The organism is Mesorhizobium sp. SARCC-RB16n (assembly GCF_008520305.1).
Classification (GTDB): domain Bacteria; phylum Pseudomonadota; class Alphaproteobacteria; order Rhizobiales; family Rhizobiaceae; genus Mesorhizobium.
This window is the reverse complement of sequence record NZ_ML703256.1, coordinates 229,768-285,230: the sequence shown is the minus strand read 5'-3', so window position 1 is coordinate 285,230 and position 55,463 is coordinate 229,768. Positions and strand designations below refer to the sequence as shown.

The window sequence follows — 55,463 nt, the reverse complement described above, 5'->3', positions numbered from 1 at the left end:
CAACGCAGATCAGCGTCACGCCGGCGAGCACGATCAAAAGCCAGGCCTGAACCGGCGTGATGTAATCCCAGTTGCTGGAAATCACCGGCGCGAACAGCGAGGGCTCGGTGCGCCCGCTTGCGGGGTCCGGCACGGGGCTGGCGGTGAGCAGAATCAGCACCCTGGCGACGCCGGTGGCAACCAGGCCGCCGATCACCATGGAGCGAAAAATGGACGAAAGCCGCTTCTTCATGCGGATTGTCCTACAGGGCCGGCATTGCAAACGGGTTAAGCACGATCGAGATGAGTGGCTGAAAAGCCGCCGGTGTTCAGCTCATCGATCATGCAGTTGGCAGAAGGCCGCCCCAGCCGGTTTGCGGCTGGAGCGGCCTTCTGGAACTTACCTCGAAGCTGATCAGGGCTTCTTCGGAGCGGCCTTCGCGGGGGCCATTTTCGCGGGAGCCATCTTCGCGGGGGCCTTCTTGACCGGGCACTTGTGCTTCTTGGTCACCTTGCAGACGGTCTTCTTGGCGACCTTCTTCGGAGCAGCCTTGGCCGGAGCGGTGGTCGTCGCGGCAGCAGCCGGAGCGGTGGTCGTGGTGGCAGCAGCCGGGGCAGCGGTCGTGGTGGTGGCTGCGTTGCCGAGAACCGGCATCGAGAAGGCGAGAGCGACGGCGAGACCAAGGGCGGACAGGATGGACTTGTTCATGGCTTCATTTCCTTTTTATGCGGGTCGTTTTGAGTGTCACTGAACCGGGTCGTTCGGTGTCACTCCAAGCAGCTTCAAAGCGTTGGCGAGCATCCGGATGCCCTGCGCCTGTTTCTTAGCGGCGCAGTACCGGTTGCCCTTTCTCTGAAGTGCCTTTGCCGCGGTGACCTGCGTTGCCGTGGCATGGGTTTCGAGGGCTTCATCAAATTGGTGGCTAAGATTGGCGCACCGTTCGCTCCGGGTGAGCGGCGCCTTTGCATCCGATTGGTCGACAGCGGCAGTGAGCAGGCCAAGGCCCAGCAAAACTCCCAACAAGCTGATCGACAATCTTGGCATTGGTTTATCCGTGAACCCGGAGACTAGCGTCGCAGCCGATAACCTGACCGCCACGGCACCGTTATGACGGCCTACCTTTTCAGGAGTTTTTCCCGATTGTAGAATTTTGTTTCTGGATTGTGTCTGGCCATGCCGAGGCCAGGCTGGCCGTGGCTTTCCATGTGGAGAAAGCCGAATTCATTCTCCCTTGAAAAGCAAGGCACTGGCCAACATATGGCCCGAATTCTATCGTGTGGCTCACCAGCCAAGAATGGCTTGGCCGGCAAACAGACAGGGCAGCTGTGAAATCCGATGCGCATATACTGATCGTCGACGACGACAAGGGCATCCGCGACCTGCTTCAGGAGTTCTTCCAGAAGCGGGGCCTGCACACCTCGGTTGCCGCCGATGGCACCGAGATGGAAGCCATCCTGCGCCGTTCGCAGGTGGACCTCATCGTCCTCGACGTGATGCTACCCGGCAGGAGCGGACTGGAACTGTGCCGCGATCTGCGCGCCCAGTATACGACGCCTATCATCATGCTGACCGCCGTCACCGAGACGACGGATCGTGTCGTCGGCCTCGAGATGGGCGCCGACGATTATGTGCCCAAACCCTTCGACCCGCGCGAATTGCTGGCCCGCATCCGCGCCGTGCTGCGGCGCAATGGTGCCGCCGAGCCGAAGCGGGCCACCACCAAGCAGATTTACCACTTCGCCGGCTGGACGATGGACTGCTCGCGGCGCCGGCTGACCGCGCCCGACGACGTCCGGGTCGAGCTGACCATGGCCGAGTTCAACCTCCTGCAGACCTTCGTCAAGAGCGCCCAGCGCGTGCTGACCCGTGACCAGCTCATCGAACTGTCCGGCGGCGACAGCGACTATTCCTTCGACCGCAGCATCGACATCCTGGTCAGCCGGCTGCGGCGCAAGATGGAAGACGATCCCAAGACACCCAAACTGATCCTCACCGTGCGCAGCGGCGGCTACCAGTTCCTGCCAGAGACGACCTCCGAATGAGACGTTTCCTGCCGCAGACCTTGCCTGTCTGGGTGCTGCTGATCGTCATTGCCGGCCTGCTGATCAGCCAGGTCGCGACGCTTTACATCGTGTCGCGCGACCGAGCCGCCGCCAATGACGTGGTCGACCTCTACCGCCTCAACGACCGCGCCTTCGCGCTGGTGCAGTTGATGAGTGGCGCCACGCCGGAAGAGCGCAAGGCGACCGCGGCGGGCCTGTTCAACTCGACATACGCGCTCACGGTCTCGGACACGCCCGCCGTCACCTCCTCGATAGCCGGCGACGACGAACTGGCCGAGCTCGAGGACATCCTTGTCGGCCGGCTGTCCAAATTCGGCATCACCGACGCGCGCGTGCGGCGCGATCCGGCGACGCGCGAGGCCGACGACGCCAGCGGTACCGTGTCCGGTCCCGATATCGGCCAGGTCGAGCGCGACCTTCTGGTGCTCGCCGCCGACTTCGCCCAGAGCGACAAGCTGACGGCCTCGCTGCGCTTCGCCGACGGCCAATGGCTGAACTTCACCGAGCCGATCACCCCCGTCGGCCCGATCCTGAGCGTCGACAGCCTGCCGCTCTATTCGCTGATCGCCGGGCTGGTGGTCATCATGTCGATCTGGTCGCTGCGCCGGCTGACCGCGCCCTACCGGATGATGGAAACCGCCGTCAACCGGATCGGCAATGACCTCAAGAGCCCGCCCATCGCCGAGAGCGGTAGCCGGGAGGTGCGCGCCGCCGCCAAGGCGATCAACGCCATGCAGGCGAGGCTGCGCGAATATGTCGAGGATCGCGAGCACCTGGCGGCAGCCCTGGCGCACGACCTGCGCACGCCGATGACCAGGATGCGCCTGCGCCTGGAGCTGTTGCGCAGATCGCCGGCGCGCCAGGCGCTCGCCCACGATCTCGCCGACATCGAAAGCATCGCGAGCTCCGTGATAGACTTCGCCAAATTCGAGGTCACGGAAGAGAAGGCCGAGCGGATCGATTTCTGGTCCCTCGTGGAATCGGTCGCCGACAGCTACGAGACCGTCTCCTTCGACAATGACGACATCCGCCCGCGCGGCCTGATCTGCATGGCGCGTCCGGTAGCGCTCAAGCGCTGCGTCACCAATCTGGTGCAGAACGCCGTCACCTACGGCAAGAAGGCGCATCTCAGCCTCAGCCGCTCGGACGACACGATCACGCTCGCCATCCGCGACGAGGGGCCGGGCATACCCCAGGCCCAGATCGACGCCGTGTTCGGCTCCTTCGTGCGCCTCGAACACTCCCGCAACCGCCAGACCGGTGGGCTCGGGCTTGGGCTGACCATCGCCCGCAACATCGCGCGTGCGGCGGGCGGCGAAGTCCGCCTATCCAATCATTCGGACGGCGGCCTGCTGACGGAATTGCGCCTGCCGCTGGCAGCTTGAGGCTGATCAGGCGGTCCCGCACGTCAGCCAATTGCAATGATTTTCCAGGCCAGCAGAGCGATGATGACTGCCGCCGTGAGCAGCGTGGCCCAGCGGTGCCGCCCGAATACATGCAGGACGAGAACGGCCAGTGCCGCGATCGATGCGGCGAGAGCCCCTTCGACATAGAAGAGCTGTCCGTCGCCGACCGGTCCGCCGCTTGCGCCCCCGACACGGAAGAACTCCGCGATCGACCGGATCGCGATCACGATCAGCAACCCGAGCGCCACTTGCGCGGCGCGCGCTGTCGACAGCCGGTTCAAGATCCTTTTCAAAGCGCCTCCCGATGCGACCCGAAAGCCCTCGGTTGACGTTGCCTGCCTACCGCCGCAGCACCGCCGACAGCACATCCCTGATGCCGATCGCGCCGACGAAGCGCGACTGGTCGTCGAACAGCGCCACGGGTGCGGTCTGCGACCGGTGCATGGCCAGCATCACCGTCTTGAGCGACGTGCCGGGATTGGCCCAGAACACCTGCGCCAATTCCTCCGGCTGACCCTCGACATCGGCGCAGGACACCCACACGGCCGGCTTGCCGTCGCGCTCGGCCGCCGCCACCAGCCCGTGCTCGTCGATCTTGAAGCGCGTCGTCTTGCGCCGGTCGAGCCACACCCAGCCGTCCTTGCCTTGTTCGAGATCGCGGCGGTCGCGCATCACGTTCCACGCGGTCAGCACCGACAGCGGATTCACATTGGCGATGAAGTCGCGGACATAGTCGTTGGCGGGCCGCAGCACGATGTCTTCCGGGGCGCCGGTCTGGACGATGCGGCCGCCCTCCATGATGGTGATATGGCTGCCGATCTTCAGTGCTTCCTCGAGGTCGTGGCTGACGAAGATGATGGTCTTCTTCAGCTCCGCCTGCAGCTGCAGAAGCTCGTCCTGCAGCTTGGTGCGGATCAGCGGGTCGAGGGCCGAGAACGGCTCGTCCATCAACAGGATGGGCGCCTCGGTGGCGAAGGCACGCGCCAGGCCGACGCGCTGCTGCATCCCGCCCGAGAGCTCATGCGCGTATTTGTTCGACCATTGGTCGAGATTGACCAGCTTGAGCTGCCTATGCACCCGTTCCTTGCGCTCGGCATCCGGCACGCCGGCGAGTTCGAGGCCGAGGCCGACATTCTCCTCCACCGTGCGCCACGGCAGCAGGCCGAACTGCTGGAACACCATCGCCACCTGCTTCTGGCGCAGACGCCGCAGGGTCGGCTCATCGCAAGTGACGACATCGACCGTGCGGTCGCCGTCCTTGACCAGCACCTGGCCGCGCGACACGACGTTGAGCCGGTTGACCGCCCGAAGCAGAGTCGACTTGCCGGACCCCGACAGGCCCATCAGCACCGAGATTTCGCCTTCATTAACGGTGAGGCTGGCGCCGGCGCAGCCTAGAACATTGCCGGTCTTCTCGAGGATTTCGGCCCGGGTAGCGCCCTTGTCGATCATCGCCAGCGAGCCGGCCTGGTCGGCGCCGAAGACGATATCGACATTCCTGAAATCGACGGCGACGGTCATTTCTTGCCTCCAACGCCAATGCGGGTCATCCGGTCGAGCACGATGGCGAGCACGACGATGGCGAGACCGGCCTCAAGTCCAAGGTCGATGCGGCGCGAGCCCAGCGCCCGGTTGATTTCCGTGCCGAGCCCGCCGGCGCCGATCAGGGCAGCGAACACCACCATCGACAGCGACAGCATGATCGACTGCGTCAGGCCCGCCATGATGGTGGGCAGCGCCGAGGGCAGCTCGACCTTCCACAACAGCTGGCTCTTGGTGGCGCCGAAGGCCTCGCCGGCCTCGATGATCGACTTCGGCACCGAGACGACGCCGAGATGGGTGAGCCTGACCGCGGTCGGGATGACGAAGATGATGGTGACGATCAGGCCGGGCGCGTTGCCGAGGCCGAACAGCGTCAGCACCGGGATCAGGTAGACGAAGGTCGGCAGCGTCTGCATCAGGTCGAGCACCGGCAGCATGATGCGGTAGACCTTCGGCTTGTGCGCCGCCCAGATGCCGAGCGGCACGCCGATGGCCATCGCCATGGCGGCGGCCGCGACGACCAGCACCAGCGTCTGCACCGTCTGTTTCCACAGGTTCTGGTTGATGATGAAGATCAGGCCGAGGAAGACGCCGATGGCGAGCGGTCGCGAGCGCTGCAGCAGCCAGGCGATGACCGCTATGACCAGGGCGAGCAGCACCGGCGGCACCACAAGCAGGATGTTGACCAGCCCGTCGAGCAGGAAATTGAGGCCGTTGGAAAAAGCCCTGAAGATGGTGTCGAAATTGTCGGTGAGGAAGCCGAAGAACGCCTTTCCCCAGGCGCCGATCGGGATTTTGTGATCGACCATGAATTTGGAAATCGGATCCATCTCACCCCTCGTTTGCAGAGCTCTGCCTTCGGCCCCGTATTGTCGCAACGTCATCTTGTCACAGGATACGAAAAAGGGCAGCCTTTTCCACAATGGCTGCCCCTCTTTCGGTCATGCCGAAATCAAAGCCGGCTTAGCCTCCGAGCGCGGTCTTGACCGCCGCCGCCGCGTCGCCGCCGTCGAAGGTGGTCACGCCGGCGATCCAGGGCTTGACCGCGTCCGGGTTTTTCTTCAGCCAGTCGGTCGCCACCTTATTGGCATCGCTGCCCTTCAGGATGGCGTCCATCATCTGGCCTTCCATGTCCAGATTGAACTTCAGGTTGGCGATGAACTTGCCGACATTCGGGCACTCGGTCATGTAGCCCTTGCGCACATTGGTCGAGACGGTGGCCGCGCCGAAACCGCTGTCGCCCATGCCGTCGAGATAGGTGATCTTCATGGCGCCCATCACCGGATGCGGCGTCCAGCCGAGGAAGGCGATCCACTCATTGCTCTTCATCGACTGCTCGGCCTGCGTCAGCATGCCGGCCTCCGAGGATTCGACCAGCTCGAACCCGTCGAGATTGTCCTTCGGGTTCTTGATCATGTCGAGGATGATGCGATTGCCGTCATTGCCGGCCTCGATGCCGTAGATCTTGCCGTTGAACTTGTCCTTGAACTTGCCGAGGTCGGTCAGCGACTTGACGCCGGCATCCGCGACATAGGTCGGCACGACGATGCCGTAACCGGCGCCGGTCAGGTTCTGGCTGACGGTCTCGACCGAACCGTCGGCCGTGTAATCCTTGATGTCGTTGGTCATCGACGGCATCCAGTTGCCGAGGAAGACGTCTAGGTCCTTGTTCTTCAGCGACGCATAGGTCACCGGGACCGAGAGCTGGATCACCTGCGGCTCGTAGCCGAGGGCGGTGAGCAGCACCGAGGCCAGCCCGGTGGTGGCCTGGATGTCGGTCCAGCCGACATCGGAGAGGCGTACCGCCTTGCAGCTTGCCGGATCGCCGGCGAAGGCGACACTCGTAGACAGGAAAGCCGCCAAGCCTAGGCCGGCGACGAAGGAATTCATACGCGACATCTGTATTCTCCCATTTCGATTCTTTGGCGGAGCGAAGTTACGGTTTTTGTGCCCGCCTTGTTTCGTCAGCCAAACACCATTCTGGAGTGGTTTCAAGCGCTAAGGCAATCACGATCAACGGCGCTGGGTGGCCAATCAGCGACACCGCCGGCGCTTTCCGTGCCGCGCCTGAGCGCAATCTGCCTCGGCAATGGCGGCTTTTTCAGGGGAATGCGGCGGCGCCCCCTCCCCGCGCGGCGGCAAGTCGGCTTAAAAGGGCGGCATGGCCAAGCTTTACTTCCACTATGCGACGATGAACGCCGGCAAGACGACCATGCTGTTGCAGGCGTCCTACAATTACCGGGAGCGCGGCATGGAGACGATGCTGTTCGTCGCCGGCCACTATCGCAAGGGCGACAGCGGTTTGATCTCGTCGCGCATCGGGCTCGAAGCCGAGGCCGAGATGTTCCGCGACGGCGACGACCTGTTCGCCCGCGTTGCCGAGCATCACCAGCATACGGCGGTACATTGCATCTTCGTCGACGAGGCGCAGTTCCTGGAAGAGGAACAGGTCTGGCAGCTTGCCCGTATCGCCGACCGGCTCAACATCCCGGTGATGTGCTACGGGCTGCGCACCGATTTCCAGGGCAAGCTGTTTCCCGGCTCACAGGCCCTGCTGGCGATCGCCGACGATTTGCGCGAGGTGCGCACCATCTGTCGCTGCGGCCGCAAGGCAACCATGGTCGTGCGTCTCGGTCCCGACGGCAAGGTGGCCCGGCAGGGCGAACAGGTGGCGATCGGCAAGGACGTCTATGTCTCGCTCTGCCGCCGTCATTGGGAAGAGGAAATGGGGCGCGCGGCACCCGACGACTTCATCGGCTTTGTCAGCGGTTGAAACGAAGGCCGCTGAACGTCGGCATCGGGGAGCCGCTGCCACCTCTTGCCGTCACGCCATTCCAAGTTGCCTTTGTCAAGGTCAGCGCCCTATTTTCCGCCCTCAGCCAGTGCTTTTCCGGAGTCAGCCATGCTTCGAGCCGTCTTGTCCGCCAGCCTTCTTTTGCTTGCCACTTCCGTTGCCACCCAAGCCGGGGGCGATCCTGTGCTAGGCAAACATGTTTTCAACCGTTGCACGGCCTGCCATGAGGCGGCGACCGACCGCGACAAGGTCGGCCCGCATCTGATGGGCGTCGTCGGCCGCACGGCGGGGACGGCCGAGAGCTTCCTCGGCTATTATTCGGACGCCATGAAGAGCGCGGGGGCTGCCGGTCTCGTCTGGGACGAGGCAAATCTTGCCGAATACCTCAGATCGCCCAAGCTGAAGGTGCCCGGCAACAGGATGGCCTTTGGCGGCCTTGGCAATGACGACGACATCGCCAATGTCATCGCCTATCTCAAGGCCGATCCCAAGCCTTGAGCAGACGCCGTTCGTCGAAAGACAGCCAGTTTGCGCACCCTGTCGGGGCTGCAAATGGTCAGTTGTTGTCGGCTTTCAGAGCCATCCGCTTCGGCGTGGACTGATTGCTTTGCCGGCATGAAAGTTCAAAATCAGCTGAACCAGGCTTGGCCGGCCAATTGATCACGCCATGACCACGGCTGCATTGCCTTTCAAGGGTTTCGGCCGGATATTTGTTTTCGCGCTGTCCTTGTCTTCACGTCTTTCAATCCCCTGATACCCCACATATATTCGCCGCTGTTCGCGATCAGCGACCTGATGTCGAAGCGGGAGGCCCTTATGGCGACATTGCAGAATTTCGATGCCGAAATTGCCAAGACCAAGCAGGTCGTGCAGGACATGCGCACCAGGATCGAGCAATCCGGCACGGTGCTCGACACACTCGCCACCGCCGACAAGAAGATCGGCGACGCCAATTTCGACATCGAGAACGCCCGCATCGAGGATGTGCTGAAGCAGCAGAAGGTGATGGAAGGCAACATCGCCGACCTGATCATCGGCCTCGAGGACGCCACCAATGTCTTCGGCGCCGAGTTCGAGAGCATGAAAAACTACACAGGCTGGGAAAACTTCGTCGGCGTTTTTTCGGCGCAGCGCAAGCAGCGCATGCGCACCGACCGCGTGCGCAACATGTCGCTCGCCGGCAATTTGCAGGAACTGCTGGCCAAGTCCGACACCATCGTCGGCATATTGAAGGCGCAGAAGGAAGTTCTCGACCAGCGCTACAAGACCTCCGAGGCCAGCCTGTCGCAGGTTATCGAACGCCGCAAGACCACCATGACCAACCTCGAAACCGTGCAGAAGCGCATCGAGGAGCTCAATCCGATGCTGCTCGACATCGAGAACAAGATCGCCGCCTCGACCAGCCAGAAGGACCGCACGCAGCTCGAAGGCGAGCGCTCCAAGCTCGCCACGGAATACAATGAAAAGCAGGCCAAGGAACAGGAATTGCTGGCCGAGAGCCAGACGCTGGAACGCTACACCTCGATGTTCCAGACCTTCGTCGATTCACTCAACAACCAGATCGCCGCCCAGTCGACGCTGATCAACAAGCTGACCATCGATACCGAACAGCGCATCGTGCTCTACAAGGCTTTGGAAGATTCCTTGAAGACCGCCGCGCAGCAGGACGTCGCCCACAAGATCAACACGCTGGGCAGCCAAGTCGACAACACGGCCGAGGAAACCATGGCCGGCATCGGCGCCGCCTCGCAGAAGCACATCGGCGACCTCTTGGAGATGCACGAGAAGAACATGGTGGCCAGCGCCGACATCCAGCGCCGCAAGAAGCTGGCCGACGACGCCTTCGCCCGCCGTTTCGACGAGGTGCTGAAGAAGCACAATTCAGCCAACTACGTGCAGTCATAATTGGGCCGCACGGACCGGTGCGGCAATCCCAGGGCTGACAGCATGACCCCCGAAAACGACGCGGCGGCGCGGTATTTCTCGGCAATCACGGCCGCGCTCAGCGGCCTCGAAGTGTTCATGCGCGACGACCGCTCGCCGCTTTACCGGCACGGCATCGTCGCCAAGATCGTTGCCGAATACATCGCCCGGCTCGACAAGTCCTTTTCCTGCTGGCGCAACCGGCTGGGCTTCATGGACACGTTCCGCATTTCGCGCGCCGAAAGCGGCTACCCGGTGTTCCAGAACCTGCTCGAACTGGAAAACGACCGCCGCCAGGCCGACAGCCGGCTCGCCAACATTCCCCAGGCCGGCGAACTGCGCGAGGAGATGGCCGACTTCATCCTGCGCCACAAGGAGTTTCCCGAGGCGCTGCAGAAATCGATGGCCGAGCGGCTCTATCTCGAGGACGTCAAGAGCGAGCAGACCTTCGGTCCGTTCACACTGGCGCAGACCGCCAAGGTGTCGGTCAATCCGAACACGGCGCGGCCCTACTACCTCGTTCACTGGGCAACCTTCGACGGCAGCGCCAACCTGCCCCTGGTCTACATGGTGACGGTGGAGGATTCCTCGGAAAGCATGATCCGGCAGCTTGTCGACAATGGCAGACTGAACGACAAGGTCGACATTCCCCTGCCCGTCAACGGCCTGCTCAATCCCGAGCTCGCCCACCGTTTCGACGATTTCACCGAGAAGAACTCGGCCTACACGCTCTCGCCGGCGACGATCGCCGTCAACGTCGACAAGGATTTCCCCGACCTTCACCCCAAGCAGCTGCGCCGCGTGGTGCTCGGTCCCTTCTATTCGGCAGGCATCACAGAAAACAATTCCGTTGTCGCCGAGGTGCTGGCCAAGGTGCGCAAGCCCGAAAACGCCTGGCTTTTGACCTGGACCATCCAGGAGGTCTATTCGAAGGGCGAAAAACCCGGTCGCAAGGGCCTGTGGTCGAGCGAACCGTCGTCGGAGGAATTCTTCATCAATACCGACGACCTGGAAGCCGCGCGACAGGGCGTGTCGAGCTACGAGAATCACGCGCTCATTCCGCACGAAGCCTACCAGGCCCTCTACGCCGCCGGCGAGGCGCAAAAGATATTCGCCGGCTACAAGGTTCACGTCCTGTCCAACGGACAGGTCATCTCGGACGTCTGACCGTCACACCACGGAGCATCCTTCATGGACACCGGCCTGACCACCATCCCGGAAGCGGCGATCGAGAAGCACCGCGCCACCGCGCAGAGTTTTATCACCCGCATCGTCGTGCTGGAGGATCCGTCGCGGGAATCCGGCACGACCTTGGCCGGCACCAACCGCCGCTTCGTCTCCACCGTCTCGGTCGGCTCAGTGCGCCGCACCCGCGAGGTCGAGTTGACGAAGACCGTCGGCGCCGTCCATCCCGACGACCAGTTGCTCACCATCCCGCAGCACATGCTTCTGTTCCGCGCCCGGCGCGGCACGGCGATTGCGCTGGCCGTATCGGATGTCTTTGCCGAAGGCTCCGACCTCGAAAGCCTGCAGGCGCGCAACGCCCGCGCCCCGCTCGAAGGCGACGATGCCGCCACCTTCAAGAAGCTTCTGTCAGCCTCCGCTTACATTTCCGCCTTCAGCCTGTCGTCCTATCTCTTCCAGCTGATCGACAGCGATGGCGAGGCGCCCAACGATACACCCGAGCCCGATTTCCTGTTCGACACGCCGCAGGACGCGGTGAAGTCGATCCTTGCCGGCCTGGACAAGGCAATTGCCGGTGCTTCGGATGACGCCGACCTAATGACCCGCGCCCGCGCCTTTGCCCGCGTCGCCATCGACGGCCTGCTCGCGCGCAAGGATCGCTTCGACGGCATCGGCCCGTTCGAGAACGCCCATATCCGCATCGATGCCGACGACTTCACCCTCGACGGCTTCGATGTCGCGCCGGGCAAGCGCTCGAAGCCGCTGGTGATGACCTTCAAGACGCCGGAAGAGGTCGTTGGCAACCACATCGCCAAATACCAGTCGGTCAAGCTCGCCAAGATGCTGATGGCCTACGACTTCGAGCGCGAGCTGAACCCGTTCGTCGAACTTGGCGGCTTCCTGTTCACCTTCATCGGCGACGGTGCGCCCGGTACCGGCAAGACGACGCTGATCCAGATGATCGCCGGCCTCGTCAACGGCTATTGCCAGGTCGCCGGCTATCCCTTCGCCTATGAGAATTTCGGCGTCGACCAGATTTCTTCCTACCAGGGCAAGTCGGGCCAGAACTGCCGCCAGTTCATCAACAATGTCTTGAATCCGCGCGTCATCGGCTTCGGCACCATCGACGACATCGACCAGGTGGCGGCGCGGCGCTCCGACGACCGCGCCTCGGCCGGCCAGCAGGAGATCACCGGCGTCCTGATGGATGCCTTTGCCGGTGCCGCCACCGTGGTGCGCGGCAATTGCTCGTTCGGCATGTTTTCCAACTATCCCGAGAATGTCGACGACGCGCTGCGCCAGCGCGCCGGCGCCCGCTGGCTGGTCGACGGGCCGCAGACGCGAGACGACTATATCGACATTTTCGTGCTGCTTGCCGGCAAGAACCACGAGATCCCTCTGGGCAAGCACGAACTCTACGCCGCGCAGGAAATCCAGCGCGCCGTGACCGAAGCCTATGAGGAGCATGAAAAGCCGCAAGAGGACGGGCTGATGCGGGTCTATGAGCGCTACATGAAGGAGAATGGCGCGCCCAAGACCATGGCCGACATCGGCACCTACCTGCACTTGATCAAGGACGCCGAACCGCGCTTCACCGGCCGCGCCATCAAGAACGTCACCGACGCCATCAAGATGCGCGCCATGGACATCGAGCTTCCCGACGATTGGTTCGAAAAGCCGGAAGCCTTCATGCACAAGAGCTACGACGACAAGAAAGCGATGATCGAGGAATTGCGCGGCCCGTTTTCGATGGACATGGTCATGCAGGAGATCAATCGCTACGCCGATTCCGAGTTCCGCTATTCCGACAAATCAGATGATGCGGCGGTGGAGAAGCTGCTCCGTGACGCCAGGCTGCGCGAGAGGGCAACGCGCGAGATGGAGGAGATGAAGAAGAAGGGCCTGTGGAATGCGTGAATTTCCTTCGTTGCCCGCGGGTGTTGAAAAGTGTGGCTCCAACGCTGACGCCCCCCTCTCCCCGTCCTTCACGGGGAGAGGGTAAGGGTGAGGGGCAGCGCATGCGTGGACCGGAAATCACGACGACCAAAAGGGCAAGACGTCTGCGGCAATCGGATAATGATGCCGAAGGCGCACTTTGGATGGAATTGCGCGACCGCAGACTAAATGGCCACAAATTCGTTCGACAGGTTCCGATAGGCAGCTACTTTGCTGATTTTGCCTGCAGGGAATGCCGCCTGGTTGTCGAAGTGGACGGGAGTCAACACGCAGGCAACAAATATGATCAGGTCCGTGATCAATTCATGATTTCAAGTGGTTGGTCTGTGCTCCGCTTTTGGAACGTCGACGTATTAAAGGAACGGGACGCGGTGCTCGAAACAATATTGGCGGCTATCGAGCGGCGTCTCGATCGCCATGTCGAAACGAATGATCTTCGATTTCTCGCCGCCGAAGGCTATGGGGAGACGTATTCTTGACCGTCAGCGCCGCCCCTCACCCTTACCCTCTCCCCGTGAAGAACGGGGAGAGGGGGGCGTCAGCGTTAGCGCTTCGCCTTGTCAGGCAAAACCCTTCGGACTCTTCGACATGACCGCCCGCAAACCCGACCTCCTGCGCGACAACGAACTCATCTATGGCCGGCTGCTGACGATCGATGAGCCGCATCTCATCCAGCGCTACAACAAGGCGCTGGCCGCTTTCGGCAAGAAGCCCACCAAACTGACGACCTTCCAGATCGACCGTACCGGTTTTTCGCCCGAAGTGGCCGAGGAGTGTGGCGACTACGACTATCTCGATCCCAACGAGGTCAACCGCCGTTTCATCATCCTGACACCGTCGCAGATCGACCTGCCGGTGGTGCACACCGCCTTCTCCAACACCTCGCAGCTTATGTTCGAGTTCATGACCAGGAACCAGCGCGCCATCGACGCGCTGACCATCAAGGACGTCATCTACGGCGAGATCGAGGACTCCGTTCCCAAGGTCAACGACATCGAGGACCTGCTGTCGATCAGCCAGGTCGAGTTCAAGGTGCTGTCGGCGGAGGACGTGCTGGGCAAGGCCGCTGAACTCGGCAAGCTCGTCGACCGCCTGAAGCAGGAGCCTGACGCCTGGCGCGACAATGCCATGCTGACCCGCATGGTCGAGCTCGCCAAGGTCTGCGGCGATATCCGCGAGAACGCGCTGGTGCCGGACCAGGTGATCTTCCGTCACAACGCCTACTGGACCAGCCATTTCGGCGGGCTCTACGTGTTCGTCGATCCCGACATGACGACGGTGATCAGCGATCCGGCCGCCCCCGGCTTCCGCCGCTCGCGACCCTGGCAGGTGAGCTATCTCTCGATCAAGGACGCCGACAAGGTGTTCAAATTCCTGGCCGCCACCGGCCGCATCGAACTGCCGCGCGCCTCCTGGATCGAGGCCTCTGGCTATCTCGAGCACCGCGCCGAAATGGTGGTGCGCGCGCTGATCCGCGACGCAGAGCCGAACCGCAATTTGACCGATGTCGACAAGGTCTGGCTGCAGACCTGGATCCAGAGCCATGCCGACCTGATTACGAAGGACGGCAATTTCCCCTTCCTCAACGCCGCCAAGCGCGAGATCGCCCAGCTCGGCCACCTCAAGATCGAGGATGTCTTGCCGCGGCAGCGCTTCCTGGTGATACGCGCCAGGCCGGATCATCCCGACGCCTGGCTGACCAACCGGCTGATCTCGGATTTCGTGCCGTCGGACTTCGTCTCGCGCTACATCTTCAACAAGGACGGCTTCTACAAGGACTATGACGGCTTCAGCGACGCCTGGCGATCGCATGTTGTGGACGTTCTGAAAACCACATATCTGAAGGACAAGGTGGCGTTTCGCACACGCCTCTATGGCCTGACCGACTAGAACGAAATGAACCGTCATTCCGTTCTAATTTGTTGTTTTGGTGCATGATGTTATCCAAAAAGTCCGCAACTTTTTGGCATCATGTTGAGGGGGTGACATCGCCATGCTCGATCCGATCGTGAACTTCTTCACCCGCATTTTCCAGTGGATCGGCCGCGGCATCGGCCTTGTGATCGGCGTCATCCTGTGGCCGTTCATGTGGGCCGGGCGCTGGTACACGCAGCGCGGCTGGATCCTGAAGGCGGTGGTTGGCCTGGCTTTGCTGGTGCTTATCGGCCTTTACGCCAATTTCTTCTACGCCACCCAGTGGTGGAGCAATTTCAACCCGAGCTATCCCGACACATACAGCTTCGAAAAGCGCAACATCTCCGCGGGCGAGCAGGTCGCCGCGGGCGCCGGCACCGACACGGCCAGGACCTGCGGCAACTCCGGTATCGCCCAGATTGCTGCAGACCTGATCGATTTCAACGTCAACCAGAACGCCTGGGTCTCGTCGATGGTCCTTTACAAGCTCGGCCTGTTCGGCATCGACTGGGACGACACGCCATGGATGGACAACAAGGCTTCGTTCCAGCGCGGCATCAATCAGGCGGTGCGGCGCACAGCCACCGAGCTTGCCGACAACCTCGGCCGTGTGCGCACCACCTCGCAGATCGATACCAATCTCCAGGATGCTCGTGGCCAGCTGCAGTACGACGAGTCCATCTGGTATATCAGCCGCAACGGCATGACCGCGACGACGCCCAGCATGTATCGGCGCGCGATGAGCAATCTGCGCTCTTTCAACGCTCGCCTCGCCACCTGCCAGGCGACTTTCGATGCGCGCGCGGACAATCTGAAGCAATATATCGATCGCATCGCCAGCGACATCGGTTCGACCTCGGCCATCCTCAAGGAACGCGCCGAAAACCATAACAATGGCTGGTTCGACTTCCGTGCCGACGACCGCTACTGGTTCGCCTATGGCCAGCTCTATGGCTATTACGGCCTGATGAAGGGCGCCCAAGCCGACTTCGAGGACGTCCTCAAGGAAAAGCACCTGCAGAGCCTTTGGGATACGATGGACGCGCAATTCGTGTCGGCCCTGCGCATCCAGCCCTTCATCATCGCCAACGGCCGCGAGGACGGCTGGCTGCTGCCGACGCACCTGACGACGATGGGCTTTTACGTGCTTCGGGTACGCTCCAACATGGTCGAAATCAGCAACGTGCTGACGCAGTAGCGCTGTTCTGTGGCAACCCAAGCGATGGCGGATTTGCGTCGTCGCGTCTGTCGCATTCCGTGCATTGTGCGGCTGTTTTGAGACGGCGGAAGCGCCGCTGCTCTGGCTTCTATACGGCGCGGCAAGCGGAGCCATAAAGAACCGGGAATAGGTCGGCCCGCCGCAGAGGAATTTTCTCTATAGGAAACATAGTTGCATGAAAGTTGACGCAACCGCAGCGACAGGGTTAGATGCCCGCGCGTCCGGTTCCAGCCTTCTTGCGAATGACATCAACACCGTCCCCTCCACCGTCCAATCCAGAGGAAAGCCGTCATGGCCGAAGTGAAGTCCGACATCGAGATCGCGCGTGGCGCCAAGAAAAAACAGATCCAGGAGATCGGCCAGAAGATCGGCATCCCGACCGAACATCTGCTGCCCTACGGCCATGACAAGGCCAAGATCTCAGCCGAGTTCATCAAATCGGTGAAGGGCAACAAGGACGGCAAGCTGATCCTGGTCACCGCCATCAACCCGACCCCGGCCGGCGAAGGCAAGACCACCACCACTGTCGGCCTCGGCGACGGTCTCAACCGCATCGGCAAGAAGGCGATCGTCTGCATTCGCGAAGCTTCGCTTGGCCCGAATTTCGGCGTCAAGGGCGGTGCCGCCGGTGGCGGTTACGCGCAGGTCGTGCCGATGGAGGACATGAACCTCCATTTCACCGGCGACTTCCACGCCATCACCACGGCACATAACCTGCTTTCGGCGCTGATCGACAACCACATCTATTGGGGCAACGAGCTCGGCATCGACACCCGCCGCGTCGTGTGGCGCCGCGTCATGGACATGAACGACCGGGCGCTGCGCGAAATCATCTGCTCGCTCGGCGGCGTCGCCAACGGTTTTCCACGCGAGGCCGGCTTCGACATCACCGTCGCCTCGGAAGTGATGGCCATCCTGTGTCTGTCCACCGACCTGAAGGACCTGGAAAAGCGCCTCGGCGACATCATCGTCGCCTATCGCCGTGACAAATCGCCGGTCTATGCCCGCGACCTCAAGGCCGACGGCGCCATGGCGGTGCTGTTGAAGGACGCCATGCAGCCCAATCTGGTGCAGACGCTGGAGAACAACCCCGCCTTCGTGCATGGCGGCCCGTTCGCCAACATCGCGCATGGCTGCAACTCGGTCGTCGCCACCACCACGGCGTTGAAGCTCGCCGACTACGTCGTCACCGAAGCCGGCTTCGGCGCCGACCTTGGCGCCGAGAAATTCTTCGACATCAAGTGCCGCAAGGCGGGCCTGAAGCCGGCGGCAGCCGTCATCGTCGCCACTGTGCGCGCCATGAAGATGAATGGCGGCGTCAAGAAGGAAGACCTCGGCAAGGAAAACATCGAAGCGGTGAAGAAGGGATGCGCCAACCTCGGCCGCCACATCGAGAACATCAGGCAGTTCGGCGTGCCGGCGGTGGTTGCCATCAACCATTTCTATTCCGACACCGACGCCGAAATCCAGGCGATGAAGGACTATGTCGCCTCGATGGGCGAAGAGGCGATCCTGTGCAAGCACTGGGCCAAGGGCTCGGCCGGCATCGAGGAGCTCGCCAACAAGGTGGTGGCGCTGGCCGAATCCGGCGCCTCGCAGTTCGCTCCGCTCTATCCCGACGCGATGCCGCTGTTCGAGAAGATCAATACCATCGTCCAGCGCATCTATCGCGGCTCGGAGGCGATCGCCGACAAGTCGGTGCGTGACCAGTTGCACGCCTGGGAGCAGGCCGGCTACGGCAACCTACCGGTGTGCATGGCCAAGACCCAGTACTCCTTCTCGACCGATCCGAACCTGCGCGGCGCACCGACCGGCCACACCGTGCCGGTGCGTGAGGTCAGGCTTTCGGCTGGCGCCGGCTTCGTCGTCATCATCTGCGGCGAGGTCATGACCATGCCCGGCCTGCCCAAGGCGCCATCGTCGGAAAAGATCTTCCTCAACGAGGCCGGCCAGATCGAAGGCCTGTTCTGATCCTTCGTCCCGACAATCAAAAGGGCGCCGCGACGATGCGGCGCCCTTTTTGTTTGCGGATCGTTCTACGCCGCGCTGCGCGCCAGCGCCCGCTGGTTGGATGAATAGATCGTATCGCGTTCAGGCAGAGTGCCTGTCCTCAGGCATTCGACCCATTCGGCGGTCTTCAGCACGGCCGCGAAGCGCGACTGCAAGATGATCGTGACCACGCGGTGGATCTCCTCGGCCGAGGCGTAGCCGGCGCTGTTGGCGTAAGGCACCGAGCCGGTCGCGTCGGACAGAAACTCGACCGCAAAGCCCATATGCACGGCATGGATGATGGTCGACAGGTCGCAATTGTGCGTCATGTAGCCGACTACCGTGATCGTATCGATGGCGTTGGCGCGCAGCCAGGCCTCGAGGTCGGTGCCGGTGAAGGCGCTCGGCAAATTCTTCTCGACATAGTGATCGCGACGACGCTTGGCGATCTCCGGATGCAGTTCGCCGCCATGGCTGCCCTTGGCGAAGATCGGTGAGGTCTCGGGCGCCATCTGCTTGACGACCACCACCTTGATGCCGGCAGCGGCGGCGGCATCCATGGCGCGCGCCACGTTGACCACGCTGTCGCGGAACGGCGGATGCTGGATAGCCAGATTGCCGCCGTCATAGTCGTTCTGGACGTCGATGACGACGAGCGCGCGGCGCGGCGCGGTGTTGGCTGGCTCGGACATGGTGTTTTCCTTTCGGGCTGGATGCGACCAGCCAAGGATAGGCTCTCTGCAATCTGGCAAAAGTGACCCGATTGACATCATTCGAAAGAATTGGGACAATCCGCATTCCCACTGGAAAATCGCCCCATGACCGCTCCTATCATTGCCGTGCTTGCCTTCGACGGCATCAGCCCGTTCCATCTCTCGGTGCCTTGCCTGGTGTTCGGCGCGGACCGCACCAGCCTTGGCCTGCCACGCTTCGATTTCCGCGTCTGCGGGATCGAGGAAGGTCTGATCCGGACCGATGCGGGGCTGAGCATCCTGGTCCCGCACGGGCTTGCCGCGCTCGAAGACGCCGATATCGTCATCATCCCGAGTTGGAAGGATCTCGAGGCGCCGCTGGCGAAACCGATCGAGGAAGCGCTCGGCCGTGCTCACCGGCGCGGCGCGCTGATCGTGGGCCTGTGTCTCGGCACCTTTGCCCTCGCCGCCGCCGGCCTGCTCTCGGCACGGAAGGCGACCACGCATTGGGCCTATACTGACCAGTTGCAGGCCCTTCATCCCGACATTTCAGTCGATCCCGACGTGCTCTACGTCGACGATGGCGACATCGTAACCTCCGCCGGCGTCGCCGCCGGGCTCGACTGCTGTCTGCACATCGTACGCGCCCGCTATGGCGCGGAGGCGGCACTGAGGCTCGCCCGGCACGTCGTGCTTTCGCCGCACCGGCAGGGCGGACAGGCGCAGTTCATCGAGCGCCCCGTGGCAAAAAGCGCCAATGCCGACCGTTTCACCCGGGCGCTCGACACGGTTCGCGCTACGCTTGGCGAAACGCACAGCCTCGACAGCGTCGCCGAGACCGCCGGCCTGACACGGCGCACCTTCACCCGCCGCTTCCAGAAATCGATCGGCACCAGTTTTGGCGATTGGCTGACAAGCCAGCGCATCGAACTGGCGCAGCGGTTGCTGGAAGCGACGGAGAAATCGATGGACATCGTCGCCTTCGAGGCCGGCTTCGGCAGCGCCACCTCGCTGCGCCAGCACTTTTCCGCGAGACTGAAAACGTCGCCGGCGCAGTATAGGCGCGAATTCTCAAGGCGGATTGACCAGGACGAGCGCATGGCGTCCGCCCTGTCGTATCGACAGCCTGTGGGAAGTGCGCTCAGCCCCGACTGACCACCCGCGCCGGATTGCCAACCACGGTGGTGTTCGCCGCCACGTCGCGGGTCACCACGGCCCCGGCGCCTACGATGGCGCCTTCGCCGATGCTGACGCCGCCAAGGATGACCGCGCTGCCGCCGATCCAGGCATTGTCGCCGATCGTGACCGGCCTGGCGATCTCCAGTCCCGCCTGCCGCCCTGCCGGCTCCTTGTGATGCTCGGCGCAATAAATCTGCACATTGGGGCCAAGCAGCGTCCCTTTGCCGATGCGCACCGGCGCGGTGTCGAGAATGGTGCAGCCGGCATTGAGAAAGACGCCGTCGCCGAGAAAGAGATTGAAGCCGTAGGCGCAATGAAACGGCGCCTCGATGCGGGCGCCCTCGCCCACGCCGCCCAGCAGTGTCCGCAGGGCCGGCCCGAGGTTCCCGCGTTGACGAGGCGGGAGCGTATTGTGTTCGAACACGGCATCCGCGGCCACGGCGCGCAACGCGCCAAGATCGTCATCCAGGCACATATACCATTCGCCGGCCGCCATTTTCGCACGTTCGCTCTGAACCATGGCAGTGCCTCCGTTTGACATCATTGCGAACAGCGCCGGGGCAACGACTAGGACCCGAACCCATAACCCAGGATACGCGGCCTTGCGGAATTGGCCAGCGTGCTATCACGGCTTTGATGGCAAGCGGCCATTCGCGATCCGCACCGGCAATGAAAATAGTTCAAGACCGGTGTCGATTTCCAGGAAGCTCATTCGTCCTCGAAAGGAAGCCGAAGAAATTCGCCTGAGCAAGGATCCGACTGCGATGACAATCACGATCACAGCGTTTGAACGATCGCCCGATGGAGGCAAGGGACTGGCGCGCGATACCCGCGTTCGCTGGGCGCTGGAAGAAGTGGGGCAGCCTTATGAGGTTCGTCTTGTTTCCTTCGCGGAGATGAAGGCGCCCGACCATCTGGCCATCCATCCCTTCGGCCAGATCCCCACCTATGAGGACGGTTCTCTCTCGCTGTTCGAGACCGGTTCGATCATCTTTCATCTTGCCGAGCAGCATGCAGGCCTGCTGCCGAAGGATCGCGATGCCCGCGCCCGCGCGATCACGTGGATGTTTGCCGCCCTGAACACCGTCGAGCCGCCGATCCTCGAATTGACGACGGCAAGAATTTTCGAAGCCGACAAGCCTTGGAGCGAGGCGCGCTTGCCGCTGGTAAAGGACCGTGTTCGCGCCCGGCTGGACAAGCTCTCGGCTCATCTTGGCGTCGCCGATTGGCTCGATGATGCGTTCAGCGCGGGCGACTTGTTGATGGTGTCAGTGCTGCTGCGACTGAGAATGTCAGGCATTTTGGACGAATATCAAAACCTGGCCGCCTATGTGGCGCGCGGCGAAGCTCGACCCGCTTATGTCAGGGCTTTCGCCGCGCAATTTGCGGTCAATGCTCCACCAGCCAACTGACCCGCCTCAATCCGCTGTGGCTGCGCTTGTGAGGCTGCGGTCTAGCCAAATATCCGACCTATGGTAGCCTGCCGTTTCAAGGCCGTTCCGGCCTGGGATCGAGGGGGATCGACCATGCTCTATATTCTTGCACTTCTGATCGGCGTCATTGCCGGCCTGCGCGCCATGACGGCACCTGCCGCCGTCGCCTGGGGCGCCTATCTCGGCTGGCTGCCGGTTGCCGGCACCTGGGCGAGCTTCATGGGCCATTGGGCGGCTGTCGGCATCTTCACCATCCTGGCCATCGTCGAACTGGTCACCGACCAGCTGCCGTCGACGCCGAGCCGTAAAGTGCCGCAGCAGTTCGGCGCCCGCATCCTGCTCGGCGCCTTTTCTGGCGCGGTGCTCGGCGCGGCCGGCGGTGCCACCATCGTCTGCCTGATCGCCGGCGCCATCGGCGCGGTCATCGGCACGCTGGGTGGTGCCGAAGCGCGCGGCCGGCTGGCGGCCGCTTTCGGCAAGGACCCGCCCGCTGCCTTCATCGAGGACGCGGTGGCGATCATCGGCGGCCTGCTGATCGTGGCGGCGGCATGACGGCCCAGACCTTAAACACAAAGACCTTCGACGCCATCATCATCGGCGCTGGCCAGGCGGGGTCGCCCTTGGCGGGCCGCATGACGGCCGCGGGCATGAGCGTGGCGCTGATCGAGCGCAAGCTGGTCGGTGGCACCTGCGTCAACACCGGCTGCATGCCGACCAAGACCATGGTCGCCAGCGCCTATGCCGCGCATCTGGCGCGGCGCGCCGCCGACTATGGCGTCACGCTCGGCGGTCCTGTCGGCGTCGACTATCAAAGGATCAAGGCGCGCAAGGACAAGGTCACCAACGACGCCCGTGGCAATCTGGAGACTTGGATCGCCGGCATGAAGGGCTGCACGCTCTATCGCGGCCATGCCCGCTTCGAATCCGCCAACACGGTGCGTGTCGGCGACGACCTTTTGACCGCCGAAAAGATCTTCCTCAATACGGGTGGCCGCGCCTCGGTGCCGGACCTGCCCGGCATCCACGACATCGACTATCTGACCAACTCCTCGATGATGGATCTCGACGTTTTGCCGCGCCACCTGATCGTCGTCGGCGGCAGCTACATCTCGCTCGAATTCGCGCAGATGTTCCGCCGCTTCGGCTCGGAAGTGACCGTCATCGAAAAGAGCCCGCGCCTGACCGGCCGCGAGGACGAGGACGTCTCGGCCGCCATCCTGTCGATCCTTGAAAACGAAGGCATCGCGGTCCATGTCGGCGCCGACAACATCGGCTTCGCCAAACATGGTGGGGATATTGCCGTGACCTTCTCCGCCGGCAAGCCGCCCGCGATCGGATCGCATGTGCTGCTTGCGCTGGGCCGAACGCTCAATACCGACGATCTCGGTCTCGACAAGGCGGGCGTCGAGGTCGACGGACGCGGCGCGATTGTCGTCGACGACCAGCTGCGCACCAGCGTGCCAGGCATCTGGGCGATGGGCGACTGCAACGGCAAAGGCGCCTTTACCCATACCTCCTACAACGACTACGAGATCGTCGCCGCCAATCTGCTCGACGACGACCCGCGCAAGGTCAGCGACCGCATCGAGGCCTATGCGCTCTACATCGACCCGCCGCTCGGCCGCTGCGGCATGACCGAAGCGGCAGTAAAGAAATCCGGCCGCCGCGCGCTGGTCGGCCAGCGGCCTATGACCCGCGTCGGCCGGGCCGTCGAAAAGGGCGAGACGCAGGGTTTCATGAAGATCCTCGTCGATGCCGACACCAGGGAAATCCTCGGCTGCTCGGTGCTCGGCCCCGGCGGCGACGAGGCGGTGCATTGCGTGCTTGACCTGATGTACGCCAAGGCGCCGGTCGATACGCTGGCGCGCGCGGTTCACATCCACCCAAATGTCTCGGAACTGCTGCCCACCATCGCCCAGGAGCTGAAGCCTCTGGCCTGAGACTGGAGCGGTTCAGCGTTTGTTAGAATCGCCGGGCCGCTCTGCGAGGCGTCTCGGCGCCCCGTTTCAATCCGCTCCACGCTTTCTGCATTGCTGCATTGCGGCAATGTCTGTTGTGCCCGGCAGGGATCCTCGCGCAGTCTGAAATTGAACCGATTCAGTCTGGACCTCCCATGCCTTTGCCGATCCTTGCGCTTGCCATTGCGTCCTTCTGCATCGGCACCACCGAATTCGTCATCATGGGCCTGCTGCCGGAGGTCGCCGCAGATCTCGGCGTGACGATCCCCGCCGCCGGCCTGCTGGTCACCGGTTATGCGCTGGGCGTCGTCTTCGGCGCGCCTGTCGTGGCCATGGCCACCGCGCATTTGCCCCGCAAGCCGGTGCTGATCGGACTGGCCGCGCTCTTCGTCGTCGGCAATCTCTTCTGCGCCATCGCGCCCAATTACTGGCTCCTGATGGCTGCGCGCGTCTTCACCGCCTTCGGCCACGGCGCCTTCTTCGGCATCGGTTCGGTCGTCGCGGCGAGCCTGGTGCCGCGCAACAAGCGTGCCAGCGCCATCGCGCTGATGTTCGCGGGCCTGACGCTCGCCAACATCCTCGGCGTTCCGGCCGGCACGGCACTCGGCGAAGCCTTCGGCTGGCGGGCCACCTTCCTCGCCGTGGTCGGTATCGGCCTGATCTCGGTCGCGGCCATCGCCTGGCTGGTACCGTCCGAGGTCACGGAGCCGAGCGGCGGCGGCCTGCGCGCCGAAGTCCGCGTGCTCGGCAAGCTGCAGGTGTGGCTGGCGATGCTGATCGCGGCGCTGACCTCGGCCAGCCTGTTCGCCGTTTTCACATACATAAAGCCCTACCTCACCGACGTGTCCGGGCTGTCGACCGCGGCGGTCACCTGGGTGCTTTTGCTGTTCGGCGCCGGCATGACCATCGGCAACATCATCGGCGGCAGGCTGGCCGACTGGAAACTGATGCCGACAGTGATCGCCACCTTGCTGTTGATGGCCCTGCTGTTCGTCGGCTTCATGCAATTCGGCGCCATCGCCAGCGTTGCCGTCGGCATCGTCTTCTTATGGGGCCTGCTCATCTTCGTCGTCGTGCCGCCGCTGCAGATCCGTGTCGTCGAGGCGGCTTCCGAAGGCCCTAACCTCGCCGCTACACTTAATCAGGGTGCCTTCAATGTCGGCAATGCCGGTGGCGCCTGGATCGGCGGCGTGGCGCTGTCCGCAGGTGTTTCCTATGCCAATTTGCCGCTGGTCGGAGCGGTGCTCGCTTTGCTGGCGGTCACTGTGGCGGTGCTGTCGCAGGCGCTGGATCGGCGCGCGCCGGTCGCCGCCCTCCAGCCTGCCGCAGAGTAACCGCTTGCGCCCATGGCGCGGCGGGCTGGACCAATCGACATCGGCACCTTCGAATGGGCATGTCTTCTTGTTCTTGATGGAGGAAGTCATGCAGAAATCGATCGAACACATCGCCGGGGACAGCGAAGGCGTTTCCTACGAATTCCCGGTGTTCCGCTTCGCCGGTGCCGACAAGGCGGCACCTTCGGCCTATCTGCAGGCGGCACTCCACGCCGGCGAATTGCCTGGTGTCGTCGCCATCGATGCATTGATGCCGGCTCTCAACAAGGCTGAGGCCGAAGGTCGTATCAGGGGCAACATCACCATCGTGCCCTGGGCCAACCCGATCGGCCGCGCGCAATATCATTTCGGCGAGCACCAAGGCCGCTTTCATCTGGGCACCCGCACCAACTTCAATCGCGGCTTTCCGCTGCTTGCGGCGCCCGACACCAGGCTTTTGCCGGACGTCACGTTTGGCGGCGCCGACCAGCGGCTGAAGTCGCGCCTGGTGCAGCTTTCGCTCGGCCACGACATCGTGCTCGACCTGCACTGCGACGACGAGGGCCTTGCCTATCTCTACGTCCACACCAGCCTGTGGCCTGCAATGGCCGATTGCGCCGCCGCCATGGGCGTCGATGCCGTGGTGCTGTGGAGCGAGGACACCGACGGCACCTTCGAGGGTGCCTCGATCATGCCCTACCAGAACGTATCAGCCGATGTGGCGAAGTTCGACAGGCGCGTCGCCACCACGGTCGAGTATCGCGGCCTCCTCGATGTCGATGGCGCACTTGCCGCTTCCGACGCCGAAGGCCTCTACCGGCTGCTGGCGGCGCGCGGCGTGATATCCGACACCGCCTTGCCCGCACCCGGCCCGTTCAAGGGTGTCGCGGCGCCTCTGGAGAACATCGACATGATGCCGGCGCCCCGTGGCGGTGCGGTGCTCTACGACGTGAGGCCCGGCGACCGCGTCACCAGGGGCGCACGCCTCGCCACCATCGTCCACGCGCCGGGCCAAGCCGATGGCCGCACCGAAGTCTTCGCGCCGCAGGACGGCATCATCCTGACCCGCCGCTCGCGCCGCATCATCCGCACCGGCGAAGACCTGTTGAAACTGGTCGGCGACAGGAAGAGCGCCGACGCCAGGTCGGGGACGCTCGAGGACTGAATTAACCGGAAATCGCCTGCCGCGCCTTCGCCTCAAGCCATTCCGCCATTTGCCGGTATGGCACGGGCCCATGGCTGACGCGGGCGACGCCCAGTTCGGCCAGCCGCTGGCGCGGCGGCACATGCGCAAGCGCGATGATGTTGACCGGCAGCGTGGTCGATTTGCAGACCGTTTCGATCAGGCCTTCATCACCAAGGCCCGGAGCAAAAAAACCGCTGGCGCCGGCCTTTTCATAAGCCTCCGCCCGCTCGATGGCCTGGTCGAGCAGCACGCCGTCATGCGCCTCCGGCTTCGCCTTAAGGAAGATGTCGGTGCGGGCGTTGATGAAGGCTGGGATGCCGGAGGCCTTGACCGCGCTGGCGGCGGCTTCGATGCGCTTCACCTGAACGGAAATGTCGTGCAAGCCGGTGCCGCCGACGATCTGGTCTTCGAAGTTGAACCCGATGGCGCCGGCGCGTAGTGCCAGCGTGACGGTACGGGCAACGATTTCCGGGTCGACGCCATAGCCACCCTCGAGGTCCATGGTCACCGGCAGCTCGACGGCGGCCACGATGCGCCTGATGTTGTCGAGCGCAAGTTCCAGCGGGATTTTCTCGCCATCGGCGTAGCCGAAAGCTGCCGCGACCGGCCAGCTTCCGGTGGCGATTGCCTTGGCGCCAGCTTTCTCGACGATCTTGGCGCTGCCCGGATCCCAGGCGTTATAGAGCACGACAGGATTTCCCTTCACATGCAGGGCGTGGAAAGCGCGTGCGCGGTCGATCTGCTCGGTCATTGGTGTTCCTCCCATCTTGCTGCGATGAATGTTCAAGCTAGTCGCGGGCGCCGGCTCTGGCGATGTGCCATGGGGTGCATAAGCAGCGGCCACTGGACAGACTTTCAAACCAGTTGCGTATCCCGCTTTTCGCCGCTATGGATTTCGCCCATGAACATGCGTTCGACCAAGACCATTTGGTGGTGGGCCTGCTGACAGCGGCCTGTTCGAACGCGTGCGCGTGAAAATAGAGGGTGGCCGCAACGGAATGTCCGGGCGGCCATTTGTTTTTTAAAGCCATTCCCGGGTCCGTTGCCCAAGTAGCTGGTGGAGACGGCAATGACGATGAAGGTTCTGGAAAACGGCGCCGAAAGCTTCGTGACGGCGGGTGGCATCACCATCACCCGCGAGCGTCACGACCGGCCGTATGAAGGCGCGATCGACGCTTATGTCGACGGGCTGAATTCGCGCCGAGGCGCGGTGTTTTCCTCGAATTACGAATATCCAGGCCGCTACACGCGCTGGGATACGGCCATCATCGATCCGCCGCTGGTCATGTCCGCGCGAGGCCGCGCCATGCGCATCGAGGCGCTGAACGGCCGTGGCGAGGCGCTGTTGCCGGTCATCGGCAGGACGCTGCGCGGTCTCGCCGAGGTTACGATCGCCGAGACCACAAAAAGGCTGCTCCGCCTCGACGTCGCCAAGCCCGGCCGTGTCTTCACCGAGGAGGAGCGCAGCCGCGTTCCCTCCGTCTTCACCGTGCTGCGCGCCATCACCGCTCTGTTCAAGACGGCCGAAGACGCCAATCTCGGCCTCTACGGCGCCTTCGGCTACGACCTCGCCTTCCAGTTCGACCCGGTCGACCACACGCTCGTTCGCAAGGAGAGCCAGCGCGACCTGGTGCTGTTCCTGCCCGACGAGATCCTGGTCGTCGACCACTATTCGGCCAAGGCTTGGACTGATCGTTACGATTATGCGGGCGAGGGTTTTTCGACCGAAGGCCTGCCGCGCGACCAAATCGCCGAGCCGTTCAGGACCGCCGACCGCATCCCGCCGCGCGGCGACCATGAGCCCGGCGAATACGCCAATCTGGTCCGCCGTGCGATGGACAGCTTCAAGCGCGGCGACCTGTTCGAGGTCGTGCCCGGCCAGATGTTCTACGAGCGCTGCGAGACGCAGCCATCCGAGATTTCACGCAAGCTGAAGTCCATCAACCCCTCGCCCTATTCCTTCTTCATCAATCTGGGCGAGAACGAATATCTGATCGGCGCGTCGCCGGAGATGTTCGTGCGCGTCAACGGCCGCCGCGTCGAAACCTGCCCGATCTCGGGCACGATCAAGCGCGGCGACGATGCCATTTCGGACTCTGAGCAGATCATCAAGCTGCTCAACTCCAAAAAGGACGAATCCGAACTCACAATGTGCTCGGACGTCGACCGAAACGACAAGTCGCGGGTCTGCGATCCAGGTTCGGTGCGCGTCATCGGACGTCGCCAGATCGAGATGTATTCGCGCCTGATCCATACGGTCGATCACATAGAGGGGCGGTTGCGCGAGGGCATGGACGCTTTCGACGCGTTTCTCTCGCACGCCTGGGCGGTCACCGTCACCGGCGCGCCGAAACTGTGGGCCATGCGCTTCATCGAGCAGAACGAGAAGAGCCCGCGCGCCTGGTATGGGGGCGCCATCGGCATGGTCAACTTCAACGGCGACATGAATACCGGCCTGACCTTGCGCACCATCCGCATCAAGGACGGCATCGCCGAGGTGCGCGCCGGCGCAACATTGCTCTTCGACAGCATTCCCGAGGAAGAAGAAGCCGAAACCGAACTGAAGGCATCCGCCATGCTCTCCGCCATCCGCGACGCCAAGATGGGAAATTCGACCAGCACCGAGCGCACCACGGCGCGCGTCGGCGACGGCGTCAACATCCTGCTGGTCGACCATGAGGACAGCTTCGTCCATACGCTGGCCAACTACTTCCGCCAGACCGGCGCCAATGTCTCGACCGTGCGCACGCCGGTGCCGGAGGAAGTCTTCGAGCGGCTGAAGCCCGACCTTGTCGTGTTGTCGCCCGGACCCGGCACACCCAAGGATTTCGATTGCGCGGCCACCATCAGACGAGCGCGCGCCCGCGACCTGCCGATCTTCGGCGTCTGCCTTGGCCTGCAGGCACTGGCCGAAGCCTATGGCGGCGAACTCAGGCAGCTGCACATTCCCATGCACGGCAAGCCGTCGCGCATCCGTGTCTCGAAACCGGGCATCATCTTCTCCGGCCTGCCCAAGGAAGTCACCGTCGGCCGCTACCACTCGATCTTCGCCGATCCGGTGCGCCTGCCGGACGATTTCATGGTGACCGCCGAGACCGAGGACGGCGTCATCATGGCCTTCGAGCACCGCAAGGAGCCGATCGCCGCGGTACAGTTCCACCCGGAATCGATCATGACGCTCGGCCACAATGCCGGCATGCGCATCATCGAGAACATCGTCGCCCACCTGCCGCGCAAGGCCAAGGAAAAGGCCGCCTGACCAGTATGGCCGAAGCCGGGAACATGGCGATCGCGGCAAAAGCTGCCGCCAAGCAAAAGGTCGCCAGGCTCGCCTTCTGGTCGATCGTGGTCGCCTTTGTCGTGCTCGCGCTCAAAGCCGCCGCCTGGTACGTCACCGGCTCGGTCGCGCTCTATTCGGACGCGCTGGAATCGATCGTCAACGTCATTGCCTCGATGGCCGCCTTCTGGGCGATCCAGGTCAGCTACAAGCCGGCCGACCAGGATCACCCGTTCGGCCATCACAAGGCCGAGTATTTCTCGGCCGTGCTCGAAGGCGTGCTGATCGTCGTCGCCGCCTTGTTGATCCTGAGCGAGGTCTGGCGCTCCTGGCAGACGTCGGCGCCGCTCGAGAAGCCTTGGAGCGGCCTTGCTGTCAACGGCGTCGCCACCGTGATCAACGCCTTCTGGGCCTGGATGCTGATCCGCACAGGCCGGGCCGAGAAATCGCCGGCGCTGGTTGCCGACGGCAACCACATCATGACCGATGTGGTGACCTCGGTCGGCGTCTTCGGCGGCCTGGTCGGAGCTATCCTGACCGGCTGGCAGATCCTCGACCCGGCATTGGCCGTCATCGTCGCGCTCAATATCCTGTGGCAGGGCTGGCACGTCATCGGCTCGTCGATGAACGGGCTGATGGACCGCGCCGTCGACACGGCGGAGCACATGCGCATCCGCGACATCATCTCGGCCAATTGCAAGGGCGCCATGGAGGTGCACGACCTCAAGACCCGCATCGCCGGCCGCGCCACCTTCATCGAGTTCCATCTGGTCGTCGATGCCGACATGTCGGTCGGCGCCAGCCACGTCATCTGCGACCGCATCGAGGACGCGCTGAAGGCCGAGCTCCCCTCTGTGCGGGTGACAATCCATGTCGAGCCCGACGACGAGGCCAAGCTTCCGAAGGGCACGACCGCCGTGCCGTTTGCATGAGGCGGTTAGCACCGTTCGAAGGTTGGCCGAAGCCCTTCCTCCTTCGAACCGGTGTCAAGGCGCGCAGGCCGATTGCGGCATTGCCTCCAGCCGATTGACCTTGTCGTCCGACTTGGTTTTGCCGTCGGCCGCTTTCGAGCAGAGATCGACAACCGCCAAGCTACTATTGGGGTTTGCCAGCATGATGGTGCCGTTGGCGCCGCGCTTGAGGAAGATTTCCTTTTGCGCGATGTCGCATGAAAAATTGCTCATCTTCGCACTCGCCGCGCAGCGCCACTGATCGGCCTCGCCCTGGCACGAATAGGTCTGCGTGACCTTGGCTCCCTTCTGCCGTGTGGTGATCGAGACCGCGATGTCGGCGCCATCGGGCCAGTTCGCGGCATCGCCCCCGGAGGCGAAGGACGCCAGTTCCACCGGCCCGCGGAACACCCGGATCGACTGCGTCAGTTGGTCGGGATGGGAACCCATATGCGCCGCATCATAGTCGCGCCCGTAGCAGAAAGCCTGGTCGGGTTTGAATCGCTCGCGCAGAGGCGGCCCGAGCGCCGGATCGATCGGATCGATGCGTGCGAACTCGGCCTTGCAGGTGGCAGCCGGCATCGGGTCGAGACGGAAATTGTCGTCTTCCTTGCCCAGCGCCTGCCTCTCGTATTCAGCCGTGCCGAGTTCCTCTTCCGAACCGGCATCGAGGTAGATATCAGGCGACAGATCGGACAGGATCAGCCGGCCCTTGTCGTCGACCTTCAGCGACGCCAGCGTGCGGTCGCAATCCATGCCGCAGTGGATCGGACCTGATTTGGCGTCCTCGGACTCGTGATTGCACCAGCCGCTTGCCCATTGCGGTGCCTTGGCACCGCGCACCGTGGTGGTGACGAAGCCATTGTAGGACGTATCGGAATTCGCGGTCGGTTCCTCGTTCGGCCGGCTGACCGGGTCATGGCCATAGTAGAAGAAAATCCGCGCCACTTTCTGCTTCGGGTGCGCCTCGAGGTGCGCCGCGTCATAGACGCGACCGAAACAGGCATCCGCCCCGTTCGGGCTGAGTTCTGTGAGTTTGAGCGCATCATCGGCAAAAGCAGAACCCACAAGTCCGCCAAGCAGTGCGGCGCCGAATCCGGCGCCGACGAGCGTCTTCCATTCCCTGAACGCCATGTGACCCCCCTCCTCCGCATCGACGGGACGTAACGTCAATTTATGCTAGTATCGCGGCCGCGGCCACGCAAAATCGCGGTGAGCCGGCAAGCCAGGGATGGGACGCCATGCGCCGACGTGACATGTTCCACGCGGTTCTCGCCGGAGCCGGAACGCTTCTCGGCCTGCGGGCGGTCCAGGCAGCAACAACCGAGCCCGCCAGGCTGAAGGTTGCCTATCACTTCAGCGACCTCGAGAAGGTCAATTTCGTGCTCGGCAACATCAAGAACCACTATGAGGGCACCGGCGGCAACGTGGAGATCGCGCTGGTCGTGCATGGCCCGGCCCTTGCCGGCTTCAAGTCGAAGGGCATATCGGCGGCGATTTCCGGTCGCTTTACCGGTCTTGTCCAGCAAGGGCTCGACCCGCATGCCTGCGGCAACACCATGCACGGCATGGACATTACGCTCGCCGATCTGCTCGACGGCTTCCATGCCGCCGAGAAGGGCGGCGTCGTCAAGCTCGCCGAATTGCAAAGCCAGGGCTATGTCTATCTCAGGCCTTGAAGCGGCACTGACTTGAATGCAAGGGTGTCAAGACCCGCCAAGATATCGGAAATCCCCGGAGGAACAGCAGTGCCAGAGACAGCCCTTGGTCTTGTCATCCCCGATCTCGCCGGCAAGGCGGTGTTGGTCACCGGCGCCTCGACCGGCATCGGCGCGGCACTCGCGCTCGGCTACGCCGAGCAGAAATGCAAGGTGGCGCTGCACTATAATTCCAGCCGCGACGCCGCCGAGAAACTCGGCCGGACCATTCGCGACGGCGGCGGCGAGGTCTTCCTCGTCCAGGGTGATTTTTCCCTCCCCGCCGATGTCGAACGCGTCGTCGAGGACAGCGCGCGACATTTCGGCCGCCTCGATGGGCTCGTCAACAATGCCGGTGGCATGCTTGGCCGCGTGCCCTATGCCGAGCAGACCGAGACGCATTACGACGCGGTGATGGACCTCAACGCACGCTCGGTGCTGACCGCTTCGCGCAAGGCGATCCCATGGCTGAAGAAACAGGGCGGCTTCATCGTCAACACCTCGTCGATCGCCGCGCGCAATGGTGCGGGTGGCGGCGCCGGTCTCTATGGCTCCGCCAAGGCCTTCGTCTCCAATGTCACGCGCGGCATGGCCAAGGAACTGATCGGCTTCGGTATCCGCGTCAATGCCGTGGCGCCTGGCACCATCCTCACCCCCTTCCACGAACGCTATTCGACCGACGAGCAGATGAAGGGCATGGTCGCCACCATTCCGCAGGGCCGCGCCGGCACGGCACAAGATTGCGTCGGCGCCTACCTGTTCCTCTCATCCGACCTGTTGAGCGGCTACATCACCGGCCAGGTGATCGAGGTCAATGGCGGCCAGTTGATGCCTTGATCGGCGATCGGCATACTAAACACACTCCTTTCGCGCCAACCCAGGGGACGAGGACATGTACGGACTGATCGGCAAGATGCGGGCGGCGCGCGGCCAGCGCGACGCTGTCATGACTGTGCTGCGCGAGAGCACCGGCGCCCTGCCCGGCTGCTTGAGCTATGTTATCGCCACCGACCCGGCCGACGCCGATGCGATCTGGGTGACCGAAGTGTGGACCGATCAGGCAAGCCACAAGGCCTCCTTGCAGCTTCCGGAAGTCCAGGCCGCCATCGCCAAGGCGCGGCCCTTCATCGGCGGCTTCGAATTCCAGGTGGAAACGCATCCCGTCGGAGGCTTTGGGTTGGCTGAGGCCAAAACCGGCTGATCCCCAACCACGCAAATTCGGCCGTCAGGAAACCTTATCGAGGCGCCGGAAACCTGCATTTCGGCCACGCTGGGGTTCGCATTTTTCACATCTCGGTCTAAGACCAGACCATGGATTCAGAGACCGAGCAGCCATCTCCTGAACAGCCCGCCATCGAGCGCATGGTGCGGCTGAGCAAGCCATGGCAATGGTTGATCCTGCTGATCATCTCCGCGCTCTTCGCCGGCGCGCTCGAACTCGCCGCTCTGCCGGCTGCGCTGCTGATCGGACCGATGCTGGCAGCCATCATCGCCGGCACCAATGGCGCCACCGTGCGCGTGCCGCGCCTTCTGTTCGGCTCCGCCCAGGCTGTCGTGGGCTGCCTCGTCGCGGCTTCGATCTCGGCCGATATCTTTGCGGTGTTCTACAAGGAATGGCCGCTTTTCCTCGGCGTGGTGATTGCCACTGTCGCGGCCTCCAGCCTGCTTGGCTGGCTGATCAGCCGCTGGCGCATCCTGCCCGGCACCACTGCCGTCTGGGGCTCTTCGCCGGGCGCCGCCACCGCCATGGTGCTGATGGCCGGCGCCTTTGGCGCCGACCAGCGCCTTGTCGCCTTCATGCAGTATCTGCGCGTCATCTTCGTTTCGATGACGGCAGCCCTTGTCGCCAAGATGTGGGTCGACACCTCGGGCATCGAGGTCCCGCCCATCGTCTGGTTCCCGGCGATCGATCCGCAGCCCTTCGCCGCCACCATCGGCATGGCACTCGTCGGCGGCCTGGCGGGCCGGCTTTGCCGGCTGCCCTCGCCCTTCTTCCTTGGCAGCTTCATCTTCGGCACCGTGATCCATCTTGGCCTCGGGGTGCCGATGCAATTGCCGCAATGGCTGCTGGCGGTCAGTTACGCCATGGTCGGCTGGTCGATTGGCCTGAACTTCACCAGGCCGATCCTGCGCCATGCGGCACGCGCCCTGCCGCAGATCATCGCTTCGATCGTCGCGCTGATCGCCTTTTGCGGCGGCCTTGCGTTCCTCCTCAGCCATCTCGCCGGCGTCGACCCGCTGACCGCCTACCTCGCGACCAGCCCCGGTGGTATGGACAGCGTCGCCATCATCGCCGCCGCGGCGCGAAACGTCGACATCTCCTTCGTCATGGCGCTGCAGTCGGCGCGTTTCCTGGTCGTGCTGCTGGTCGGCCCGAGCGTCGCCCGGCTGGTGGCCAGAAGCATCAGGGAATAGGCAAAGCCGCACCCCCGGGGGGACTTACAATCCGGCTGTTGGATCGAACGATGGACTGAACGCCCGGCACCGATCCGGGGGACATGCTGGCCTATGCCTGCCCGGCCTTGCCATCATCGAAGTCGAAGCGGAGACGTCCGGCCTCGACGCGTACGCGCAGGCGGCGATAGATCGCGAGGTAGCAAACCCCGACGACCGCCGCCCCGAATCCGGCGGCAGCGCCCACGACGAGCGCCCAACGTGGGCCAACATCGTCGGCCACCCAACCGACCACCGGCGCGCCGAGCGCCGTGCCGCCCAGCGTCACGGCCAGCAGGATCGCCATCACGCGCCCGCGCATGGCCGGTTCGGTGGAGAGCTGCACAAGGCTGATGGTCGAAGTCGTCATCGTCTGGGCCGAGACGCCGATAACCACAAGCGCGAGGCCGAACAGCCAATAGTTGGGCGTGATCGCGGCCAGGCCGAAGCCGAGGCCAAGTATCGCGGCGCCGGCAAGGAGGAAAGCCAGGCGGGGTTGTTCGCGCCGGGCGGCCAACAGCGCGCCGATGACCGATCCGATCGCCATGGTTGATGTCAACAACCCGTATTCGCCGGCGCCCGCGTGAAAGACGGAGACCGACATGGTCGAGATGAAGATCGGAAAATTGAGCCCGAACGTGCCGATCAGGAGAAGCATCATCAGGATGGTTTTGAGATCGGGACGCTTCCATACATAGGCGAACCCATCGGCAAGGCCGCCGCCACTGCGCCGCGCCCTGTCCTTGTGGAGCTCGCCGGGACGCAGAAGGCCAAGCGAGGCAAGGACGGCTGCAAATGACGCAGCGTTGATCAGGAAAACCCAGCCGGAGCCGACGGAAGCGATAAGGGCGCCGGCGACGGCCGGGCCGATCATCCGCGCGACATTGAATGAGGTGGAGTTGAGCGCCACGGCGTTCGACAGGTCGGCCTCGCCGACCAGATCCGAGACGAATGTCTGCCGCGCCGGCGCGTCGAACGCGGTCGTGCAACCAAGCAGGAAGGCGAACACGTAGACGTGCCACAATTGCACGAGCCCGGCGACGGTGAGGAGGCCAAGGCCGAGTGCGAGCAAGCCCATGGCGCCCTGCGTGGCCAACAGCAGCTTGCGCCGGTCGAGATGGTCGGCGGCAAAACCGGTCCATGGCAGCAGCAGGATTTGCGGCGCGAACTGCAACGCCATCACCACGCCCATGGCGGTCGCGTTGTTATGGGTCAGTTGGGTCAGCACCACCCAGTCCTGCGCGGTGCGCTGCATCCATGTTCCGACATTGGACACGATCGCGCCGACAGCCCAGATCCGGTAGTTGAAATTGGCCAGCGAGCGGAAGGTGCCTTTCGCCGGGCCGCTCATCCGTCGGCCGGAGAATTGCCGCCGTTGAAGCGGCCGAAGTGGCGCGCCGTGAACAGTCCGATCAGGAGAGCACCCAGCCCCAGCGCGACGACATCAGCCGTGGAGCGCAGGTCGAAGTCGCCGACGCGGAGCACCAGGAGATAGCCGATTGCCAGGTTCAGAAATCCCCACAGCACGTTCACGGTCGAGGAGGATTGTCCCTGGCCGCGCGGCTTTGCGAAGGGGCTTTGAAAAGGCCGCCCCATGACGCCGCTGACGAAATGCGGCACGGCATTGGTCAGCACTGCGCCGCCAAACAGATAGGACGCATAGTCGATCCATTGCATCGTCAGGCACTCCTCTTGTCGAGCAGATCGATGATCTCCCGTGTCGTGCCGGTTTCGCCCAGCCTCGGGAAGACATGCGCCAGGCTGTTGGTGTGGGCATCGAGTTTCGTGTCGGTCATGGCGTCGAGGGCGAGCGTGACGTTGAAGCCGAGATCGCGGGCATGGCGCGCGGTCGCTTCTACGCCCATGCTGGTGGCGACGCCGGCGATCACCACGTGGGTGACGCCCACGCTCTTAAGATGGGTTTCGAGATCGGTATTGACGAAGGCGCCGGCTGTTCGCTTCGTCACGATGTGATCTTGCGGCCTTGGCTGCAGCTCGTCGACGAAATCGGTCCAGCCGGCGGGAAATTCCCTGACACGGGAGGGCTGTTCCGTTCGGCCGGGCGGCAGCCCGTCGACATTGACGAGCACGACCGGCAGGCCATGGTCGCGGAATGCCTCCGCCAGGATTGCGGCCTGTTTCACGACCTCGCCGGCAGGATGGGCCGTGGGCAAGGAAACGATGCCTTTCTGCAGGTCGATGACGACGAGCGCCGTTCTTTGATCGAGCATGGTCACTGCCATGATGCTTCCTTTCGAGATTTGGAATGGCTCGCGGACAAGAAACGACGTTCAGGAATCGGCGAGTCGCTTCAGCAATTCGACGGCCTCAGCCAGTCGCTCCTGCTCCTTCGGATCAAGGCTGGCCTGGATGGCACGGAACAACCAGTCCTGTCGGGCGGCGCGCCCTGTCGCGATCATCTCCCGGCAGGCTGCGGTGAGCGACAGCATGGTTTGCCGGCCGTCGTCCGGATCGGGTGCTCCATTCACCAGACCAGCCGCTTCCAGCGCCGAGACGATGGCGCCCATGGATTGCGGGCGCATGTTCTGGGCGCGCGCCAGCACCGTGACCGTTGCCGGGCCTTCACGTTCCAGATGCAGCAGCACCGATTTCTGCGACGGGGTCAGGTCGCCGGCATCCGCCTGTTCACGCAGGCGCCGGATGAGCCTGCCGGCGACAACCCGAAGCTCGGCAGCCAGAGCCAGCGCTCGTGCGGCTTGGGGGTCGTTCCGCGGAACCAACTGGTCTTTCATGGAAACCATATGGCAGATATGAAGTTAAACTTCAAAGCTTATCTTCACATCTGGAAATCGCAAGTCCGTGACCCCTGGCTGGCCGGAGGCCGTGACACCGATCCGGCCGGAGGGCGTGCCTGGCTGGCCCTACCGTGCCGCAAGGCGTTCAGGAAGGAAATCGACGAAAACGCGCACCTTTGGCGACAGATGGCGATTGGAGGGCCACAGCATCCGGAACTGGCCGCGGCCGTCGACATGCTCGTCGAGCACCGTGCGCAATTTTCCTTCGCGTAGCGCCTCGCGCACCAGGAAATCGGGCATGCAGCTTATGCCGAGACCGGCGATCGTGGCGCCCTTCAAGGCTTCCATGTTGTTGCAGGTCAGCATCGAACGGATCTGCGGCTGGGCGCTTCCGGTAATGAATGGCCAGTCCAGCAGCCTGCCGCTGTTGAGATAGCGGAAGTTTATGCCGAAATGCCTGATGAGATCCGCTGGCGCACCGGGTATGCCATGGCGCTCGAGATAGGAAGACGCCGCGCACAGCAGCATGCGAAAGGGCGCAATGGGTCTGGACACCAATCGTGAATCGGGCAGCTCGCCACTGCGGATCGCGACGTCGATGCCTTCCTCGATGACGTCGACGATCCGGTCGTTGAAATCGATATCGAGCTCGATCTCGGGATAGCGCGTCATGAACTCCGACAGCACCGGCAGCAAGAGGTGATAGGTGACGATCGGGGTCGAGACGCGCAGCCGCCCACGCGGCGTCTCCCGTGTCCGCGACAGCATCGCCTCGGCATCGTCGATGTCATCGAGGATACGCCGCACGCGCTCGTTGAACAGCTTGCCCTCCTCCGTCAGGCCGATCCGCCGCGTGGAGCGCTGCAGCAGCCGCACGCCGAGCTCCTGTTCGAGCCGCGCGACGCTTTTGCCGACCGCGGAAGCGGAGATGCCGAGCGCCCGGCCGGCGGCGACGAAGCTGCCGAATTCGGCGGTGCGGGCGAAGGCCAGAAGGCCGTTGAGGCGATCCATCAAACTGCTCCATTCGAGCGTTTTAGTCCGTTATGTCCAGATATTTAATACTATTTTTCCGGAGCCGTCGCGGACCTATCTTGGTCCGTATGACCGGGCGCCGCGATAGCGCGGCACGCCGGCCCAAACTGCCCAGATAGGAAAATCCATGACCTTGAAGATCACCATCGGCCCGGCCGAGAGATGGCTCGTGCTCTTGTCCGTATGCCTTGCCGCCATGACGATGCCCCTGACCTTCACCGGCCCGGCCGTCGCGCTCTCTCGCATCGCGGCCGATCTCGGCGGCAGCCCGATCGCGCTCAACTGGGTGACCAACGCTTTCATGCTGACCTTCGGCGCCAGCCTGATGGCGGCGGGCGCTCTGGCCGACAATCATGGCCGCAAGCGGATATTCCTCGTCGGTCTCGCCCTCTACACCCTCGCCTCGCTCGGTGCGATGCTGGCGCCCGACATCGCCTGGTTCGATATCTTCAGGGCCGCGCAAGGGCTCGGCAGTGCCTTGGCCTTCGCCGGCGGCGCCTCGGCACTTGCCCAGGAATTCGAAGGACCGCTGCGGCTGCGCGCCTTCTCCTTTCTCGGCACCAGTTTCGGCGTCGGCCTCGCCTTCGGCCCGATCGCCTCCGGCCTGCTCATCTCCGCCTTTGGCTGGCGGTCGATCTTCCTTCTGGTCACCGCGCTCGCAATTGCAGCCGCTCTACTGGGCCTGCGCACCATCAGGGAGTCGCGTGATCCGGATGCGACCGGCCTCGACTGGGCGGGCGCCGGCACGTTCACCGTCGCGCTGGCCTCGCTGACCTATGGCGTGCTGCAGGCGCCGCAGAACGGCTGGGCCGATCCACTTGTGGTAACGCTTCTCGGCGTTGCCGTCCTTTGCTTTGTCCTGTTTGTCATCGTCGAGCGGCGCGTGCGCCGGCCGATGCTGGATCTCACCCTGTTTCGCTATCCGCGCTTCGTCGGCGTGCAGTTCCTGGCGGCGGCACCCGCCTATGGCTTCGTCGTCCTGCTTGTGCTTTTGCCAATCCGCTTCATCGGCATCGAAGAGATGAGCGAGATCAAGGCCGGGCAATTGATGATCTGCCTCTCGGGACCGTTGCTGGTCCTGCCCCTGCTCGCCGGCCAGTTGGCGCGCTGGATCGCGCCTGCCACGATCTGCGGCGTCGGCCTGCTCGTCGCGGCAGCCGGTTTGGTCTGGCTGAGCCTGACGCCAGCGGTCGACGCCGCGCTGGTCGCGCCGCTGATCCTGATCGGTGTCGGCATCGCCTTGCCCTGGGGATTGATGGATGGGCTCGCCGTCAGCGTCGTGCCGACGGAGCGCGCCGGCATGGCGGTCGGCATCTTCAACACCACCCGTGTCGCTTGCGAGGGTGTGGCGCTGGCCATAGTCATGGCGACCCTGTCAGGCTTCACCGCCGCGCAGCTCGCCGCTCGAGGCGCGGCATCTTCCAGCAATGCGGCCGCCGCGGCGCAATTGCTGGTGACCGGCAATGTCGATGGAACCGCCCAACATTTGCCGGCGGGCAGCGCCGCCGTTCTGGTCGAGGCCTACGAAACGGCGTTCGACAGGCTGCTGATCGTGCTGGCGGCAATCACCATTGTCACCGCCCTCGTCGTGTTCCTCGGCCTGCGTCGCGGATCGGTGGCGGAACACGAGGTCGTCCCGCTGCCGGCCTGCCAGGAAGGGTAGGCATCAGCCATTTGCAGGCCAGCTGGATATCAATGCAGCTTACAGCATGTCGCGGCGAACAGGATTCGCCCGACCTGCTGTAAGCTTCTGATTTTATGCATGTCATGATCCCGAACCGAGGACACTTCCGGGCGACATGCATTAGTCCAGCCTGTGCATCAGATCGTCATCGAGCCAGCGGCCGAAGAAATAGACCAGTTGCTTGTGCCACCACGGCCAGTCATGGCTGACGTCGCCGCCCCAATAGTCGACCCAGGCGGTAATGGACTTGTCGCGCAGGATCTGTTCCAGCTGACGCGTCTCGACCAGCATGCGCTCCTCCCAGGCGCCCTGCCCGCAGCAGAAGATCAGCCTCAGCGTCTTCAGCCGCGCCAGCAGTTTCGGGTCGACGATCCCTGGCAGATAATCGAGCGGCGAGTTGTAGAAGATGTCGCCGTCGAGCGCCTTGCCGAAGAAATCGCGCGCCGAATAGACCCCCGACAGCGAGATGACGCCACTAGCGAGTTCGGGAAAACGGAAGACGAAGTTCGAGGAATGGTAGCCGCCCATCGAACAGCCTGAAAACAGCGGCTTCAGCCGCCGTCCGCCATTGGCTTGCGCGGCGGTTTCCAGAAATTCCGGCAGCGCCTCCTCTCGCACATAGCGGAAATAGGCCTCGTGCCGGGCGATACGATGCGCGGCATCGACATGCCTGGCGAAGAAGGATTCCGAATCGATGCCGTCGACGGTGAACAACTGGATGCGGCCGGTGTCGATGAACTCTGCGAGCGCCCCCACCCCACCGGAATCCTCGAACTGATAGAACCGCCCCTGCGAGGTCGGGAACACCACGACGGGCCGGCCGGCATGGCCGTAGCGCTTGTACTCCATGTCGCGGCCGAGATTGCGGGCGAAGGCCTTGTGATAGGAAATGTCCATGCCCTCAAGCCTTTTCAGCGTGGATATAGGCCACCGCCTCGCGCAGCGCCGCCTGATCCTTCGAGCGCATCTGGTAGGCGTAATTTCCCATGGCGCGGCTGAAAACCTCTTCTATTGGCTGATGGTGGACGATCTTGTCGCGGTGGGCGGCTAGCACGTCCGCATGGCTGTGCAAATAGTCGATGTGGCGCTTGCGGCTGGCGTAGGCGGTGAAATACTTGCCCTCATAAGGGCCGCCGGCGGCGTCCTTGACCACCATGTCTGCCCATGCCGCGTAGACATCGATGTCGAACGTGTAGTTGATCGCGTCGGTCATCCAGGCGCCGGGCGGGCGCATGTTGACCTCCAGAGCGATGATGCGGTCGTCCCTGGTCTCGAACAGCTCGATGTGGAAAAAGCGCTCGCGCACGTCGAACGCCTTCAGGATCTTGCGGCCGGCCTCCTCGACGACAGGCCTGATCCGGGGAAAGCAGGTGTAGCTCATGTGGCGGTCCTTGTTGACCACTTCCATGACGCTCTGGTCGTAGCGATGGCTGGCCGCCAGCACCACCTCGCCCTCGCGGTTGACCAACCCGTCATAAGTCACCACCAGCCCCTCGATGAACTGCTCCATGACGAAGGTCACATCCTCCGGCTTGTCCCGGAAGAACTGATCGAGCTCTTTGGCGTTGGAGATCTTGAACGTGTTCGAAGCGCCGGAGCCTGAATCCGGTTTGACCACGACGGGATAGCCGACACGGCGGATGAAGGTCATGGCGCCGGCCCGGTCGGAGCATTTGCGCTGCGCGATGGTCTCGACACCGCTCTTGCGGAAGAAGGCGCGCATGCGGCTCTTGCGCTTCAGGTTCTTCACGAAATCGAGCTTGGTGCCATAGATATTGAAGTCGGTGCGAATGTTGGCTTCCAGTTCCAGCCAGTGCTCGTTGAGCGATTCGAACCGGTCGATGCGGCCCCATTTGTGGATGAAATGGCCCATCGCCCGGAAAACCGGCTCGTAGTCCTCCATGTCCGCCACGCGGTAATATTCCGATAGCGCCTGCTTCAACTTGCCGTCGAGCGCATCGAAAGGCGCATCGCCAATGCCGAGCACGGTGGCGCCGGCCTTCTTCAGCCGGTCGCAGAAATCGGCGCCGTTGGCGGGAAAATGCGGCGAGAAGAACACGAAATTCATGGACGACCCCCTGCCGGCGGTACCCCGCCACCGTTCAAGTCTGGCGCATTTGCAGCGCGCGGGGAAGGGCATCCGCGTTAGGGATAAAATTCGAGGGGGCCGGCCCCGCTTGCCTCCAACAGGCCGCTCCTGTATGAGAGCGGCCATGAATACGCGCGCCACCACCGCTTCCCGTCAGACCGGCTTTGCCGGCGAGACCGTGCGCGCGCTTGCCTCGACCCTGCTTCTTCTCGGCCTTATCGGCGATCGCCGGGTTCGCTGAAGGAGCGCCCGGCGGTCGAACCGCCGCGCAAGCGCATGCTCCTTGGCAATTCACATCAAGCGAACGAAAATCTGGTAAAGGCGCCACTCGCCATCCATCCGTCTGAGGCGGATCCGAGGGCCGCCGGGAGAACAAGACGATGAACGCACGAGAAGAAATCCGAGCAAGCGAAGCGCCGGCGGGCAAGCAGGCCGGCGGCATGCCTGACGCCGCCCGCAAATACCAACCTTACCCTACCGTCGGCCTCACCGACCGGACCTGGCCCTCTAAGGTGATCGACAAGGCTCCGATCTGGTGCTCGGTCGACCTGCGCGACGGCAACCAGGCGCTGATCGATCCGATGGGCCACGAGCGCAAGGCGCGCATGTTCGCGCTGCTGCTCGACATGGGCTTCAAGGAGATCGAGATCGGCTTCCCGTCGGCCTCGCAGACCGATTTCGACTTCGCCCGCTGGTGCATCGAGGAAGGCAACGTTCCCGCGGACGTGTCATTGCAGGTGCTGGTGCAGTGCCGTCCCGAACTGATCAGCCGTACCTTCGAGGCGCTCAAGGGCGCCACAAACCCGATCGTGCATTTCTACAACTCGACTAGCGAATTGCAGCGCCGCGTCGTCTTCGAGAAGGATGTCGGCGGCATCAAGCGCATCGCCACCGACGCCGCCAGGATGATCACCGACATGGCCGCCAAGGCCGGCGGCGGCTACCGTTTCGAATATTCGCCGGAGAGCTTCACAGGCACCGAACTCGAGGTCGCGCTGGAGATTTGCAACGCCGTCACCGAGATCGTCAGGCCGACGCCTGACAACAAGCTGATCATCAACCTGCCGTCGACGGTCGAGATGTCGACGCCCAACATCTATGCCGACCGCATCGAATGGATGTGCCGCAACCTCGACAACCGCGAGAACCTGATCATCTCGCTGCATCCGCACAATGATCGCGGCACCGGCATCGCCACCACCGAGCTCGGCCTGATGGCAGGTGCCGACCGCGTCGAAGGCACGCTGTTCGGCAATGGCGAGCGCACCGGCAATGTCGACATCGTCACGCTGGCGCTCAACATGTACACGCAAGGCGTCGATCCGGGCATCGACTGCTCCGACATCAACCGGATGAAGGACGTCTACGAATATTCGAACCAGCTGAAGATTCCCGAGCGCCATCCCTATGTCGGCGAACTCGTCTACACCGCCTTTTCCGGATCGCACCAAGACGCCATCAACAAGGGCATGAAAGCGCTGAAGAAAGCCAACACAAGCCTGTGGGAGGTGCCCTATTTGCCGATCGATCCCGCCGATGTCGGCCGCAGCTACGAGGCGATCATCCGCATCAACTCGCAGTCGGGCAAGGGCGGCATCGCCTATGTGCTGCAGGCCGATTACGGCCTCAATTTGCCGCGCAACCTGCAGATCGAGTTCAGCCAGGCGATCCAGGCGATCACTGACGCCGAGGGCAAGGAAGTGCCGGCCAAGCGCATTTACGAGCGCTTCCTCGAAACCTATGTCGACCAGCCCGGCGCGCGCCTGAAATTCCTCGACCATCACACTTATCCGGACACCGAGGTGAAGGGCCGGCGCGTGGTCGAGGCGGTCATCCTCGACAATGGCAAGGAAATGACCATATCCGGCACCGGCACCGGCCCGATCGACGGCTTCGTCGACGCGCTGTCGCGCCATGTCGGCGTCGAGATGTCGGTGCTCGATTATTCCGAGCACTCGATGCAGCGCGGCTCGAATGCGTCGGCAATCTCCTATGTCGAGATGGAATATCCGGGCGGCAAGCTGTTCGGCGCCGGCATCAACACCAACATCGTCGCCGCCTCGCTGGAAGCGGTGACGTCAGCCGCCAATCGTATCGTCGGTCGCAAGGCACGATAGCATCGGCCGGTCGGCGCGGAAGGCAGGAGCAGCTCTCTCGCGCCGCCAATTTTTTCAAGCCCGCACAAGGCTTTGGCCTCGGCTGGCTGATGGTGTCTCCCGTGGCCATTGCGCGGCCGATACAGGCCGCGCCGTTAACCACCGGAAAATTATCCGGTTAGGTACGCGATCGCATAATGGGTGTATACTTGTGCGGCTGTGCGGGCATTATATGATCCGTGCCTTAACCTGTGCCGACTTCGAGAGGATCGACACTTGCAGCATGCCACGCCTGCCGCCCCCGCAGTGCGCGAAACATTGGAGCGACTGCTTGCCAGCGAGACGTTCGGAAGATCCGAACGGGCACGCAAGCTGCTGCGTTATCTTGTCGAGCGCGAACAGGCAGGCGAAGCCGACAGGCTCAAGGGCTTTTCCATCGCCATGGACGTCTTCGGCAAGGATGGCGATTTCGATCCTTCGACCGACGCGGTGGTGCGGGTTCAGGCCGGTCGGCTGCGCGACCTGCTGCAGCAATATTTTGCCAATGAAGGTGTAGCCGAGCCTGTCCGCATAGCCATTCCGCGCGGCGGCTATGTCCCTGCCTATGAGCTCAACGCGATCCGCTTGCCGGAGACGGCCGAATTCGCCATCCAAGCCGAAGCGGCGGCGGCTCCGTCTGCGCAACGCGGCACTGCCGAGAGTGTCGTTCCGGCCGATCCATCGGCGCAACGCGGTACTGCCGAGAATGCCATTCCGGCCGCCGCCTTGCTGGCACCGATGGTCGCGCCAGTACCGTCGGTGGCACGTCACCTCAGATTCTTCTGGATGGCGATCGCTGTCGTCATCGCCATGCTCGGCGTTTTGATCCTGCGTCAAGGCAGCGGTGGGCTGCTTGCAGGCGGCGACCTTGCGGCGACGCTCGAGACCGCCGGCCTGACCGGCAGCGTCTCGCCGTCCCCCGCGAGCGAGGCCTTGCCGCTCGTCTACATCGCCGTCAAGGCCGGTGGCACGGATGCCAGCCGTATCGCGGCATCGCTGCGCGCCGGCCTGAGCGGCTTCGATACGATCGACTTCATCGGTCGCGACACGGTCGACATGACCGATCCGGCCACCAATGCCACGAGCTTCATCTTCGATATTCTGCCTGGGCCGGATACGAGCGAAATCATGATCGAACTGCAGAGCGTGGCGACCGGACGGGTGCTTTTGTCGCGCAACCTGACCGCCGCCGACAGCGCACCGGCCGCCGTCGAGAACAGTATAGCCGGCATCTTGACGTCCGCTCTTCCCGCTTCCGGCACGATCTACAGCTATCTCGAACAAAGCGGCATTCAGACCGCCCTCACGCAGTGCCTGACGCTCAACGACAAATATTATCTCGACCAGAACGCCAGGACCCACGAGGCCGCCTATCGCTGCCTCGAAACCCTCGCCGAAAACGGTGCCAAGTCACCGCTGGTCTATTCGGAACTCGCCTCGCTCCACCTGGAGGCCGTGAACGACCACTACGCCTATCCGCCCGATGCCACCATCGAGAAGGCGATGACATTCGCTCACCGCGCCGTGCAGATGGGACCGACCAGCCCTTATGCGCATCGCTCCTACGGCTACATCAATTCCCGTCTTGGCAATGCCGACGAGGCGTTGCGCTGGATGCGCAAGGCCTATGACCTCAATCCCTACGATCTCGCCATGGCCGCCGCTTACGGCTACGCGCTGATTTTCGCCGGCCGGTATGCCGAGGGGACGCCGATCCTGGCCCAGGCGGTGGACGCCTCCAGCGGCCATCCGACATGGTGGGATTTCGGACTTTTCGCCGGCGAATTCATGCTTGGCGACACGAACAAGGCCGCGATCGCTAGTTCCTCACTGAGAACAACCGCAACGAAGTCGCACTATCTTGCCGCCCGGCTGATCGGCGCCAAGATTGCCGGTCAAGACAATCTGGCGCGCAAGCTGCTGGACGAGTTGACCGCCAAATTTCCGAAATTCGCCGCCAACCCGCGCGCGACCTTCATCGACCGAAAATACCCGCCCGATCTGACCGAGCGGTTGGTCGACGCGTTACGCGCCGCCGGACTCGGCAGCGCCGGCTAACGCCAAGCAACGTCGACGGGCTCGTCCCGCCGACCATTGTCGATTTCGTACGCACCGATCATCGAATGTCGGTTGGCTGGTGAGTTTTGTCATCAACCGTACAAATCGCGAAAATTTTACTGGCCATCGCGCTGGACGAGGCGCAATCCAGCCGCAATTGACTGTGGTCTCCCGTTTCTCATAGCCCTGCAACAAGCCCCCAGCTTCATGATTTCATCGCTTCATGCCGCCGAACAAGGCGCCGGTTCGAAGACCATCGTTCTACTGCATGGTTTCGGCGGTTGCCAGCATGTCTGGCGCGAGGTGATTTCCTCCCTCCCGACTTCCGCTCGCACGCTGGCCTATGATCTTCCGGGGCACGGGCTGTCGCTCGATTTCCCCGGTGCCGGCCCGGCCAAGGTGGCGGCAAGGGCCGTCCTGGCCGATCTCACCGCGCGATCGGTGAAACGCGTTCATCTGGTCGGCCATTCGATGGGCGGCGCGGTGGCGGCGCTGATGGCGCTGGCCGAGCCCGAGAAAGTGGCGTCTCTGACCCTTCTGGCGCCTGGCGGCTTCGGCGCCGAGATCAACGGCCCGCTGTTGCGCCGCTTTGCCGCCGCAAGGGACCCATCCGACATCCGGGCGTGCCTCTTGGCAATGTCGGGACCACTGACGCGGCCCATCGATCACACCGTGGATGCCCTTGGCGACATGCGCGGGCGACCCGGCCAGGTGGAGAGGCTCATCGAGATTGCTGCCGCCATGACCAGCGGCGACCGGCAGGGCGTTATCCCGCGCGACCGGTTGGAGACGCTGGCCATGCCGGTGATGGTGGTATGGGGAAGCGATGATGCCGTGTTGCCCGTCACCCAGACGGATGACCTACCCGTGCACTTTCATGTGCACCACGTGCTGGGGGCTGGCCATATGCTGGTCGAGGAGGCGCCCGGGCTGGTCGCCACGATCATCCAGCGCAACATGAACCGCCGCGCCAGGCCCTTGCGCCCGAAACTCGCCGCGACCGGCTGACACTTCCTGTGAAACACCGCCCTGGCGCCTCGCCGCCTTGATCGCGCCAGTGCATTTTGCCGGCGGCTGTGTTAACTGCGTGTTAACCAACCCGCGAGGCAGACGCCGATGAAGGACGCAGGCGAGAAGATCGATCCGTCAAACAAACTGTCCGATGCCATCCGTGACGTGAAGAACGCCTTCGCCGACCGCGACGATGTCGTCGTCGACATGCGCGAGGCGCACCGCATGCGCCTCGACCTCCTGGCCGCGGACCTCGCGCCCGTCTTTGCCGATGTTCCAGCCGACATGGACAATTTCGACTTTGTCGTCTCCTCGGGGCTGCAGCCGCGCCTGTGGATCGACGCCGTCAGCCATGTCGCGATGGGACGCGACCGCCGCACCTACCGCTTCCTCAAGGACACTCGCATTGGCCGTGTCGTGCTTGCCGAATCGACAGAGATGAAGCCGGTCGCCGATTCCGTGACGCGCTACGTCGCCGAGCGCATCGTCGAGCGGCGAAGGATGATGGAGGGTGGCGTCGAGCCGGCGGTCGCCGGCATGAGACGCGCCCAGGTCGCGGAAGCCGAGCCGCCGCTGCGGGCGTCGACGCGAGGCAAGGGCTGGTCGGCCTTCCTGTCCGGCCTTGGGCTGATCGCCGCCGGCGCACTGGTTGGTCTCGCGGTATCGGCCGCGCTGTTCTGGGACCGCCTGGCGGCCATGGTTCTCAACTGGCGGCCATAGCCTCGCCGGCTTCGACACCGAGTTCCAGGGTCTGCAGATCGGAGGGCGGTATGGACGGTCCGGTCAGGCCGCGCCGCGTCAGGCGGATGCGCCAGTTTCCCTTTTCGCCGTCGATATCGAACAGATTGTACTGCGCGGCGGGATGTTTGCCCCCCGGCGCCTGGCCGGCGGCGGCGACGCCGACGACCGGGACCTTTGCACCGCGAAGCCCTATCTGGAACAGCGACGGCAGATGCGAATGGCCGTGCAGCACAAGCTCCGCGCCGTGGCGGCGAATGATCTTGTGGAAACGGGCGATGCCGAACAGCCGCTTGTGCTGGGAGACGGCGCCCCGCACCGGCGGGTGATGGATCATGATCGCTCGAAACAGCCCTTGCTTTGCCGTGTTCTCGAGGATCTTGCTGAGCCGCTCCGCCTGCCCCTCCATGAAGAAACCGTTGGCCATGAAGGGCGCGGTGGCGCGAGCGGTCGAGACGCCGATCAGCGCGACGTTGCCGCGCACGCGCAGATACGGAAAGGCATTGCGATCGACCGGTGTGTTGACCCCGTCGCCGCTCATCCACGCCGCCCACGACCGGCAGATCTTGTCGAAGGCACCGGGCACATAGGCATCGTGGTTTCCCGGCACGACCGAAACGTCATGCGGCGACCCTAGCGTCTCGAGCCAGTGTTTGGCCATCTCGATCTCGCCGTCGAGCGCTAGGTTGACGAGGTCGCCGGTGACGGCGAGATGGTCCGGGTTTTGCGCCTTGATGTCGGCGACGATGGCGTCGATGACGGCATCGTGCATGTGGCGGCGGCGATTGCGCTGCCAGTTGACATAGCCGAGCACACGCTTGGACGCGAGATCGCGATAGGATACATCGGGGAGCGGCCCCAAATGGACATCGGAAATATGCGCGAGCCTGAACATTCCTCCTTCATAGGCGACGTGCACGCGGCTTTCCACCCACGGTTTCGCTACTGATGGCGACCGATGAGGAGGCTCCGTTCCAACAAACCGGCTGGGCGGGTTTGAGGGCCCGGCTGTTCCATCTCTATTTCGTGCTGCGGCGGCCGATGACGCTCGGTGTGCGCGGCCTGATCCACGATGCTGCGGCCAATTCCGTTTTCCTCATCCGCCATACCTATGTGCCTGGCTGGCAGCTTCCCGGCGGCGGCGTCGAGGTTGGCGAGACAATGGTAGAGGCGCTGGCCCGCGAACTCGCCGAAGAGGGCAACATCGCGCTGGCCGCCACGCCGGTGCTGAAGTCGATGCACTTCAACCGCCGGGCCAGCCGGCGCGACCACGTCGGCCTCTATCTCATCGAAAATTTCAGCCAGACCGCACCGAAGCTGCCCGATCATGAAATCGCCGAGGCCGGCTTTTTCCCGCTCGATCGCTTGCCCGAAGGCACGACGCCGGCAACGCTGCGGCGGATCGCCGAGGTTTTTCTGGGCGAGCCGGCGTCAGCATACTGGTAGGTCAGGCCGCGGCCTTCCTGAACTGCGCCCGATCATGCGGCGCGCCATAGTCCAGTTCCGGTCCCACCGGCACGATCCGGGTCGGATTGATGGTCTCGTGGCTGCCGTAATAATGCGCCTTGATGTGGTGCAGGTTCACTGTCTCGGCGACACCACGCACCTGATAGAGGTCGCGCAGATAGTTCGACAGGTTCGGATAGTCAGCGATGCGGCGCAAATTGCACTTGAAGTGGCCGACATAGACCGGGTCGAAGCGCACCAGAGTGGTGAACAGCCGCCAGTCGGCCTCGGTGATGCGCTCACCAACCAGATAGCGTTGCCTGGAAAGGCGATCCTCCAGCGCATCCAGCGTCGAAAACAGCTCGCCGAACGCTTCTTCATAGGCGGTTTGCGTGGTGGCAAAGCCGGCGCGATAGACGCCGTTGTTGACTGCGGGATAGACCAGCGCATTGATCGCGTCGATCTCGCCACGCAAGGCTTCCGGGTAGAAGTCGAGGCTCGCATCACCCCATTCGTCGAAGGCCGAATTGAGCATCCGGATGATCTCGGAGGATTCGTTGGAGACGATAGTCTGTTCCTTCTTGTCCCAAAGCACCGGCACCGTCACCCGGCCCGAATAGGCTGGATCGGCCCTGGTGTAGATCTGGCGCAGGAAGTCGAGGCCGTAGAGCGTGTCCCCTGTCGCGCCGTCCTCGGCCACGAACGTCCAGCCATCGGCGCCCATGAAATGGTGCACCACCGATACCGAAATAATAGCGTCCAGCTTCTTCAGCGCGCGAAAAATCAGCGTCCGGTGCGCCCACGGACAGGCGAGCGAGACATAGAGGTGATAGCGGCCGGGCTCCGCCTTGAAGCCGCGGCTCCGTTCTTTGGCGGGCTCGCCGTCGCGCGTGATCCAGTCGCGCCACCGCGACTGCGCCCGCTCGAACTTGCCGCCGCTGTTCTTCGTGTCGTACCAGCGGTCCTGCCATTTGCCATCGACGAGTAATCCCATGAATTGTCCTTTCGCGTTTCCCGTCATGTAGGGCGCGATGCGGTAAGGCGGAAATCATCCAGGGCTGAACACATCGTCAATCGGTAGGACCAGCGAACGGGTCGATTGCGGCGGCGCAAAATTGATGCTAGCGGACACTCCGCATGTTCGACTTTGCCTTGATCCGGTTTGACCGACGACGAAAGGGCGCCCGCGCTTGATGAAGCGCTGACTGGCGAATGCTGCCGTTTGCAGCAACCTTTCCTCCTCTACCGGAACGCAAAGACCATGAGCCTTGCCGACGTGAAGTACCTGCCGGAAACCCCGGCGCACGACCCTCAAATCGAAGCCATCAACGACGAGGCCTTCGGCCCCGGCCGTTTCGTCCTGGCCGCCTACAAGATCCGCGAGGCCGGCGGCCACGAGCGCGCCCTCTCCTTCGTCGCTGTCGACGGCGACCTCGTCGTCGCCTCGGTGCGCATGACGCGTATAGCGGCCGGTGCCGGCCGGGCGCTGATGCTTGGGCCGCTCGCGGTACGGCCGGCCTTCAAGAATCTCGGCATCGGCCGCCGGCTGGTGGCAATCGCGCTGGAGGCGGCCGCTAAGGCCGGTGCACCCGCCGTGATCCTGGTCGGAGACGAGCCCTATTACGGGCCGCTCGGCTTCAAGCGCATTCCGCGCGGCCAGATTTCGATGCCGCGGCCTGTCGACCTCGACCGCCTTTTGTCGCACGAGATCAAGCCGGGCGCGGTTGCCAGGCTCACGGGCGAGGTCGGTCACGCCAGCCAGGCCAGGGTCGCCGAGCACGTCTAGCGATGGCTTGACCTGGCCCGTCGATCCGGGCCTGATCCGTCCCTGTTCTCATAGGAAGCCCATGCTCACAGGAAGGATGACGCCATGAATCCCAACGGCCAGATAGCGATCGTGACCGGCGGCGGCTCCGGCCTTGGCGAGGCAACCGCTCGCGCGCTTGTCGTCAAGGGAGCCCGCGTCGCCATCTTCGACGTTGGCATCGAGCGCGCGGCCAAGGTCGCGGCCGACATCGGCGGCATCGCGGTCCAGTGCGACGTCAGCAGCGCCGACAGTACCGCCGCCGCCCTCTCCGATGTCGCCGCCGCGCTGGGCGAGCCGCGCATCCTGGTCAATTGCGCCGGCATCGCCATTGGCGTGAAGACGATCGGCAAGGATGGCCCGCATCCGCTCGACCAATACCGCAAGGTGATCGAGGTCAATCTGATCGGCACCTTCAACATGATCCGCCTGGTCGCCGACCGCGCCGCGAAACTCGAGCCGCTGCAGGGCGGTGAGCGCGGCGTTATCGTCAACACCGCCTCGGTCGCCGCCTATGACGGCCAGATCGGCCAGGCGGCCTATTCGGCCTCCAAGGGCGGCGTGGTCGGCATGACGCTACCCGTGGCGCGTGATCTCGCCCGTTCCGGCATTCGGGTCTGCACCATCGCGCCCGGCATCTTCAAGACGCCGATGATGGCCGGCATGCCGCAGGAAGTTCAGGATTCGCTGGGCGCCGCCGTGCCCTTCCCGTCACGCCTCGGCGAACCATCCGAATATGCCGCACTTGCCCTGCACATCATCGAAAACCAGATGCTGAACGGCGAGACCATCCGCCTGGACGGCGCCATCCGCATGGCGCCAAAGTAGCGCCAGCCGAACTGCCGGAAGTCCGGCCGCCGACACCGATAGGCGAGACAAATTGTGGCGAGCGTTTTGATGCAGCAAAATCAAAATAAGGATGTGATCCGCGAGACCGACGCCGAGGCGATCCGGTTGGCGAAAACGCTTCTGCGCAGTGCCCGTTTCGGCGCCCTGGCGGTGCTGGAACCACAGACCGGATCGCCACTGGCGAGCCGGGTCGGCGTCGCCACCGACGTCGACGGCGCGCCGCTCATCCTGGTGTCGATGCTCGCGGCGCACACGTCGGCCCTGCTTGCCGATCCGCGCTGTTCCCTGTTGCTTGGCGAGCCCGGCAAAGGCGATCCACTGGCGCATCCGCGGCTGATGCTGATCTGCCAGGCATCGCGGCTGGAGCGCGGCTCGCAGGCGCATGCCCGTGCCGAGCGCCGCTATCTCAACCGCAATCCCAAGGCGAGCCTCTATGCCGGGCTCGGCGACTTTTCAATCTTTCGCTTTGAGCCGCAACGCGCCAGCCTCAACGGTGGTTTCGGCAAGGCCTATCTGCTCGAACGGCCCGACCTCCTCACCAATGGGCCCATCATCGAGGAACTCGCCGGAAGCGAACAATCGGCCGTCGAACACATGAATAAGGATCATCTCGACGCGATCGCCATCTATGCCCGCCATTTCGCCAAGGCAGCCGGCGATGGCTGGACCATTGCCGGTTTGGACGCCGATGGCATGGATCTGGTGTCGGGCGACAATGTTTGCCGGGTATTCTTCCCGCAACCACTGGTAAAGGCTTCTGAATTACGTCCCGCGCTGGTCGAAATGGCCAAGGCCGGCAGGACCGCATCGGAGGCATAAGACGAAACTAAATTGCATTTGATCAAAAGCAACGCTTGAGATTTGAAAGAAATGTTCTAGGCTTAGATGTGGTGCTGACTCGTCGGCACCTTCACAAGTGAATTTATGGATTCAGGCACCATTGCCCCCATGGCGCCTCGATGAGCAAAGAGCATGGGGCATCAATGGTCTCGACAAAGCTAATCGCCAACGCCGAATCGGCTGCCGAATTTCTGATGCTGATGGGCAACGAAAAACGGCTGTTGATCATGAGCTATCTGATCGACGGTGAAATGTCGGTCGGCGCCATCGCCGAAAAGGTGATGCTCAGCCAATCCGCCCTCTCACAGCACTTGGCCAAGTTGCGGGCGCTCGACCTCGTGGACACCCGCCGCGATCGCCAGATGATCTATTATTCCTGCAAATCCGATGCAGTGCGCGAACTGCTCGCCATGCTTGATGGCATTTTCGGCAGCGGCAAGGAAGATCTGTCCCAGATGGCGCAGAGGTTGCGCCGCGCCGGGACTTGACCGGACGCTACCGCGGCCGTTTACCTCGCTGACGATTTCCGGAGCGTGGTTCGTGTGTCTTTCCCGGCACACGAACCGCGCTCTTTATTGTTGAGCGGGACATGGACCCAATTCGCATCGACGATCCACGCGACCCACGTGTCGCTGCCTATCTCGATATCCGCGAGCGTGATCTGGCGGGCCGGCAAGGCCGCTTCGTCGCCGAAGGCAAGGTGGTGCTCGACCTGCTTTTGTCGTCGAGCCGCTTCAGCGCCGAATCCATCCTGATCCTGGAAAACCGGCTGGGCGGCCTGGAGGATATCCTGCGCAAGGCACAAGCCGACCTGCCGGTCTACGTTGTCGCCGGTGCTGTGATGGACGCCATTGCCGGATTCTACATGCATCGCGGCATCCTGGCCATCGGTCGCAAGGAGACACCGCACCCGGCCGCTTCATTGCTGGATGCCTTGCCCGCTCAAGCCTTGGTCGTCGTGCTTGTCGGCATCGCCAATCATGACAATATGGGTTCGATCTTCCGCAACGCCGCCGCTTTCGGCGCCGATGCGGTGCTGATGGACGCGACATGCTGCGATCCGCTGTACCGCAAGGCGATCCGGGTTTCGGTCGGCGCCGCTCTCAAGATCCCTTTCGCGTCCTTCACCGATACGGCCGACTTCACGGCGGACCTCGATCGGCGGGGCTATGACCAGTTCGCACTGTCACCGCGCGGCCGGATCGACATACGCGACGCACGGCGCGGCGAGCGCCTGGCGCTCTATCTCGGCACGGAGGGCGAAGGCCTGCCCGAAAGCCTGCTTGCCCGCTTGCAAACAATGCGGATCACCATGTCGAAAGGCTTCGACAGCTTGAACGTCGCTGCCGCCTCAGCCATTGCCCTGCATCATTTCTCGCGCTGACGGCGTGTGAGCCAGGACGCGGCGAAAGCGGCCAGCCCGCAACCGTCAGTTGGCTTCCGCCTTCTGCAGGGCGCGCACGCGGTCAGCGAGGCTGCGGTCGTGGCCGGCGGAGCGGTTGTCCTGCGGTGCCGCCAGCGCCTTGGCGATTGGTGAATCGGGTCCTTCGAGCTTGGCCGTCAGATGGACGACCTCCGCCGCCAGTTCGTTCATCTGCTCACGCAGCGCGGCACCATTGCCATTCGTCAAACCCGACGACGCCGCGGCGCCGAGATCCGCCTTCAGGCGCTTGTTCTCGCGCGCCAGCGCCGTCAGCCTGGCCTCCAGCCGTTCGCGGTCGCCGTCGAGCTTGGCGATCGCCAGGTCCACATCGTCGCGCTTGCCGGCCTCGTCATGCCGGCCTGCCTCATCGGGTTTGCCGACCAGCCGCAAGGCCGGTGCGCCGTCGTCGACTTTCGCTTTTTCCCGCAACCGCGCCAACTCCTTTTCGCGCCGATCAAGCTTGTCCTCACGGTCGGCGAGCGTTGCCAGCAGCCGCTCGACCTTCTTGTCGAGTTCGGCGGCCCTTTTCTTCTCGGCCTTCAGGGCATCGCGCGCAGCCTTGCTTTCAGCCGCGATCTCCTGGCTGCGCCGATCCGCTTCCTTGCGCTGGCCGCGCAGCAGCGAAATGTCGCTGGCGAGTTTCTGCAATTCGGATTCGCGGGCCACGAGCTCGATCTGTCGGCTGCTGGAAGCAAAACTGGCGTCGTCATACATGTGCTCCAGCTTCTCGAGCTCGAGCGCCCGCCTTTCCAGTTTTCGTTCGGTCTCCTTGAGCCGCTCCGAAAGCTGATGCAGTTCCCCTTCGCGCTGCCGCAATGCTTCGCTCTTGGCGCCGAGTTCGGCGAGCGCGCGGTCCTTGTCCGTGCGCTCGACCGCCAGCGCCTTCAACGCCTCGCGGCCTCGATTGATCTCGACGAGCTGTTCGGCCGCCTTTTCGCGCAACGTCTTGACGTTGATTTCAAGGCGACGCGTCGACATGGCGTACTCGGCCCGGATCCGGTCCTTGTCGGCCTGGATTTCAGCTTGTGTCAGCGGGATGGAGGCTTCGATGCGCCTGCGGGTCAGGGCGACGGCACGCCGCCAGACGGCCGGAGCCACCATCAGCGCCAGAAAGCCGGCACAGAGAAAGCCGAGGGCAAAGAACAGAACCGACTGAACCAAAGGACTACCCGTTATCGACGACAACTTGGAAGGCTGGACTGTGCCATGTTGGCATGGCGGAAATCCGGCACCGCGGCAAGGGCTTGCCGCGGCTCATTCGGGTCATGGCTCGGGAATCCGGTGGACCGGTCCGCGATTCGATCATATCGGACAGATCAGAACGGATTCCAGGTCGCGCGCTCGGTCAGTTTCAAGTAGCCGAGATTGACGCCGAGCCTGGCGCCGACGCCGGTACGGATCGGCACCAGCAGCACATTGTTGTTCTTCAGCACGTTGAAGCCGATACCCGCCACCACATAAGCCGAGCCGGCGACGCCGCCATAGCGATTGTAGAGGTTGCCGACATCG

At 63.4% G+C, this 55,463-nt stretch carries 56 protein-coding genes (2 of these 56 only partly in view); 34 read left to right on the top strand and 22 right to left on the bottom strand.

Annotated features, from left to right (window positions below; translation table 11 throughout):
• The 3 genes from C7I87_RS04810 to C7I87_RS04800 all read right to left on the bottom strand — a co-directional run.
• Window positions 1-232 carry the 5' portion of a hypothetical protein gene (locus C7I87_RS04810; protein WP_149903118.1) on the bottom strand. 83 nt of this gene lie to the left of the window's left edge, so 232 of the gene's 315 nt are visible here — the first part of the coding sequence; its start codon is at window positions 230-232; its stop codon lies beyond the left edge, outside the window.
• A 162-nt stretch (window positions 233-394) separates the two neighbouring features.
• On the bottom strand, window positions 395-688 hold the full coding sequence (locus C7I87_RS04805; protein WP_149903117.1) for a hypothetical protein: 294 nt from the start codon (window positions 686-688) through the stop codon (window positions 395-397).
• A 36-nt stretch (window positions 689-724) separates the two neighbouring features.
• Window positions 725-1,024: a hypothetical protein gene (locus C7I87_RS04800; RefSeq protein WP_015316050.1), complete on the bottom strand. Its 300-nt coding sequence runs from the start codon at window positions 1,022-1,024 to the stop codon at window positions 725-727.
• A 281-nt stretch (window positions 1,025-1,305) separates the two neighbouring features.
• Here C7I87_RS04800 and C7I87_RS04795 point away from each other — a divergent pair, with 281 nt between their 5' ends.
• Both C7I87_RS04795 and C7I87_RS04790 read left to right on the top strand, forming a co-directional pair.
• Window positions 1,306-2,022 carry a response regulator gene (locus C7I87_RS04795; RefSeq protein WP_140758586.1) on the top strand — a complete coding sequence of 239 codons (717 nt, stop codon included), beginning with the start codon at window positions 1,306-1,308 and terminating at the stop codon, window positions 2,020-2,022.
• Window positions 2,019-3,428 carry an ATP-binding protein gene (locus C7I87_RS04790; RefSeq protein ID WP_149903116.1) on the top strand — a complete coding sequence of 470 codons (1,410 nt, stop codon included), beginning with the start codon at window positions 2,019-2,021 and terminating at the stop codon, window positions 3,426-3,428. The genes C7I87_RS04795 and C7I87_RS04790 overlap by 4 nt, the downstream gene beginning before the upstream one ends.
• Before the next feature lie 23 nt (window positions 3,429-3,451).
• Here C7I87_RS04790 and C7I87_RS04785 read toward each other — a convergent pair whose 3' ends face one another.
• The 4 genes from C7I87_RS04785 to C7I87_RS04770 form a co-directional block, all read right to left on the bottom strand.
• Entirely contained in the window at window positions 3,452-3,730 is a 279-nt protein-coding gene (locus tag C7I87_RS04785) for a hypothetical protein (RefSeq protein WP_149903115.1), read from the bottom strand.
• A 58-nt stretch (window positions 3,731-3,788) separates the two neighbouring features.
• Window positions 3,789-4,970 carry a choline ABC transporter ATP-binding protein gene (gene choV / locus C7I87_RS04780; RefSeq protein WP_149903114.1) on the bottom strand — a complete coding sequence of 394 codons (1,182 nt, stop codon included), beginning with the start codon at window positions 4,968-4,970 and terminating at the stop codon, window positions 3,789-3,791.
• Window positions 4,967-5,821 carry a choline ABC transporter permease subunit gene (gene choW / locus C7I87_RS04775; RefSeq protein WP_149903113.1) on the bottom strand — a complete coding sequence of 285 codons (855 nt, stop codon included), beginning with the start codon at window positions 5,819-5,821 and terminating at the stop codon, window positions 4,967-4,969. Before choW ends, choV begins: the two co-directional genes overlap by 4 nt.
• Window positions 5,822-5,954: 133 nt before the next feature.
• Window positions 5,955-6,890 carry a choline ABC transporter substrate-binding protein gene (locus tag C7I87_RS04770; protein WP_149903112.1) on the bottom strand — a complete coding sequence of 312 codons (936 nt, stop codon included), beginning with the start codon at window positions 6,888-6,890 and terminating at the stop codon, window positions 5,955-5,957.
• Between the two features lie 262 nt (window positions 6,891-7,152).
• Between C7I87_RS04770 and C7I87_RS04765 the strand changes: the two genes are divergently transcribed.
• The 9 genes from C7I87_RS04765 (at window position 7,153) to C7I87_RS04725 (ending at window position 17,953) form a co-directional block, all read left to right on the top strand.
• Entirely contained in the window at window positions 7,153-7,764 is a 612-nt protein-coding gene (locus tag C7I87_RS04765; protein WP_149903111.1) for a thymidine kinase, read from the top strand.
• Window positions 7,765-7,893: 129 nt separating this feature from the next.
• A complete protein-coding gene (locus C7I87_RS04760; protein WP_149903110.1) occupies window positions 7,894-8,283 on the top strand; it encodes a c-type cytochrome in 390 nt (129 codons plus the stop codon).
• 318 nt (window positions 8,284-8,601) lie between these two features.
• Complete coding sequence (locus tag C7I87_RS04755) at window positions 8,602-9,690, top strand: hypothetical protein (protein WP_149903109.1); 1,089 nt, start codon at window positions 8,602-8,604, stop codon at window positions 9,688-9,690.
• 42 nt (window positions 9,691-9,732) lie between these two features.
• Window positions 9,733-10,875, top strand: a complete 1,143-nt coding sequence (locus tag C7I87_RS04750) for a hypothetical protein (protein ID WP_149903108.1) — start codon at window positions 9,733-9,735, stop codon at window positions 10,873-10,875.
• 24 nt (window positions 10,876-10,899) lie between these two features.
• A complete protein-coding gene (locus C7I87_RS04745) occupies window positions 10,900-12,810 on the top strand; it encodes an AAA family ATPase (RefSeq protein WP_149903107.1) in 1,911 nt (636 codons plus the stop codon).
• A gap of 101 nt (window positions 12,811-12,911) precedes the next feature.
• Complete coding sequence (locus tag C7I87_RS04740) at window positions 12,912-13,328, top strand: endonuclease domain-containing protein (RefSeq protein WP_149903106.1); 417 nt, start codon at window positions 12,912-12,914, stop codon at window positions 13,326-13,328.
• A 109-nt stretch (window positions 13,329-13,437) separates the two neighbouring features.
• The gene (locus C7I87_RS04735) at window positions 13,438-14,739 is read left to right on the top strand and encodes a DUF6638 family protein (RefSeq protein ID WP_149903105.1); all 1,302 of its coding nucleotides are present in this window, start codon (window positions 13,438-13,440) and stop codon (window positions 14,737-14,739) included.
• Between the two features lie 103 nt (window positions 14,740-14,842).
• A complete protein-coding gene (locus tag C7I87_RS04730) occupies window positions 14,843-15,961 on the top strand; it encodes a DUF2333 family protein (protein WP_149903104.1) in 1,119 nt (372 codons plus the stop codon).
• 312 nt (window positions 15,962-16,273) lie between these two features.
• The gene (locus C7I87_RS04725; protein ID WP_149903103.1) at window positions 16,274-17,953 is read left to right on the top strand and encodes a formate--tetrahydrofolate ligase; all 1,680 of its coding nucleotides are present in this window, start codon (window positions 16,274-16,276) and stop codon (window positions 17,951-17,953) included.
• A 65-nt stretch (window positions 17,954-18,018) separates the two neighbouring features.
• Here the strand turns inward: C7I87_RS04725 and C7I87_RS04720 are convergent, their stop codons facing one another.
• Window positions 18,019-18,663, bottom strand: a complete 645-nt coding sequence (locus C7I87_RS04720) for a cysteine hydrolase family protein (protein ID WP_149903102.1) — start codon at window positions 18,661-18,663, stop codon at window positions 18,019-18,021.
• A 126-nt stretch (window positions 18,664-18,789) separates the two neighbouring features.
• Between C7I87_RS04720 and C7I87_RS04715 the strand changes: the two genes are divergently transcribed.
• Window positions 18,790-19,818, top strand: a complete 1,029-nt coding sequence (locus C7I87_RS04715) for a helix-turn-helix domain-containing protein (protein ID WP_149903101.1) — start codon at window positions 18,790-18,792, stop codon at window positions 19,816-19,818.
• Here C7I87_RS04715 and C7I87_RS04710 read toward each other — a convergent pair.
• Window positions 19,805-20,362: a sugar O-acetyltransferase gene (locus tag C7I87_RS04710; RefSeq protein WP_149903100.1), complete on the bottom strand. Its 558-nt coding sequence runs from the start codon at window positions 20,360-20,362 to the stop codon at window positions 19,805-19,807. The two genes, C7I87_RS04715 and C7I87_RS04710, sit on opposite strands and share 14 nt — an antisense overlap.
• A 244-nt stretch (window positions 20,363-20,606) precedes the next feature.
• On the opposite strand from C7I87_RS04710, the gene C7I87_RS04705 reads away from it, so the two are divergent.
• The 5 genes from C7I87_RS04705 to C7I87_RS04685 all read left to right on the top strand — a co-directional run bounded on the left by C7I87_RS04705 (window position 20,607) and on the right by C7I87_RS04685 (window position 25,711).
• The gene (locus C7I87_RS04705) at window positions 20,607-21,254 is read left to right on the top strand and encodes a glutathione S-transferase family protein (protein ID WP_149903174.1); all 648 of its coding nucleotides are present in this window, start codon (window positions 20,607-20,609) and stop codon (window positions 21,252-21,254) included.
• Between the two features lie 114 nt (window positions 21,255-21,368).
• Window positions 21,369-21,827 (top strand): DUF4126 domain-containing protein, encoded by a 459-nt coding sequence (locus C7I87_RS04700; RefSeq protein ID WP_149903099.1) that lies wholly within the window; start codon window positions 21,369-21,371, stop codon window positions 21,825-21,827.
• Window positions 21,824-23,215: an FAD-containing oxidoreductase gene (locus C7I87_RS04695; protein ID WP_149903098.1), complete on the top strand. Its 1,392-nt coding sequence runs from the start codon at window positions 21,824-21,826 to the stop codon at window positions 23,213-23,215. Before C7I87_RS04700 ends, C7I87_RS04695 begins: the two co-directional genes overlap by 4 nt.
• Before the next feature lie 173 nt (window positions 23,216-23,388).
• Window positions 23,389-24,567, top strand: coding sequence for an MFS transporter (locus tag C7I87_RS04690; RefSeq protein WP_149903097.1), 1,179 nt, complete (start codon window positions 23,389-23,391; stop codon window positions 24,565-24,567).
• A gap of 88 nt (window positions 24,568-24,655) precedes the next feature.
• On the top strand, window positions 24,656-25,711 hold the full coding sequence (locus C7I87_RS04685) for a M14 family metallopeptidase (RefSeq protein ID WP_149903096.1): 1,056 nt from the start codon (window positions 24,656-24,658) through the stop codon (window positions 25,709-25,711).
• 1 nt (window position 25,712) lies between these two features.
• On the opposite strand, the gene C7I87_RS04680 is transcribed toward C7I87_RS04685, so the two are convergent.
• Complete coding sequence (locus C7I87_RS04680; RefSeq protein WP_149903095.1) at window positions 25,713-26,483, bottom strand: isocitrate lyase/PEP mutase family protein; 771 nt, start codon at window positions 26,481-26,483, stop codon at window positions 25,713-25,715.
• A 318-nt stretch (window positions 26,484-26,801) separates the two neighbouring features.
• On the opposite strand from C7I87_RS04680, the gene C7I87_RS04675 reads away from it, so the two are divergent.
• Both C7I87_RS04675 and C7I87_RS04670 read left to right on the top strand, forming a co-directional pair.
• Window positions 26,802-28,991, top strand: coding sequence for an anthranilate synthase (locus tag C7I87_RS04675; protein WP_149903094.1), 2,190 nt, complete (start codon window positions 26,802-26,804; stop codon window positions 28,989-28,991).
• 5 nt (window positions 28,992-28,996) lie between these two features.
• Window positions 28,997-29,941 (top strand): cation diffusion facilitator family transporter, encoded by a 945-nt coding sequence (locus C7I87_RS04670; RefSeq protein ID WP_149903093.1) that lies wholly within the window; start codon window positions 28,997-28,999, stop codon window positions 29,939-29,941.
• Window positions 29,942-29,995: 54 nt separating this feature from the next.
• On the opposite strand, the gene C7I87_RS04665 is transcribed toward C7I87_RS04670, so the two are convergent.
• Window positions 29,996-31,093, bottom strand: coding sequence for a hypothetical protein (locus C7I87_RS04665; RefSeq protein WP_149903092.1), 1,098 nt, complete (start codon window positions 31,091-31,093; stop codon window positions 29,996-29,998).
• Window positions 31,094-31,200: 107 nt separating this feature from the next.
• Between C7I87_RS04665 and C7I87_RS04660 the strand changes: the two genes are divergently transcribed.
• From C7I87_RS04660 to C7I87_RS04645, 4 genes are all read left to right on the top strand, one after another.
• Window positions 31,201-31,638, top strand: coding sequence for a DsrE family protein (locus C7I87_RS04660; RefSeq protein ID WP_149903091.1), 438 nt, complete (start codon window positions 31,201-31,203; stop codon window positions 31,636-31,638).
• A gap of 69 nt (window positions 31,639-31,707) precedes the next feature.
• Window positions 31,708-32,493 carry an SDR family NAD(P)-dependent oxidoreductase gene (locus tag C7I87_RS04655; protein ID WP_149903090.1) on the top strand — a complete coding sequence of 262 codons (786 nt, stop codon included), beginning with the start codon at window positions 31,708-31,710 and terminating at the stop codon, window positions 32,491-32,493.
• A gap of 55 nt (window positions 32,494-32,548) precedes the next feature.
• The gene (locus C7I87_RS04650; protein WP_149903089.1) at window positions 32,549-32,857 is read left to right on the top strand and encodes a putative quinol monooxygenase; all 309 of its coding nucleotides are present in this window, start codon (window positions 32,549-32,551) and stop codon (window positions 32,855-32,857) included.
• Between the two features lie 110 nt (window positions 32,858-32,967).
• Window positions 32,968-34,071 (top strand): AbrB family transcriptional regulator, encoded by a 1,104-nt coding sequence (locus C7I87_RS04645; protein WP_149903088.1) that lies wholly within the window; start codon window positions 32,968-32,970, stop codon window positions 34,069-34,071.
• 91 nt (window positions 34,072-34,162) lie between these two features.
• Here the strand turns inward: C7I87_RS04645 and C7I87_RS04640 are convergent, their stop codons facing one another.
• From C7I87_RS04640 to C7I87_RS04620, 5 genes are all read right to left on the bottom strand, one after another.
• A complete protein-coding gene (locus C7I87_RS04640) occupies window positions 34,163-35,440 on the bottom strand; it encodes an MFS transporter (RefSeq protein WP_149903087.1) in 1,278 nt (425 codons plus the stop codon).
• Entirely contained in the window at window positions 35,437-35,766 is a 330-nt protein-coding gene (locus C7I87_RS04635; RefSeq protein WP_149903086.1) for a hypothetical protein, read from the bottom strand. Before C7I87_RS04635 ends, C7I87_RS04640 begins: the two co-directional genes overlap by 4 nt.
• A gap of 2 nt (window positions 35,767-35,768) precedes the next feature.
• Window positions 35,769-36,332 (bottom strand): isochorismatase family protein, encoded by a 564-nt coding sequence (locus C7I87_RS04630; protein WP_149903085.1) that lies wholly within the window; start codon window positions 36,330-36,332, stop codon window positions 35,769-35,771.
• 48 nt (window positions 36,333-36,380) lie between these two features.
• Entirely contained in the window at window positions 36,381-36,851 is a 471-nt protein-coding gene (locus C7I87_RS04625) for a MarR family winged helix-turn-helix transcriptional regulator (RefSeq protein WP_373424630.1), read from the bottom strand.
• 120 nt (window positions 36,852-36,971) lie between these two features.
• Window positions 36,972-37,856, bottom strand: coding sequence for a LysR family transcriptional regulator (locus C7I87_RS04620; RefSeq protein ID WP_149903083.1), 885 nt, complete (start codon window positions 37,854-37,856; stop codon window positions 36,972-36,974).
• A gap of 148 nt (window positions 37,857-38,004) precedes the next feature.
• On the opposite strand from C7I87_RS04620, the gene C7I87_RS04615 reads away from it, so the two are divergent.
• The gene (locus C7I87_RS04615) at window positions 38,005-39,540 is read left to right on the top strand and encodes an MFS transporter (RefSeq protein ID WP_149903082.1); all 1,536 of its coding nucleotides are present in this window, start codon (window positions 38,005-38,007) and stop codon (window positions 39,538-39,540) included.
• A gap of 141 nt (window positions 39,541-39,681) precedes the next feature.
• Here C7I87_RS04615 and C7I87_RS04610 read toward each other — a convergent pair whose 3' ends face one another.
• Window positions 39,682-40,458, bottom strand: coding sequence for an esterase family protein (locus C7I87_RS04610; RefSeq protein WP_149903081.1), 777 nt, complete (start codon window positions 40,456-40,458; stop codon window positions 39,682-39,684).
• Window positions 40,459-40,462: 4 nt separating this feature from the next.
• Window positions 40,463-41,629 (bottom strand): ATP-grasp domain-containing protein, encoded by a 1,167-nt coding sequence (locus tag C7I87_RS04605; protein WP_149903080.1) that lies wholly within the window; start codon window positions 41,627-41,629, stop codon window positions 40,463-40,465.
• Between the two features lie 401 nt (window positions 41,630-42,030).
• On the opposite strand from C7I87_RS04605, the gene leuA reads away from it, so the two are divergent.
• The 4 genes from leuA (at window position 42,031) to C7I87_RS04580 (ending at window position 47,574) form a co-directional block, all read left to right on the top strand.
• Entirely contained in the window at window positions 42,031-43,767 is a 1,737-nt protein-coding gene (gene leuA, locus C7I87_RS04595; RefSeq protein ID WP_149903079.1) for a 2-isopropylmalate synthase, read from the top strand.
• A gap of 255 nt (window positions 43,768-44,022) precedes the next feature.
• On the top strand, window positions 44,023-45,843 hold the full coding sequence (locus tag C7I87_RS04590; RefSeq protein WP_149903078.1) for a tetratricopeptide repeat protein: 1,821 nt from the start codon (window positions 44,023-44,025) through the stop codon (window positions 45,841-45,843).
• A gap of 207 nt (window positions 45,844-46,050) precedes the next feature.
• Complete coding sequence (locus C7I87_RS04585; RefSeq protein WP_149903077.1) at window positions 46,051-46,851, top strand: alpha/beta fold hydrolase; 801 nt, start codon at window positions 46,051-46,053, stop codon at window positions 46,849-46,851.
• 108 nt (window positions 46,852-46,959) lie between these two features.
• On the top strand, window positions 46,960-47,574 hold the full coding sequence (locus C7I87_RS04580) for a hypothetical protein (protein ID WP_149903076.1): 615 nt from the start codon (window positions 46,960-46,962) through the stop codon (window positions 47,572-47,574).
• Here the strand turns inward: C7I87_RS04580 and C7I87_RS04575 are convergent.
• Window positions 47,558-48,487 carry a metallophosphoesterase family protein gene (locus C7I87_RS04575; RefSeq protein ID WP_149903075.1) on the bottom strand — a complete coding sequence of 310 codons (930 nt, stop codon included), beginning with the start codon at window positions 48,485-48,487 and terminating at the stop codon, window positions 47,558-47,560. The two genes, C7I87_RS04580 and C7I87_RS04575, sit on opposite strands and share 17 nt — an antisense overlap.
• Before the next feature lie 53 nt (window positions 48,488-48,540).
• On the opposite strand from C7I87_RS04575, the gene C7I87_RS04570 reads away from it, so the two are divergent.
• Complete coding sequence (locus C7I87_RS04570; RefSeq protein WP_149903074.1) at window positions 48,541-49,038, top strand: NUDIX domain-containing protein; 498 nt, start codon at window positions 48,541-48,543, stop codon at window positions 49,036-49,038.
• A 1-nt stretch (window position 49,039) separates the two neighbouring features.
• On the opposite strand, the gene C7I87_RS04565 is transcribed toward C7I87_RS04570, so the two are convergent.
• Entirely contained in the window at window positions 49,040-50,032 is a 993-nt protein-coding gene (locus C7I87_RS04565) for a glutathione S-transferase family protein (protein WP_149903073.1), read from the bottom strand.
• A gap of 267 nt (window positions 50,033-50,299) precedes the next feature.
• Between C7I87_RS04565 and C7I87_RS04560 the strand changes: the two genes are divergently transcribed.
• From C7I87_RS04560 to C7I87_RS04540, 5 genes are all read left to right on the top strand, one after another.
• Complete coding sequence (locus tag C7I87_RS04560; RefSeq protein ID WP_149903072.1) at window positions 50,300-50,824, top strand: GNAT family N-acetyltransferase; 525 nt, start codon at window positions 50,300-50,302, stop codon at window positions 50,822-50,824.
• 84 nt (window positions 50,825-50,908) lie between these two features.
• Window positions 50,909-51,670: a 3-hydroxyacyl-CoA dehydrogenase gene (locus C7I87_RS04555; protein ID WP_149903071.1), complete on the top strand. Its 762-nt coding sequence runs from the start codon at window positions 50,909-50,911 to the stop codon at window positions 51,668-51,670.
• Between the two features lie 69 nt (window positions 51,671-51,739).
• On the top strand, window positions 51,740-52,510 hold the full coding sequence (locus tag C7I87_RS04550) for a HugZ family pyridoxamine 5'-phosphate oxidase (RefSeq protein ID WP_149903070.1): 771 nt from the start codon (window positions 51,740-51,742) through the stop codon (window positions 52,508-52,510).
• Window positions 52,511-52,674: 164 nt separating this feature from the next.
• The gene (locus C7I87_RS04545) at window positions 52,675-53,019 is read left to right on the top strand and encodes an ArsR/SmtB family transcription factor (RefSeq protein ID WP_149903069.1); all 345 of its coding nucleotides are present in this window, start codon (window positions 52,675-52,677) and stop codon (window positions 53,017-53,019) included.
• A 101-nt stretch (window positions 53,020-53,120) separates the two neighbouring features.
• Window positions 53,121-53,915 carry a TrmH family RNA methyltransferase gene (locus C7I87_RS04540; protein WP_149903068.1) on the top strand — a complete coding sequence of 265 codons (795 nt, stop codon included), beginning with the start codon at window positions 53,121-53,123 and terminating at the stop codon, window positions 53,913-53,915.
• A gap of 45 nt (window positions 53,916-53,960) precedes the next feature.
• On the opposite strand, the gene C7I87_RS04535 is transcribed toward C7I87_RS04540, so the two are convergent.
• A complete protein-coding gene (locus C7I87_RS04535; protein WP_149903067.1) occupies window positions 53,961-55,115 on the bottom strand; it encodes a coiled-coil domain-containing protein in 1,155 nt (384 codons plus the stop codon).
• A 155-nt stretch (window positions 55,116-55,270) separates the two neighbouring features.
• Window positions 55,271-55,463: the end of a DUF1134 domain-containing protein gene (locus C7I87_RS04530; RefSeq protein ID WP_373424628.1), read on the bottom strand. Its footprint extends 329 nt past the window's final position; 193 of the gene's 522 nt are visible here — the last part of the coding sequence; its start codon lies beyond the right edge, outside the window; the stop codon is at window positions 55,271-55,273.

Bases quoted from the DNA above. Each gene is read 5' to 3' on its own strand.
- C7I87_RS04805 (WP_149903117.1), bottom strand. From the start codon at position 688: ATGAACAAGTCCATCCTGTCCGCCCTTGGTCTCGCCGTCGCTCTCGCC.
- C7I87_RS04800 (WP_015316050.1), bottom strand. From the start codon at position 1,024: ATGCCAAGATTGTCGATCAGCTTGTTGGGAGTTTTGCTGGGCCTTGGC.
- C7I87_RS04790 (WP_149903116.1), top strand. From the start codon at position 2,019: ATGAGACGTTTCCTGCCGCAGACCTTGCCTGTCTGGGTGCTGCTGATC.
- choV (WP_149903114.1), bottom strand. From the start codon at position 4,970: ATGACCGTCGCCGTCGATTTCAGGAATGTCGATATCGTCTTCGGCGCC.
- choW (WP_149903113.1), bottom strand. From the start codon at position 5,821: ATGGATCCGATTTCCAAATTCATGGTCGATCACAAAATCCCGATCGGC.
- C7I87_RS04770 (WP_149903112.1), bottom strand. From the start codon at position 6,890: ATGTCGCGTATGAATTCCTTCGTCGCCGGCCTAGGCTTGGCGGCTTTC.
- C7I87_RS04765 (WP_149903111.1), top strand. From the start codon at position 7,153: ATGGCCAAGCTTTACTTCCACTATGCGACGATGAACGCCGGCAAGACG.
- C7I87_RS04760 (WP_149903110.1), top strand. From the start codon at position 7,894: ATGCTTCGAGCCGTCTTGTCCGCCAGCCTTCTTTTGCTTGCCACTTCC.
- C7I87_RS04755 (WP_149903109.1), top strand. From the start codon at position 8,602: ATGGCGACATTGCAGAATTTCGATGCCGAAATTGCCAAGACCAAGCAG.
- C7I87_RS04750 (WP_149903108.1), top strand. From the start codon at position 9,733: ATGACCCCCGAAAACGACGCGGCGGCGCGGTATTTCTCGGCAATCACG.
- C7I87_RS04745 (WP_149903107.1), top strand. From the start codon at position 10,900: ATGGACACCGGCCTGACCACCATCCCGGAAGCGGCGATCGAGAAGCAC.
- C7I87_RS04740 (WP_149903106.1), top strand. From the start codon at position 12,912: ATGCGTGGACCGGAAATCACGACGACCAAAAGGGCAAGACGTCTGCGG.
- C7I87_RS04735 (WP_149903105.1), top strand. From the start codon at position 13,438: ATGACCGCCCGCAAACCCGACCTCCTGCGCGACAACGAACTCATCTAT.
- C7I87_RS04730 (WP_149903104.1), top strand. From the start codon at position 14,843: ATGCTCGATCCGATCGTGAACTTCTTCACCCGCATTTTCCAGTGGATC.
- C7I87_RS04725 (WP_149903103.1), top strand. From the start codon at position 16,274: ATGGCCGAAGTGAAGTCCGACATCGAGATCGCGCGTGGCGCCAAGAAA.
- C7I87_RS04720 (WP_149903102.1), bottom strand. From the start codon at position 18,663: ATGTCCGAGCCAGCCAACACCGCGCCGCGCCGCGCGCTCGTCGTCATC.
- C7I87_RS04715 (WP_149903101.1), top strand. From the start codon at position 18,790: ATGACCGCTCCTATCATTGCCGTGCTTGCCTTCGACGGCATCAGCCCG.
- C7I87_RS04710 (WP_149903100.1), bottom strand. From the start codon at position 20,362: ATGGTTCAGAGCGAACGTGCGAAAATGGCGGCCGGCGAATGGTATATG.
- C7I87_RS04705 (WP_149903174.1), top strand. From the start codon at position 20,607: ATGACAATCACGATCACAGCGTTTGAACGATCGCCCGATGGAGGCAAG.
- C7I87_RS04700 (WP_149903099.1), top strand. From the start codon at position 21,369: ATGCTCTATATTCTTGCACTTCTGATCGGCGTCATTGCCGGCCTGCGC.
- C7I87_RS04695 (WP_149903098.1), top strand. From the start codon at position 21,824: ATGACGGCCCAGACCTTAAACACAAAGACCTTCGACGCCATCATCATC.
- C7I87_RS04690 (WP_149903097.1), top strand. From the start codon at position 23,389: ATGCCTTTGCCGATCCTTGCGCTTGCCATTGCGTCCTTCTGCATCGGC.
- C7I87_RS04685 (WP_149903096.1), top strand. From the start codon at position 24,656: ATGCAGAAATCGATCGAACACATCGCCGGGGACAGCGAAGGCGTTTCC.
- C7I87_RS04680 (WP_149903095.1), bottom strand. From the start codon at position 26,483: ATGACCGAGCAGATCGACCGCGCACGCGCTTTCCACGCCCTGCATGTG.
- C7I87_RS04675 (WP_149903094.1), top strand. From the start codon at position 26,802: ATGACGATGAAGGTTCTGGAAAACGGCGCCGAAAGCTTCGTGACGGCG.
- C7I87_RS04670 (WP_149903093.1), top strand. From the start codon at position 28,997: ATGGCCGAAGCCGGGAACATGGCGATCGCGGCAAAAGCTGCCGCCAAG.
- C7I87_RS04665 (WP_149903092.1), bottom strand. From the start codon at position 31,093: ATGGCGTTCAGGGAATGGAAGACGCTCGTCGGCGCCGGATTCGGCGCC.
- C7I87_RS04660 (WP_149903091.1), top strand. From the start codon at position 31,201: ATGCGCCGACGTGACATGTTCCACGCGGTTCTCGCCGGAGCCGGAACG.
- C7I87_RS04650 (WP_149903089.1), top strand. From the start codon at position 32,549: ATGTACGGACTGATCGGCAAGATGCGGGCGGCGCGCGGCCAGCGCGAC.
- C7I87_RS04645 (WP_149903088.1), top strand. From the start codon at position 32,968: ATGGATTCAGAGACCGAGCAGCCATCTCCTGAACAGCCCGCCATCGAG.
- C7I87_RS04640 (WP_149903087.1), bottom strand. From the start codon at position 35,440: ATGAGCGGCCCGGCGAAAGGCACCTTCCGCTCGCTGGCCAATTTCAAC.
- C7I87_RS04635 (WP_149903086.1), bottom strand. From the start codon at position 35,766: ATGCAATGGATCGACTATGCGTCCTATCTGTTTGGCGGCGCAGTGCTG.
- C7I87_RS04630 (WP_149903085.1), bottom strand. From the start codon at position 36,332: ATGGCAGTGACCATGCTCGATCAAAGAACGGCGCTCGTCGTCATCGAC.
- C7I87_RS04625 (WP_373424630.1), bottom strand. From the start codon at position 36,851: ATGGTTTCCATGAAAGACCAGTTGGTTCCGCGGAACGACCCCCAAGCC.
- C7I87_RS04620 (WP_149903083.1), bottom strand. From the start codon at position 37,856: ATGGATCGCCTCAACGGCCTTCTGGCCTTCGCCCGCACCGCCGAATTC.
- C7I87_RS04615 (WP_149903082.1), top strand. From the start codon at position 38,005: ATGACCTTGAAGATCACCATCGGCCCGGCCGAGAGATGGCTCGTGCTC.
- C7I87_RS04610 (WP_149903081.1), bottom strand. From the start codon at position 40,458: ATGGACATTTCCTATCACAAGGCCTTCGCCCGCAATCTCGGCCGCGAC.
- C7I87_RS04605 (WP_149903080.1), bottom strand. From the start codon at position 41,629: ATGAATTTCGTGTTCTTCTCGCCGCATTTTCCCGCCAACGGCGCCGAT.
- leuA (WP_149903079.1), top strand. From the start codon at position 42,031: ATGAACGCACGAGAAGAAATCCGAGCAAGCGAAGCGCCGGCGGGCAAG.
- C7I87_RS04585 (WP_149903077.1), top strand. From the start codon at position 46,051: ATGATTTCATCGCTTCATGCCGCCGAACAAGGCGCCGGTTCGAAGACC.
- C7I87_RS04580 (WP_149903076.1), top strand. From the start codon at position 46,960: ATGAAGGACGCAGGCGAGAAGATCGATCCGTCAAACAAACTGTCCGAT.
- C7I87_RS04575 (WP_149903075.1), bottom strand. From the start codon at position 48,487: ATGTTCAGGCTCGCGCATATTTCCGATGTCCATTTGGGGCCGCTCCCC.
- C7I87_RS04570 (WP_149903074.1), top strand. From the start codon at position 48,541: ATGGCGACCGATGAGGAGGCTCCGTTCCAACAAACCGGCTGGGCGGGT.
- C7I87_RS04565 (WP_149903073.1), bottom strand. From the start codon at position 50,032: ATGGGATTACTCGTCGATGGCAAATGGCAGGACCGCTGGTACGACACG.
- C7I87_RS04560 (WP_149903072.1), top strand. From the start codon at position 50,300: ATGAGCCTTGCCGACGTGAAGTACCTGCCGGAAACCCCGGCGCACGAC.
- C7I87_RS04555 (WP_149903071.1), top strand. From the start codon at position 50,909: ATGAATCCCAACGGCCAGATAGCGATCGTGACCGGCGGCGGCTCCGGC.
- C7I87_RS04550 (WP_149903070.1), top strand. From the start codon at position 51,740: ATGCAGCAAAATCAAAATAAGGATGTGATCCGCGAGACCGACGCCGAG.
- C7I87_RS04545 (WP_149903069.1), top strand. From the start codon at position 52,675: ATGGTCTCGACAAAGCTAATCGCCAACGCCGAATCGGCTGCCGAATTT.
- C7I87_RS04540 (WP_149903068.1), top strand. From the start codon at position 53,121: ATGGACCCAATTCGCATCGACGATCCACGCGACCCACGTGTCGCTGCC.